Annotated in this window: 55 protein-coding genes and 3 pseudogenes (1 of these 58 only partly in view); 32 read left to right on the top strand and 26 right to left on the bottom strand. The window is 69.3% G+C overall.

Annotation, left to right across the window (positions count from 1 at the left end):
• From ABZT12_RS12240 to ABZT12_RS12225, 4 genes are all read right to left on the bottom strand, one after another.
• Window positions 1-436: the 5' portion of a GNAT family N-acetyltransferase gene (locus ABZT12_RS12240; protein ID WP_356381539.1), read on the bottom strand. Its footprint begins 89 nt before the window's first position; only the first 436 of its 525 coding nucleotides appear in the window; its start codon is at window positions 434-436; the stop codon falls past the left edge of the window.
• 19 nt (window positions 437-455) lie between these two features.
• Complete coding sequence (mqnE, locus tag ABZT12_RS12235) at window positions 456-1,619, bottom strand: aminofutalosine synthase MqnE (protein ID WP_356381897.1); 1,164 nt, start codon at window positions 1,617-1,619, stop codon at window positions 456-458.
• A 102-nt stretch (window positions 1,620-1,721) separates the two neighbouring features.
• On the bottom strand, window positions 1,722-2,177 hold the full coding sequence (locus ABZT12_RS12230) for an Lrp/AsnC family transcriptional regulator (protein WP_356381536.1): 456 nt from the start codon (window positions 2,175-2,177) through the stop codon (window positions 1,722-1,724).
• 76 nt (window positions 2,178-2,253) lie between these two features.
• Window positions 2,254-2,937 (bottom strand): UbiX family flavin prenyltransferase, encoded by a 684-nt coding sequence (locus tag ABZT12_RS12225; protein WP_356381533.1) that lies wholly within the window; start codon window positions 2,935-2,937, stop codon window positions 2,254-2,256.
• A gap of 101 nt (window positions 2,938-3,038) precedes the next feature.
• Between ABZT12_RS12225 and ABZT12_RS12220 the strand changes: the two genes are divergently transcribed.
• A complete protein-coding gene (locus ABZT12_RS12220; RefSeq protein WP_356381530.1) occupies window positions 3,039-3,650 on the top strand; it encodes a rhomboid family intramembrane serine protease in 612 nt (203 codons plus the stop codon).
• A 226-nt stretch (window positions 3,651-3,876) separates the two neighbouring features.
• On the opposite strand, the gene mqnP is transcribed toward ABZT12_RS12220, so the two are convergent.
• Both mqnP and ABZT12_RS12210 read right to left on the bottom strand, forming a co-directional pair.
• Window positions 3,877-4,779, bottom strand: a complete 903-nt coding sequence (mqnP, locus tag ABZT12_RS12215) for a menaquinone biosynthesis prenyltransferase MqnP (protein WP_356381527.1) — start codon at window positions 4,777-4,779, stop codon at window positions 3,877-3,879.
• Window positions 4,776-6,227 (bottom strand): menaquinone biosynthesis decarboxylase, encoded by a 1,452-nt coding sequence (locus tag ABZT12_RS12210; protein WP_356381524.1) that lies wholly within the window; start codon window positions 6,225-6,227, stop codon window positions 4,776-4,778. The genes mqnP and ABZT12_RS12210 overlap by 4 nt, the downstream gene beginning before the upstream one ends.
• A 76-nt stretch (window positions 6,228-6,303) precedes the next feature.
• Between ABZT12_RS12210 and ABZT12_RS12205 the strand changes: the two genes are divergently transcribed.
• Complete coding sequence (locus ABZT12_RS12205) at window positions 6,304-6,600, top strand: PLD nuclease N-terminal domain-containing protein (protein ID WP_356381521.1); 297 nt, start codon at window positions 6,304-6,306, stop codon at window positions 6,598-6,600.
• Window positions 6,601-6,634: 34 nt separating this feature from the next.
• On the opposite strand, the pseudogene ABZT12_RS12200 reads toward ABZT12_RS12205, so the two are convergent.
• A pseudogene (locus tag ABZT12_RS12200) lies at window positions 6,635-6,829 on the bottom strand (transcriptional regulator); the annotation flags it as partial.
• 859 nt (window positions 6,830-7,688) lie between these two features.
• Between ABZT12_RS12200 and ABZT12_RS12195 the strand changes: the two are divergent.
• Entirely contained in the window at window positions 7,689-8,150 is a 462-nt protein-coding gene (locus ABZT12_RS12195) for a nucleoside deaminase (protein ID WP_356381518.1), read from the top strand.
• Between the two features lie 728 nt (window positions 8,151-8,878).
• Here ABZT12_RS12195 and ccsB read toward each other — a convergent pair.
• The 7 genes from ccsB to hemL form a co-directional block, all read right to left on the bottom strand.
• A complete protein-coding gene (gene ccsB / locus ABZT12_RS12190) occupies window positions 8,879-9,970 on the bottom strand; it encodes a c-type cytochrome biogenesis protein CcsB (protein WP_356381515.1) in 1,092 nt (363 codons plus the stop codon).
• Window positions 9,967-11,778: a cytochrome c biogenesis protein ResB gene (locus ABZT12_RS12185; RefSeq protein ID WP_356381513.1), complete on the bottom strand. Its 1,812-nt coding sequence runs from the start codon at window positions 11,776-11,778 to the stop codon at window positions 9,967-9,969. The genes ccsB and ABZT12_RS12185 overlap by 4 nt, the downstream gene beginning before the upstream one ends.
• Before the next feature lie 3 nt (window positions 11,779-11,781).
• Window positions 11,782-12,543 (bottom strand): cytochrome c biogenesis protein CcdA, encoded by a 762-nt coding sequence (locus tag ABZT12_RS12180; RefSeq protein WP_356381894.1) that lies wholly within the window; start codon window positions 12,541-12,543, stop codon window positions 11,782-11,784.
• A 9-nt stretch (window positions 12,544-12,552) separates the two neighbouring features.
• On the bottom strand, window positions 12,553-13,155 hold the full coding sequence (locus tag ABZT12_RS12175; RefSeq protein WP_356381511.1) for a TlpA disulfide reductase family protein: 603 nt from the start codon (window positions 13,153-13,155) through the stop codon (window positions 12,553-12,555).
• A gap of 66 nt (window positions 13,156-13,221) precedes the next feature.
• Complete coding sequence (locus ABZT12_RS12170) at window positions 13,222-14,514, bottom strand: hypothetical protein (protein ID WP_356381508.1); 1,293 nt, start codon at window positions 14,512-14,514, stop codon at window positions 13,222-13,224.
• 188 nt (window positions 14,515-14,702) lie between these two features.
• Window positions 14,703-15,350: a histidine phosphatase family protein gene (locus tag ABZT12_RS12165; protein WP_356381891.1), complete on the bottom strand. Its 648-nt coding sequence runs from the start codon at window positions 15,348-15,350 to the stop codon at window positions 14,703-14,705.
• 101 nt (window positions 15,351-15,451) lie between these two features.
• Window positions 15,452-16,801: a glutamate-1-semialdehyde 2,1-aminomutase gene (gene hemL, locus ABZT12_RS12160; protein WP_356381506.1), complete on the bottom strand. Its 1,350-nt coding sequence runs from the start codon at window positions 16,799-16,801 to the stop codon at window positions 15,452-15,454.
• Window positions 16,802-17,138: 337 nt separating this feature from the next.
• Between hemL and ABZT12_RS12155 the strand changes: the two genes are divergently transcribed.
• On the top strand, window positions 17,139-17,777 hold the full coding sequence (locus ABZT12_RS12155) for a hypothetical protein (RefSeq protein WP_356381503.1): 639 nt from the start codon (window positions 17,139-17,141) through the stop codon (window positions 17,775-17,777).
• Between the two features lie 67 nt (window positions 17,778-17,844).
• Here the strand turns inward: ABZT12_RS12155 and ABZT12_RS12150 are convergent, their stop codons facing one another.
• The gene (locus ABZT12_RS12150) at window positions 17,845-19,170 is read right to left on the bottom strand and encodes a tyrosine-type recombinase/integrase (protein WP_356381888.1); all 1,326 of its coding nucleotides are present in this window, start codon (window positions 19,168-19,170) and stop codon (window positions 17,845-17,847) included.
• 1 nt (window position 19,171) lies between these two features.
• Entirely contained in the window at window positions 19,172-19,486 is a 315-nt protein-coding gene (locus ABZT12_RS12145; protein WP_356381500.1) for a helix-turn-helix transcriptional regulator, read from the bottom strand.
• Between the two features lie 464 nt (window positions 19,487-19,950).
• Here ABZT12_RS12145 and ABZT12_RS12140 point away from each other — a divergent pair, with 464 nt between their 5' ends.
• The 7 genes and pseudogenes from ABZT12_RS12140 (at window position 19,951) to ABZT12_RS12110 (ending at window position 27,190) form a co-directional block, all read left to right on the top strand.
• Window positions 19,951-20,193 carry a helix-turn-helix domain-containing protein gene (locus ABZT12_RS12140; protein WP_356381497.1) on the top strand — a complete coding sequence of 81 codons (243 nt, stop codon included), beginning with the start codon at window positions 19,951-19,953 and terminating at the stop codon, window positions 20,191-20,193.
• A gap of 136 nt (window positions 20,194-20,329) precedes the next feature.
• Entirely contained in the window at window positions 20,330-21,589 is a 1,260-nt protein-coding gene (locus tag ABZT12_RS12135; protein ID WP_356381495.1) for a DUF3631 domain-containing protein, read from the top strand.
• A gap of 226 nt (window positions 21,590-21,815) precedes the next feature.
• Window positions 21,816-22,538, top strand: a pseudogene (locus ABZT12_RS12130) (DUF2637 domain-containing protein); the annotation flags it as partial.
• Between the two features lie 145 nt (window positions 22,539-22,683).
• Complete coding sequence (locus tag ABZT12_RS12125; RefSeq protein ID WP_356381492.1) at window positions 22,684-23,334, top strand: MobC family plasmid mobilization relaxosome protein; 651 nt, start codon at window positions 22,684-22,686, stop codon at window positions 23,332-23,334.
• Entirely contained in the window at window positions 23,331-25,064 is a 1,734-nt protein-coding gene (locus tag ABZT12_RS12120) for a mobilization protein (protein WP_356381489.1), read from the top strand. The genes ABZT12_RS12125 and ABZT12_RS12120 overlap by 4 nt, the downstream gene beginning before the upstream one ends.
• Window positions 25,065-25,224: 160 nt before the next feature.
• On the top strand, window positions 25,225-26,034 hold the full coding sequence (locus ABZT12_RS12115; RefSeq protein ID WP_356381486.1) for a hypothetical protein: 810 nt from the start codon (window positions 25,225-25,227) through the stop codon (window positions 26,032-26,034).
• Window positions 26,021-27,190 carry an XRE family transcriptional regulator gene (locus ABZT12_RS12110; RefSeq protein WP_356381483.1) on the top strand — a complete coding sequence of 390 codons (1,170 nt, stop codon included), beginning with the start codon at window positions 26,021-26,023 and terminating at the stop codon, window positions 27,188-27,190. The genes ABZT12_RS12115 and ABZT12_RS12110 overlap by 14 nt, the downstream gene beginning before the upstream one ends.
• A gap of 19 nt (window positions 27,191-27,209) precedes the next feature.
• Here ABZT12_RS12110 and ABZT12_RS12105 read toward each other — a convergent pair whose 3' ends face one another.
• From ABZT12_RS12105 to ABZT12_RS12095, 3 genes are read right to left on the bottom strand one after another with little or no spacing between them, the layout of a single operon-like run.
• Window positions 27,210-27,935 (bottom strand): WbqC family protein, encoded by a 726-nt coding sequence (locus tag ABZT12_RS12105; RefSeq protein ID WP_356381480.1) that lies wholly within the window; start codon window positions 27,933-27,935, stop codon window positions 27,210-27,212.
• Window positions 27,936-27,963: 28 nt separating this feature from the next.
• Entirely contained in the window at window positions 27,964-28,653 is a 690-nt protein-coding gene (locus ABZT12_RS12100; RefSeq protein ID WP_356381477.1) for a YdcF family protein, read from the bottom strand.
• Window positions 28,650-29,693: a hypothetical protein gene (locus tag ABZT12_RS12095; protein WP_356381474.1), complete on the bottom strand. Its 1,044-nt coding sequence runs from the start codon at window positions 29,691-29,693 to the stop codon at window positions 28,650-28,652. The genes ABZT12_RS12100 and ABZT12_RS12095 overlap by 4 nt, the downstream gene beginning before the upstream one ends.
• Before the next feature lie 120 nt (window positions 29,694-29,813).
• Here ABZT12_RS12095 and ABZT12_RS12090 point away from each other — a divergent pair, with 120 nt between their 5' ends.
• The 9 genes from ABZT12_RS12090 to ABZT12_RS12050 all read left to right on the top strand — a co-directional run bounded on the left by ABZT12_RS12090 (window position 29,814) and on the right by ABZT12_RS12050 (window position 36,354).
• Window positions 29,814-30,230, top strand: coding sequence for a hypothetical protein (locus ABZT12_RS12090; RefSeq protein ID WP_356381471.1), 417 nt, complete (start codon window positions 29,814-29,816; stop codon window positions 30,228-30,230).
• Window positions 30,230-30,643 (top strand): hypothetical protein, encoded by a 414-nt coding sequence (locus ABZT12_RS12085; protein WP_356381468.1) that lies wholly within the window; start codon window positions 30,230-30,232, stop codon window positions 30,641-30,643. Before ABZT12_RS12090 ends, ABZT12_RS12085 begins: the two co-directional genes overlap by 1 nt.
• Window positions 30,640-30,876, top strand: a complete 237-nt coding sequence (locus ABZT12_RS12080; RefSeq protein WP_356381465.1) for a hypothetical protein — start codon at window positions 30,640-30,642, stop codon at window positions 30,874-30,876. The genes ABZT12_RS12085 and ABZT12_RS12080 overlap by 4 nt, the downstream gene beginning before the upstream one ends.
• On the top strand, window positions 30,864-31,004 hold the full coding sequence (locus ABZT12_RS12075) for a hypothetical protein (protein WP_356381462.1): 141 nt from the start codon (window positions 30,864-30,866) through the stop codon (window positions 31,002-31,004). The genes ABZT12_RS12080 and ABZT12_RS12075 overlap by 13 nt, the downstream gene beginning before the upstream one ends.
• 97 nt (window positions 31,005-31,101) lie before the next feature.
• Window positions 31,102-32,262: a radical SAM protein gene (locus ABZT12_RS12070; RefSeq protein WP_356381459.1), complete on the top strand. Its 1,161-nt coding sequence runs from the start codon at window positions 31,102-31,104 to the stop codon at window positions 32,260-32,262.
• A complete protein-coding gene (locus tag ABZT12_RS12065; RefSeq protein WP_356381456.1) occupies window positions 32,259-32,471 on the top strand; it encodes a hypothetical protein in 213 nt (70 codons plus the stop codon). Before ABZT12_RS12070 ends, ABZT12_RS12065 begins: the two co-directional genes overlap by 4 nt.
• A 123-nt stretch (window positions 32,472-32,594) precedes the next feature.
• Window positions 32,595-33,404, top strand: a complete 810-nt coding sequence (locus tag ABZT12_RS12060) for an aminoglycoside phosphotransferase (protein WP_356381453.1) — start codon at window positions 32,595-32,597, stop codon at window positions 33,402-33,404.
• Window positions 33,405-33,601: 197 nt separating this feature from the next.
• On the top strand, window positions 33,602-34,594 hold the full coding sequence (locus ABZT12_RS12055) for a cyclic GMP-AMP synthase DncV-like nucleotidyltransferase (protein WP_356381450.1): 993 nt from the start codon (window positions 33,602-33,604) through the stop codon (window positions 34,592-34,594).
• Window positions 34,591-36,354, top strand: a complete 1,764-nt coding sequence (locus ABZT12_RS12050) for a ThiF family adenylyltransferase (RefSeq protein WP_356381447.1) — start codon at window positions 34,591-34,593, stop codon at window positions 36,352-36,354. The genes ABZT12_RS12055 and ABZT12_RS12050 overlap by 4 nt, the downstream gene beginning before the upstream one ends.
• Window positions 36,355-36,440: 86 nt before the next feature.
• Here the strand turns inward: ABZT12_RS12050 and ABZT12_RS12045 are convergent, their stop codons facing one another.
• Window positions 36,441-37,577 carry an SAVED domain-containing protein gene (locus ABZT12_RS12045; RefSeq protein ID WP_356381444.1) on the bottom strand — a complete coding sequence of 379 codons (1,137 nt, stop codon included), beginning with the start codon at window positions 37,575-37,577 and terminating at the stop codon, window positions 36,441-36,443.
• A gap of 298 nt (window positions 37,578-37,875) precedes the next feature.
• Between ABZT12_RS12045 and ABZT12_RS12040 the strand changes: the two genes are divergently transcribed.
• The 4 genes and pseudogenes from ABZT12_RS12040 to ABZT12_RS12025 all read left to right on the top strand — a co-directional run bounded on the left by ABZT12_RS12040 (window position 37,876) and on the right by ABZT12_RS12025 (window position 42,256).
• Window positions 37,876-38,631: a phage Gp37/Gp68 family protein gene (locus ABZT12_RS12040; RefSeq protein WP_356381442.1), complete on the top strand. Its 756-nt coding sequence runs from the start codon at window positions 37,876-37,878 to the stop codon at window positions 38,629-38,631.
• Between the two features lie 98 nt (window positions 38,632-38,729).
• Complete coding sequence (locus ABZT12_RS12035; protein ID WP_356381439.1) at window positions 38,730-39,857, top strand: three-Cys-motif partner protein TcmP; 1,128 nt, start codon at window positions 38,730-38,732, stop codon at window positions 39,855-39,857.
• A 278-nt stretch (window positions 39,858-40,135) separates the two neighbouring features.
• Window positions 40,136-40,954 (top strand): SAM-dependent methyltransferase, encoded by an 819-nt coding sequence (locus ABZT12_RS12030; protein ID WP_356381437.1) that lies wholly within the window; start codon window positions 40,136-40,138, stop codon window positions 40,952-40,954.
• Between the two features lie 160 nt (window positions 40,955-41,114).
• Window positions 41,115-42,256: pseudogene (locus ABZT12_RS12025) on the top strand (histidine-type phosphatase).
• A gap of 13 nt (window positions 42,257-42,269) precedes the next feature.
• On the opposite strand, the gene ABZT12_RS12020 reads toward ABZT12_RS12025, so the two are convergent.
• From ABZT12_RS12020 to ABZT12_RS12005, 4 genes are all read right to left on the bottom strand, one after another.
• Complete coding sequence (locus tag ABZT12_RS12020; protein WP_356381434.1) at window positions 42,270-43,757, bottom strand: HAMP domain-containing sensor histidine kinase; 1,488 nt, start codon at window positions 43,755-43,757, stop codon at window positions 42,270-42,272.
• Window positions 43,758-44,492, bottom strand: coding sequence for a response regulator transcription factor (locus ABZT12_RS12015; protein WP_356381431.1), 735 nt, complete (start codon window positions 44,490-44,492; stop codon window positions 43,758-43,760).
• 105 nt (window positions 44,493-44,597) lie between these two features.
• A complete protein-coding gene (locus ABZT12_RS12010; protein WP_356381428.1) occupies window positions 44,598-45,242 on the bottom strand; it encodes an FMN reductase in 645 nt (214 codons plus the stop codon).
• Window positions 45,239-46,324 carry an LLM class flavin-dependent oxidoreductase gene (locus ABZT12_RS12005; protein WP_356381425.1) on the bottom strand — a complete coding sequence of 362 codons (1,086 nt, stop codon included), beginning with the start codon at window positions 46,322-46,324 and terminating at the stop codon, window positions 45,239-45,241. Before ABZT12_RS12005 ends, ABZT12_RS12010 begins: the two co-directional genes overlap by 4 nt.
• A gap of 161 nt (window positions 46,325-46,485) precedes the next feature.
• On the opposite strand from ABZT12_RS12005, the gene ABZT12_RS12000 reads away from it, so the two are divergent.
• Both ABZT12_RS12000 and ABZT12_RS11995 read left to right on the top strand, forming a co-directional pair.
• A complete protein-coding gene (locus ABZT12_RS12000) occupies window positions 46,486-47,649 on the top strand; it encodes a histidine kinase (protein ID WP_356381422.1) in 1,164 nt (387 codons plus the stop codon).
• A 254-nt stretch (window positions 47,650-47,903) separates the two neighbouring features.
• A complete protein-coding gene (locus ABZT12_RS11995; protein WP_356381885.1) occupies window positions 47,904-48,584 on the top strand; it encodes a response regulator transcription factor in 681 nt (226 codons plus the stop codon).
• Between the two features lie 23 nt (window positions 48,585-48,607).
• On the opposite strand, the gene ABZT12_RS11990 is transcribed toward ABZT12_RS11995, so the two are convergent.
• Window positions 48,608-49,168 carry a hypothetical protein gene (locus tag ABZT12_RS11990; RefSeq protein WP_356381419.1) on the bottom strand — a complete coding sequence of 187 codons (561 nt, stop codon included), beginning with the start codon at window positions 49,166-49,168 and terminating at the stop codon, window positions 48,608-48,610.
• Window positions 49,169-49,482: 314 nt separating this feature from the next.
• On the opposite strand from ABZT12_RS11990, the gene ABZT12_RS11985 reads away from it, so the two are divergent.
• The 3 genes from ABZT12_RS11985 (at window position 49,483) to ABZT12_RS11975 (ending at window position 52,009) form a co-directional block, all read left to right on the top strand.
• Window positions 49,483-49,818, top strand: coding sequence for a YnfA family protein (locus ABZT12_RS11985; RefSeq protein WP_356381417.1), 336 nt, complete (start codon window positions 49,483-49,485; stop codon window positions 49,816-49,818).
• Window positions 49,819-49,925: 107 nt separating this feature from the next.
• Window positions 49,926-50,702 (top strand): SDR family NAD(P)-dependent oxidoreductase, encoded by a 777-nt coding sequence (locus ABZT12_RS11980; protein ID WP_356381414.1) that lies wholly within the window; start codon window positions 49,926-49,928, stop codon window positions 50,700-50,702.
• Between the two features lie 29 nt (window positions 50,703-50,731).
• Window positions 50,732-52,009, top strand: a complete 1,278-nt coding sequence (locus ABZT12_RS11975) for a tyrosine-protein phosphatase (protein WP_356381411.1) — start codon at window positions 50,732-50,734, stop codon at window positions 52,007-52,009.
• On the opposite strand, the gene ABZT12_RS11970 is transcribed toward ABZT12_RS11975, so the two are convergent.
• Window positions 51,990-53,183 (bottom strand): RtcB family protein, encoded by a 1,194-nt coding sequence (locus tag ABZT12_RS11970; protein WP_356381408.1) that lies wholly within the window; start codon window positions 53,181-53,183, stop codon window positions 51,990-51,992. The genes ABZT12_RS11975 and ABZT12_RS11970 overlap by 20 nt on opposite strands.
• A 227-nt stretch (window positions 53,184-53,410) precedes the next feature.
• Between ABZT12_RS11970 and ABZT12_RS11965 the strand changes: the two genes are divergently transcribed.
• From ABZT12_RS11965 to ABZT12_RS11955, 3 genes are all read left to right on the top strand, one after another.
• Complete coding sequence (locus tag ABZT12_RS11965) at window positions 53,411-54,298, top strand: DUF3558 domain-containing protein (protein WP_356381405.1); 888 nt, start codon at window positions 53,411-53,413, stop codon at window positions 54,296-54,298.
• A gap of 134 nt (window positions 54,299-54,432) precedes the next feature.
• Window positions 54,433-55,356: a DUF3558 family protein gene (locus ABZT12_RS11960; protein WP_356381402.1), complete on the top strand. Its 924-nt coding sequence runs from the start codon at window positions 54,433-54,435 to the stop codon at window positions 55,354-55,356.
• Between the two features lie 167 nt (window positions 55,357-55,523).
• A partial coding sequence (locus ABZT12_RS11955; protein WP_356381883.1) for a DUF2637 domain-containing protein occupies window positions 55,524-55,662 on the top strand: 139 nt, incomplete at its 3' end.

The following is a 55,662-nucleotide window of genomic DNA, read 5'->3' as shown; positions in this document are numbered from 1 at the left end:
AACCGCAGGCGCCGTAGAACCGTTCGAGGTCGTTGCCGCCCCGGCAGGTGAGGCGGATCGCCTCGATGCCGTCGAGGCCGCGGGCGGCCTCCTCGGCGGCGGTGAGCAGGGCCCGGCCGTAGCCCCTGCCCTGTCGGCCGGGGTGCACCATCACCGTGTACAGCCAGAGCCAGTGCCGCATCAGGCGGTGCGAGTTGAAGGCGAGGAACGCGGTCGCCACCACCCGGCCGGAGGCGTCCCGGCCGACCAGCAGCCGGGTGCGCCCCTCCGCCATCGCGACGAAGTGCTTGACCAGTTCGGGCCGGATGTCGTCCACCGTCACCGGCGGCACGAAGCCGACGGAGCCGCCCGCGTTCGACACGTCCGCCCACAGGGCGAGGATCTCCTCCCGCAGGGCAGGAGTGATCGCGGGGTCCAGTTCACAGGTCAGTGTCATGTCGGCAGGTCCGTGCTCGTCACACCCGCATCGGCTGCGGCGACTCGCGCCGCGCCGGGTCCGGGCCGTCGTACTCGCGGATGATCTCGTACCGGGTGTTGCGCTCGACCGGCCGGAAGCCGGCGTCGCGGATCAGGTCGAGGAGGTCCTCGCGGCCCAGCTTGTTCGGCGTGCCGTAGTTGTCCGCGTCGTGCGTGATCTTGTACTCGACGACCGAGCCGTCCATGTCGTCCGCGCCGTGCTGGAGGGCGAGTTGGGCGGTCTGCACCCCGTGCATGACCCAGAAGACCTTGACGTGCGGCACGTTGTCGAAGAGCAGCCGGGAGACCGCGAAGGTCTTCAGCGCCTCCGCGCCGGTCGCCATCTGGGTGCGCGCCTGAAGCCGGTTGCGGACCTTGCCGTCCTTCATGTCCACGAAGTCGTGCTGGTAGCGCAGCGGGATGAAGACCTGGAAACCGCCGGTCTCGTCCTGGAGTTCACGCAGCCGCAGCACGTGGTCGACGCGGTGGCGGGGCTCCTCGACATGGCCGTACAGCATGGTGCACGGGGTCTTGAGCCCCTTCTCGTGCGCCAGCCGGTGGATGCGCGACCAGTCCTCCCAGTGGGTGCGGTGGTCGACGATGTGCTGCCGGACCTCCCAGTCGAAGATCTCCGCGCCGCCGCCGGTGAGGGACTCCAGACCGGCGTCGATCAGCTCGTCGAGGATCTCGGAGGCGGAGAGCCCGGAGATGGTCTCGAAGTGGTGGATCTCGGTGGCCGTGAAGGCCTTCAGGGAGACCTCGGGGAGGGCCTTCTTCAGCTCGCTCAGCGACCGCGGGTAGTAGCGCCACGGCAGGTTGGGGTGAAGGCCGTTGACGATGTGCAGCTCGGTGAGGTTCTCGCCCTCCATCGCCTTGGCGAGCCGGACCGCCTCCTCGATGCGCATCGTGTACGCGTCCTTCTCCCCCGGCTTGCGCTGGAAGGAGCAGTAGGCGCACGACGCGGTGCAGACGTTCGTCATGTTGAGGTGACGGTTGACGTTGAAGTGGACGACATCGCCGTTCTTCCGCGTCCGTACCTCGTGCGCGAGTCCGCCCAGCCAGGCCAGGTCGTCCGACTCGTAGAGCGCGACGCCGTCCTCGCGGGACAGCCGCTCACCGGAGCGGACCTTCTGCTCCAGCTCGCGCTTGAGCCCGACATCCATGCCCATACCTCTTCCTACGACGAACCCGGTCAACGGTACTCCCCCGCGTTTCGGACGAAATCGCGCCCCCACACGGTGCTCAGCGCCTGCGCGCCTGTGCGCCTACGCCTCCTCGGGCAGCTCCCCGACCCGGTTCTCCCACTTGGTGGAGAGCACGATCGTGGTGCGGGTCCGGGAGACGCCCCGGGTGCCGCTGAGCCGCCGGATCGTCTTCTCCAGCCCGTCCACGTCGGACGCCCGCACCTTGAGCATGAACGAGTCGTCGCCCGCGATGAACCAGCAGTCCTCGATCTCCCCGAGGTCCTTCATCCGGCGGGCCACGTCCTCGTGGTCGGCGGCGTCGGAGAGCGAGATGCCGATCAGGGCGGTGACCCCCAGTCCGAGGGAGGCCGAGTCGACGGTGGCGCGGTAGCCGGTGATGACACCGGCCGCTTCCAGCCGGTTGATGCGGTCGGTGACGCTGGGTCCCGACAGACCGACGAGACGCCCCAGCTCGGCGTAGGAGGCCCGGCCGTTCTCTCTCAGGGCCTGGATGAGCTGCCTGTCCACCGCGTCCATGCGATCGGTTGCCTTCCGGTTGTGGCGATGAGTGAGTGGGTGAGCGAGCGGGGCCGCGCACGGGCCCGGTCCCTCGTCAGGTGGTGCGGGAGCCGGCGCCCAGGCCGCCCTTCCACCGGCGGTACAGCCCGTGTCCGACGCCCGCCGCGTCCAGCACCCGGCCGGCCACGAAGTCCACCAGATCCTGTATGTGGGTGGCGCCCGCGTAGAAACCGGGCGAGGCCGGCACGACACTGGCGCCCAGATCGTCCAGCGCGACCAGGTGGCGCAGCGTCTGCCCGTTCAACGGGGTCTCGCGTACGGCCACCACGAGCGGGCGGCGCTCCTTGAGCGTGACGCTCGCGGCCCGTTGCAGCAGGTCCTTGGAGAGTCCGAGGGCGACCCCGGCGACACACGCCGTCGACGCGGGCACGATCAGCATCCCCTTCGCCGGGTACGACCCCGAGGACGGCCCCGCCGCCAGGTCCCCCGCACCCCAGTACCGCACGCCGTCGAGGTCGGCGTCGAAGACGTCCGGCTTGCCGTCGGCTCCCCGGGCCAGCCATTCCCGCAGGTCGTCGCGCCAGTGGGCGTCCCGGAAGGCGATCCCCGTCTCGTCGAGCAGCGTGAGCCGGCTGGCCCGGGAGACGACCAGGTCGACGCTCTCGCCCGCGTCGAGGAGCGCGCGCAGCACGGCGGCGGCGTATGGGGTGCCGGAAGCGCCGGACACCCCTACGATCCAAGGCGTACGCGGCGTCTCTCCTGGCTTGGCTGGGTTCACACCCCCGAGCCTATCCGGCGGCGCGGGGCGGGAACCGGCCAAGGGGGTGGGGCCGTTGTCCTGTGGGGACGAGCGAGCGTCGAGCGAGCGTGGGGGATGCCATGTCCGGTGCGGAGCTTGGCTGGTCGCGGGGCGACCGCGCGAAGGCCGCGGCCATGCTGATGGTGGGCTGGGTCGCGCTGTTGTGGCTGCTGGAAGTGGTGGACGTGGTCAGCGGTCACGCGCTGGACGGGCTCGGTATCGTCCCGCGCGAACCCTCCGAGCTGGTCGACGTCGTCCCGGCCGCGTTCGTGCGCTTCGGCTTCGCCCATGTCGCCGCCAACAGCGTGCCGCTGCTGGTCTTCGGCTTTCTCGCGGCGCTCGGCGGGCTGCGCCGGTTCGCGATGGTCTGCGCGCTGGTCATCGTCGCGGACGGGCTGGGCGTGTGGCTGATATCCCCGTCGAACACCAACACGGCGGGCGCCTCCGGCCTGATCTTCGGCCTCTTCGGCTTCCTGCTCATCAGCGGTTTTGTGGAGCGCCGTCCGCTCGGCATCCTGGTCGGGCTCTGCGTCGGCTCGATCTGGGGCGCCTCGATCCTCTTCGGCCTGGCCCCCACACAGTCGGGCGTCAGCTGGCAGGGACACCTGGTGGGACTGGTCGCGGGCGTCGCGGCGGCATTCGTCTTCCGCCGCGGTGCCCTCGCGGCAGAGCGACGGGGGCTCACCCCGTAAGCCTGCCGGCGGGTGCGGCGGGGGTTGCGGGGTGAGCGCGGGCGGCGGGGCGCGGGTGGGGTGCAGCGGGTCTGCGGGGTGAGCGCGGGTGGGGTGGGGCTAGCCGTAGGCCGCAGGCTGCGAGCAACGCCGGCCCATGACCCGTAGCGCACGGCCGATGGCGTGCGGCGCGCGAGGGCTGGCGTAGACCCACGACGGGCCAGGCGGCCTCGGTTCTGTCAGAGGGTCAGATCGTCAGGCCCCGTACCAGCAGGTCCAGCAGCGCGCACAGGAACAGCGCGATGCCGATGAATCCGTTGACGCTGAAGAACGCCCTGTTCAGACGGGACAGGTCGTGCGGGCGGACGATCGAGTGCTCGTAGAGGAACGCGCCGGCGACGATGAGCAGGCCGAACCAGAAGAGGACGCCGGCGTCGGTGGCGAGGGCGTACCAGACGAAGAGGGCGGTGGTGACGGTGTGGCAGGCGCGGGCCCCCCAGACGGCGGCCGGGATGCCGAAGCGGGCCGGGACCGACATGACGCCGATCTCGCGGTCGGTCTCGATGTCCTGGCAGGCGTAGATGAGGTCGAAGCCGCCGATCCAGACGCCGACGGCGAGACCGAGGATCACCGCGTGCCAGGACCACTCGCCGGAGATCGCCAGCCAGCCGCCGATCGGGCCCATGGCCTGGGCGAGACCGAGGATGGCCTGCGGGAAGTTCGTGAAGCGCTTGCCGTAGGGGTAGACCACCATCGGGACGACCGCGATGGGGGCCAGCGCCAGGCAGAGGGGGTTGAGGAGGGCCGCGGAGCCGAGGAAGACGACGAGGGCGATCAGCGCGCCGGTCCAGGCGTGCCGTACCGTCATCGCGCCGGTGACCAGTTCGCGGTGGGCCGTGCGCGGGTTACGGGCGTCGATCTCCCGGTCGATGATCCGGTTGACCGCCATCGCGAAGGTGCGCAGGCCCACCATGCAGACGGTGACCAGGAGCAGTTTGCCCCAGTGGATGTTCCGGTCCCACGCGAACATCGCGGTCAGCGCCGCGATGTAGGCGAAGGGCAGGGCGAAGACGGAGTGCTCGATCATCACCAGGCGCAGGAACGCCTTGGTGCGTCCCGGTTGCGGGAGGGCGGCAGACGCGCTGCTCACAGGCCGTACTCCTTCCACCGGCGGTCGACCGTCGCCGCCGTATCGGGGTCGGACAGCACCATTTCGGGCCATCCGCCGTCCCGTGTGTAGCCCTCCTCGGGCCACTTCCTCGTCGCGTCGATACCCGCCTTGCCGCCCCAGAACTGCTGGTAGGAGGCGTGGTCGAGATGGTCGACGGGTCCTTCCACGACCGAGAGGTCGCGGGCGTAGTCGGTGTTGCCGAGGGCCCGCCAGGCGACCTCGTGCAGATCGTGGACGTCACAGTCGGCGTCGACGACGACGATGAGCTTGGTCAGGGACATCATGTGCGCGCCCCACACCGCGTGCATCACCTTCTGCGCGTGCTTGGGGTACTTCTTGTCGATCGAGACGATCGCGCAGTTGTGGAATCCGCCCGCCTCGGGCAGGTGGTAGTCGACGATGTCCGGCACGATGACCTTCAGCAGCGGCAGGAAGAAGCGCTCCGTCGCCCGGCCGAGCGGTCCGTCCTCCGTCGGGGGCCGGCCGACGACGATCGACTGGATCAGCGGCCGTTTCCGCATGGTCACGCAGTCGATGGTCAGCGCCGGGAACGGTTCCTGCGGGGTGTAGAAACCCGTGTGGTCGCCGAACGGCCCCTCCGGCAGCATCTCGCCGGGCTCCAGCCACCCCTCGATGACGACCTCGGCCTGCGCCGGCACCTGGAGCGGAACCGTCTTGCAGTCGACCATCTCGATCCGCCTCCCGGAGATGAACCCGGCGAAGAGGTACTCGTCGATGTCGCCGGGGAGCGGCGCGGTGGAGGCGTAGGTCACGGCGGGCGGGCAGCCGAAGGCGATGGCGACGGGCAGCCGCTCGCCGCGCCGCGCGGCCACCTGGTAGTGGTTGCGGCTGTCCTTGTGGATCTGCCAGTGCATGCCGATGGTGCGGCGGTCGTGGCGCTGGAGCCGGTAGAGCCCGAGGTTGCGGATGCCGCTCTCGGGGTCCCTGGTGTGGGTGAGGCCGAGGTTGAAGAAGGAGCCGCCGTCCTGCGGCCAGGTGTGGAGGGCGGGCAGCGCGTCGAGGTCGACGTCGTCCCCGTGCACCACCACCTCCTGCACGGGAGCCTCCCTGACCTTCTTCGGCGGCACGTGCGTCATCGAGCCGAGCTTGCCGAAGGCCTCGCGCACCCCGACGAAACCGTGCGGCAGTTCGGGCCGCAGCAGGCCGCCGATCTTCTCGGAGATGTCGCCGTACGACTTCAGTCCCAGGGCTTTCAGCAACCGCCGGTCGGTCCCGAAGACGTTCATGGCGAGGGGCATCGAGGAGCCCTTCACGTTCTCGAAGAGAAGCGCGGGGCCGCCGGCCTTCTGGACCCGGTCGACGATCTCCCCGACCTCCAGATGGGGGTCGACCTCGGCCTTGACACGCTTGAGGTCTCCCTCGCGTTCCAGTGCCCTGAGCAGGGAGCGAAGATCGTCGTAAGCCATGTGTCCCAGTATCGGCCACCGGCTAACCTGACCCCGTCACCGGGGCCGTCCCACCTCTTTGGAGAGAATCGCCGACATGCTCAGGTATCTGCCGTTCCTGCTGGTCCTGGCCCTGTGGATCTACGCCTTCGTGGACTGTCTGAACACCCCGGAGGAGGATGTGCGGGGCATGCAGAAGGTGCTCTGGGTGCTCGTCATCCTGCTCTTCGGCGAGGTGCTGGTCGGCCCGGTCGCCTGGCTGATCGCCGGCCGCAGGCGCCGTCCGGCGGCGGGGAACGCCGGGCCGGACCGGTGGGTCGCCCCCGACGACAACCCCGAGTTCCTGAAATCCCTGAACGCGGACGGGCTCCGGGACGATCCCAAGCCCGAGTGAGGACGCGCTCGCCAACCGAAGGGGGAACGTACCCGAGCACGGCGACGTGATGACTGAGCGCTGCCTTGCCGAGGCGTACGTGGAAGCTTCCGCAGGAGGCGCGCGACCAGTCGCTCGATGCCGCCAACTCCCTTACGAGCGCGCGGCGTTGCGAATCGGCGAGCGCGGTGAGGACTGTCTGCGCGGGGACCTCGTCGGGGTGCAGGTGCGCGTGTTCGGGGTGAAACATCGCCGGCCGCGAGGCGCGGCCCGGGGGTTTCCGGGTGGCAACTCTGCTACGGCCAGCGGGACTTGAGGTCTGGGGGCGGCGGGTACGGGTGGTCGGGGCGGGCGTCGGGGGTCTGGCCGTGGCCAGGAGGTAACAGCGCGCGGGGCGCTGACGGTGGGCGGCGCGTACGCGGAGGTGGCCGGCGCCGGCGCGGCGACCGCCTTGCCCCCTCCCCAGGGCGTCGGCACGCGTCCGGTCGCCGCCCTTCCCACGGTCCTCCCGACCGCGCACGCCCCCGTCCACACGGTGGTCCGACCGCAGCCCGGTGAGATGCTGCTTGTACGGGACTCGCCGGCCGAAGTCGGCGCAGGGGTAAGCCAGTTGTGAAGGCGGCGGAAGCCGGGGCGTTGCCGGTGTCGGTGACGATGCCGGTGGCGGCGGAGTTCGGGTGGGCGGGTGCGGCGGGAGACGCATCCATCGAGGGAACGACGTCAACGCCGTGTCGACGTGAACGCCGTCAAGCGGAACGGGTGACTCGCTCACCCGGTTCGTGCCGTAGGCGATCACGCGAAACCCCGATGGCCGACGAGGAGCAGCCGCGCCGCCCGGAGGACCCACCCCCCACAAAAGTGTGACAGTCCAGCCAAAACAGTCACGCTTTCCGAACCCCCCCCCCCCCCACCCCCACCCCCCTCATCTTCTTTGCGATTCCGCGATAAGGCCGCTCGTCTCCGGGCCCGGCACTGTGTCCCCCTGTCAAAGGGATGACCCGAGGGTCAGGGACGCCGTCGCATCACCAGCGCAGGCTTGACGAAGGACAGGGCGGCCCCCGGCGGCCAAGGCGTTGCTCCTGTGTTTCGGTCGCTGGAGAGTGGGGGCCATGAACCGTATCGATCAGGCACAGGCACGTACCTGGCTCGCCACCGCCCTCGCGGAGGCCCGTACCGGGCTCGGCGAGGGCGGCATCCCGATCGGCGCCGCGCTCTACGGCGCCGACGGCACTCTGCTGGGCCGCGGCCACAACCGGCGAGTCCAGGACGACGATCCCTCGACGCACGCGGAGACGGCCGCGTTCCGCGCCGCCGGACGGCAGCGGTCGTACAGGGGCACGACGATGGTGACCACCCTCTCGCCGTGCTGGTACTGCAGCGGTCTGGTCCGCCAGTTCGGCATTTCTCGGGTGGTCGTCGGCGAGGCGGCGACCTTTCACGGCGGGCACGACTGGCTCGCCGAGCACGGGGTGGAGATCGTTCTGCTGGACGACCCGGAGTGCACCTCGCTGATGCGCGACTTCATCGACAACAACCCCGCACTGTGGAACGAGGACATCGGCGGCGACTGAGCCCCGCCTCCCCCGCGGTCACGCGGTCACGATCCAAGCGGCCGGGCTTCGGAGGAGGCTCCCAGGGGACCAAGAGACCGCCGGCCCTGCTCCGTCGTCCATTTCGATCTGGAGCGGCCACAGGTCGGGAGCGCCCGGCGGGATCGTCGGGCCGGACCTCGTACGGCCGCTCGCCCGCCTTGTCGACGATGGCGCCACCGGACAAGGGGGATGCCCGGTCTCCGCGCCCGGGAGCCGGAGGACGGCGGCAGGACCACGAAGGTGACGGCCGCCGCGGCGGCGACGGCGGCGGTCGCGGCGATCGCCGGACGCAGCCACCTGCCGGTCTCGCGGGCGGTGGCCGGGGGGCCTTCACCCCGCGGGACGCCGCGGTTGCGGAGGAGTCGGTGACGGCTCTGCGGTAGGTCTCGTTCGGGAAGTTCCGGGAGCTGGTTCATCGTTCCTCCCCCATGGGCCCGGCCGCTCCGCCGCCACAGGGCCAGCACCTCGCGCTCGGAACGGCGGAGCGTGGCGAGCACGGCGCGGACGAGGGCCAGTTCGGCGGAGGCGGGGGCGCTGTGGTGCGGGCGGCGGCTTCGGGGGCGGCGATGCGCGGCAAGGTCGACGAGGAGGGCGGTCCGCTGCGGGCCCTGGCCTCTGGGCCCCTCCGCACCCTCCTGCCTGTCCGCACGGCGAAGGCCGGTTCCGGTGACCCATGTCACACGAACCGGCCTTCGCTGTAAGGGAGTTCAGACGCCGGCGTAGGAGTGCTTGCCGGCGACGAAGATGTTGACGCCGTAGTAGTTGAACAGCCAGCAGCCGAAGGCGATCAGGGCCAGGTAGGCGGCCTTGCGGCCCTTCCAGCCGGCCGTGGCGCGGGCGTGCAGGTAGCCGGCGTAGGCGACCCAGGTGATGAACGCCCAGGTCTCCTTGGGGTCCCAGCCCCAGTAACGGCCCCACGCGGACTCCGCCCAGATCGCGCCCGCGATGATGGTGAAGGTCCACAGCGGGAAGACGGCCGCGTTCACGCGGTAGGAGAACTTGTCGAGGCTCGCCGAGGCGGGCAGCCGCTCCATCACGGAGGTGGCGAAGGCGCCGGGCCTGCCGCCGGTCGCCAGCTTGTTCTCGTAACTGTCCTTGAACAGGTAGAGCATCGTGCCGACCGCGCCCACGTAGAAGACCGCGCCGCAGATGATCGCGGTCGAGACGTGGATGTAGAGCCAGTACGAGTGGAGGGCGGGCACCAGCTGGTCGCTGGCGGTGTACAGGACCGTGACGGCGATGCCGAGGTCGAGGAGGACCGTCGTGACCAGGAAGAGCCCGAGCCAGCGCACGTTCTTCCTCAGCGCCAGCAGCGTGAGGTACACGCCGACGGCGACCGTGGAGAAGGTGATGTTGAACTCGTACATGTTGCCCCAGGGCGCTCGCCCCACCGAGGCCGCCCGGGCGATGACCCCGGACAGTTCGACGAGGAAGGCGAGCACCGTGAGGGAGACGGCGATCCGGCCGTAGAGGTCGCCCTGTTCGTCGCCGCCGTGGGCACCGGGTCCGTCCGGTACGTCCCGGGCGCCGGACGCGGACCGTACGACCACCTCCGGCCGCTCCAGGACGGTCGTACCGCCCGCCTTCTTGACGGTGACGGCGGGCGCGGCCTTCTGGGCACCGGTCAGCGCGGCGGCCGTACGGCCGATCTTGCTGCGGCTGCCGAAGGTCCACTCGGCGATGTACGCCAGGAAGGCCAGGGTGTAGACGGCCATCGAGGAGTAGATCAGCGTGTTGCTGACGTTGGCGAGGTGTTCGTTGGTGGCGGCGGCCAGATCGGTTGCGGCGGCGAGAGTCACTTCTCAGCCCCTTCGGCGGGTACGGGGAGTGCGACGGCGGAGTCGTCGGGTTCGGCGGGGTCGGGGGCCGGGTCGTCGTCGGTCTTCGTCGGGGCCCGGTCGTGTACGAGGGCGGCCAGGTCGCCGAGCTCCTCGGGAAGTTTCGCGGACTCGCTGCGGCCGAGCCCGGCCATCTCGACGACGGTGACCCCGTCGTCGCCGGTGGTGGCGCGTACCCAGACGCGGCGGCGCTGGATGAAGAGCGAACCGGCCAGGCCGAAGATCGCGGCGAGTGCGCCGCCCAGCGCCCAGGTGGTGCCGGGCTGCTGGACGACCTGGAAGCCGGCCCACTCCTTGATCTGCTTGTCGAAGGTGATCGAACCGGCGCCGTTCGGCAGCTTCATCGTGTCGCCCGGCAGCAGCTGCGCCTTGAGGATGGCGCCCTTGGAGTCCTTGAACTGCTTCAGGTTCTTGGTGTTCAGCTGGTACACGTTCTGCGGGATGCCCGAGTTGACGCCGAGGTCGCCGTGGTAGCCGGTCACGTTCAGCACCGGGTAGTCGAGCCCCGGGTACTGGGAGAACATCGTGCCGCTCGCCTTGGCGTAGGTCGGCACGAACAGGGCGGCGAAGCCCAGCTGTTCGGCGACACCCTGCGCGTTCTTGTAGCCGTCGAGGACCTTGACCGCGCCCTGCGAGGTGACGTTGGAGTCGATCGGCAGCATCGGCACGGCCTGGTGGAAGACCACGTTGCCCTTGCCGTCCCGGACGGTGACGACCGGGGCGTAGCCGTGGCTGACGAGGTAGACCTTGGAATCGCCGATCTCCAGCGGCTCGTTGACCTTGATGACGTGCTTCTCGGACTTGCCGTAGGCGCCCACGCTGTAGGTGATGTCGGCCTGGTAGGTGCGCGGGGTACCGCGGTTGGGGCCGGTGCGCTCGTACGTGCCGGTGAAGTTCTTCAGGTTGAAACTGAACGGCACCAGGTCGTCGTCGCTGAAGAGGTTGCCCGACTTGAAGTCGTCGTACTGGGTGAGGGTGTTGGAGAACCCGTCGCCCTCGATGACGAGCTTGTCGCCCTCCGACTTGAAGAGCTGGCCCCAGGCGAACGCGGTCAGCATCACGATCAGCGCGATGTGGAAGGCGAGGTTGCCCGTCTCGCGCAGATAGCCCTTCTCGGCGGCGACCGCGTCACCGGCGGTGTGCGCGCGGAAGCGGCGCTTCCTCAGCACCCGCAGCGCGGTCTCGCGGACCTCCTCGGGGGCGGCGTCGGTGCGCCAGGTCGCGTAGGCGGGCAGCCGGGTCAGCCGCTTGGGCGCGCCCGGCGGACGGCCGCGCAGCTGGCCGACGAACTGCCAGGTGCGCGGGATGATGCAGCCGATGAGGGAGACGAACAGCAGGACGTAGATCGCGCCGAACCACGCCGAGCTGTAGACGTGGAAGAGGCCGAGCTTCTCGTAGACCGGGGAGAGGGTCTTGTGCGCGGCCTCGAAGTCGGCGACCTTCAGCGCGTCGGTGCCGGACTGCGGGATGAGCGAGCCGGGCACCGCGCCCAGGGAGAGCAGGAGCAGCAGCAGCAGCGCGATCCGCATCGAGGTGAGCTGGCGCCAGAACCAGCGGGCCCAGCCGAGCACCTCGCGCGCGGTCCAGCCGATCCAGCCGGCGGGACCGGGCCTGCGGTTGCCGCCGAAGGAGCCGGGCATCGCGGTCTCGACGGGGGCCGTGGAGAGCTGGGAGCCGGCGGCGCCGAGGTCCTGGTCCTCACCGGCGGGCGGGTCGGCCGGAGTCGCGCCGGTGGGCGCGCCGGGTGCGCTGGCGGGCGTCTTGCTCATCGATCAGATCCCTACAGTGAAGCCGTCGGACCAGGTCTGCATCTCCTGCACCAGGCTGTCCCAGGCGCCGGTCAGCAGCAGTACCCCGGTCACGATCATCATGGTGCCGCCGACGCGCATGACCCAGACGTAGTGGCGCTTGACCCACCCGAACGCGCCGAGGGCCTTGCGGAAGGCGACCGCGGTCAGCACGAACGGCACACCCAGCCCGAGACAGTACGCGACGGTCAGTAGGGCGCCGCGTCCCGCACTCGCCTGGCTCATGGAGAGCGCCTGCACGGAGGCGAGGGTCGGGCCGATGCACGGGGTCCAGCCGATCCCGAAGAGCGCGCCGAGCAGCGGAGCCCCCAGGAGCCCGGTGGTCGGCCGCTTGTGGAAGCGGAACTCGCGCAGGGTGAGCCAGGGCATCAGCCCCATGAAGAACACGCCCATGAGGATCATGAGCACGCCCAGCACCTTGGAGAGGGTCTCCTTGTGCTCCTGGAGGGTCGTCCCGAAGAAGCCGAACAGGGCACCGCCGGACACGAACACGACGGTGAAGCCGAGGACGAAGAGGGAGGCGCCGGCCACCATCCGGCCCCGGCGCGTCTCACCGAGATCGGTGCCGGTGACACCCGTCACGTAGGAGAGGTAGCCGGGGACGAGGGGCAGGACGCACGGGGAGAAAAAGGAGACGAGCCCACCGAGGACGGCGATCGGCAGGGCGAGCAGCAGGGCCCCGCTGCGGACCGTGGTGTTGGGCTCGGTGACTGCGGCGGCGATCAGCACGTCAGGTCACTTCTCCGCGAGGACCGGGTCGAGCATCTCGCGCAGCTTCTCCTGGCTGAGTGCCTGGAGCGCACGCGCCGCGATCTTCCCGTCCCGGTCGATGATGATCGTGGTCGGGATGAGCTGCGGGTTGAGGGTGCCCTTCTTGAAGCGGAGCATCAGCTTGCCGGTGGGGTCGTACAGGCTGGCGTACGGGACGGCGTACTTCTTCTCGAAGGCGACGGCCGGTTCGGTGCTGGTGTCGCGCGTGTTGAGGCCGACGAACTGGACGTCCTGGCCGGCGGTCGCCTTGGCGACCTGGACCAGGTTGTCCGCCTCGGCGCGGCACGGCGAGCACCAGGAGCCCCAGACGTTGAGGACGACGACCTTGCCCCGGTAGTCGGCGGTGTCGAGCGTCCTGCCGTCGATGGTCTTGCCGGAGAGGTCGGGCGCGGCCTGGCGGTCGCCCTTCTTCACGGTGGCGATGCCGTCGGAGCCGGTGATGAAATTGGTGTTGCCGGAGCCTCCGGAGGTGCCTCCGGAGCCGCACGCTGACAGCAGCAGCGCGGCGACGGCGACACCGGCGGCCGGCAGGGCGGCGCGGCTACGGGCACGACTGGCGGCACTCATGTGAAAAGTTTCGCATGTCCGTTCCGGGGATCTTGCGCACCCCCCTCACGGTGGGAAACCCGCATTTCAGGCAGCGCTTCCGGTGGGTGTGGCGGAGCCGGACGGGGTGGCGCCCAGGAACGACTTCCACCCGCCGGCCGGCTGCTGGCCCACGTCGAGCGTCCGCAGCTTCGCGAGCACCTCGGGCTTCTGTACGTCGATCCAGTCGGTGAACTGCCGGAAGGAGACCATGCGTACGTCCGCGCCCTTCTCCTTCTCCCGGGCCATGTGCTTGAAGGCCTGCTCCACGGCGTCCATGTAGATGCCGCCGTTCCAGTGCTCGAAGTGGTTGCCGACGAAGAAGGGGGCGCGGTTGGACTCGTAGGCGCGCTGGAAGCCGGATATGTAGGCCTGGGCGGACTGGGTGCGCCAGTGCGGGTAGTTGTAGGCGGGCGCGTTGGTCGAGTTGACCGACTGGTTGGCGAGCATGTTGTAGTCCATGGAGAGGACTTCGAAGCTGTGGCCGGGGAAGGGCACCTGCTGGAGCGGGAAGTCCCAGACGCCGAGCTTCTTGCCGGGCCAGACCTGCCGGCCGCCGGGCGAGGAGGCGTCGTAGCGCCAGCCGAGCGAGCGGGCGGTGGGCAGCAGGTTGTTCTGCCCGAGGAGACAGGGCGTACGGCTGCCGACGAGCTCCTTGTCGTAGTCGAAGGGGAGCGCGGGCAGGTCGGTCCAGCCGGTGTTGGTGCGCCACTCCTTCACGAAGCTCTTGGCCTGCTCGATCTCGCTGCGCCACTGCTGGGGCGTCCAGTTGCCGACGGTGCCGTGGCCGGAGCAGAAGTGGCCGTTGAAGTGGGTGCCTATCTCGTGGCCCTCCAGCCACGCCCGGCCTATGTTCGTCAGCGTCGCCTTGACGTGCGCGTCGGTGAGGTAGCCGATGTCGGAGGCGCCGCGCGGGTTGTTCGGCGGGTTGTAGAGGCGCTTCTTCGACTCGGGCAGCAGGTACAGCCCGGAGAGGAAGAAGGTCATGCTCGCGCCGTGCTCCTTGGCGAGGTCCAGGAAGCGCGGGAAGAGCCCGGTGCCGACCTCGCCCGCGCCGTCCCAGGAGAAGATCACGAACTGCGGCGGGGTCTGGCCGGGCTCCAGCGGCTCGGGCTTGGCGGGCTGGTGCGGCTGCTTGCCGGTGAAGGACGTGGAACCGTCGCCGATCGGGCGGGCGGTGGGCGACGCGGAACCGCTCGGGCCCTTGGACCGCCCCTGCCCCGAACCACCGTGCGAGGAAGCCGACTTGCTGTGCTCAAGGCTCCCGCACCCCGCGAGTCCTACGGCGGCCGCGGCACCCGCGCCGACCCCGAGCATGCCCCGTCGAGTGAGCCTGCGCATTCCAACCCCGATCCGTCGCGTCTCTCTGTGGCCACCCTGTGAGAGGACGCGACGGATCGGAAGGTTCCCCCGAAAGATTCAAGTTCGATTCGGTTTCCGAAACAGTTGACACAGAACTGTCCCGGAAACCACAGAATCGGTCACCGGCACCGGCACCGGCAGCGAGCAGCGGCAGCGAGCAGCGGACGCTAGGCGCCGAACGCCTTGCTCCCGCCCTTGACGGGCTTGGCGCCGGCGAGGAGGTGGGCGGGGACCAGATCGCGGGCCGGCTCGCTGTAGCCGACGGACACGATCTTGTCGCCGCGGTAGGTGAACGTCGTCAGGGAGGCCAGGGTGCACTGCCGCTTGCGCGGGTCGTGCCAGAGCCGCCGCCGCTCGACGTAGGAGCGCACGGTCCAGATCGGCAGCTGGTGGCTGACGAGTACCGCCTCGTGCCCGCGCGCCGCGTCCTTGGCGGCGTCCAGCGCCCCCGTCATCCGGACCACCTGGTCGACGTAGGGCTCGCCCCAGGACGGCTTGAACGGGTTGACCAGGTGCTTCCAGTTCTCGGGCCGGCGCAGCGCGCCGTCGCCGACGCCGAAGGTCCGGCCCTGGAAGACGTTCTCGGCCTCGATGAGCCGCGCGTCGGAGCCGAGGTCGAGGCCGTGCGCCTTGGCGATCGGCGTCGCCGTCTCCTGCGCCCGCTCCAGCGGGGAGGCCGCGACATGGACGATGTCACGGGAGGAGAGGTGCTCGGCGACCCGTTCGGCCATCCGCCGGCCGAGCTCGGAGAGGTGGTAGCCGGGCAGCCGCCCGTACAACACCCCGTCGGGGTTGGCCACTTCACCGTGGCGCATGAGGTGGACGACGGTGATTTCGGCGTCGGTGTCAGTGCCGGTGCTGTCGGCGCTGTCGGTGTCGAGGGTGCTGTCGGTGCTGTCGGTGTGCTGGATGTCGCTCATGCCGCCGTGGCCTCCGCCGCCGCTCGGGCCGCCGCCGGAAGGGCGTCGGCGATCCGCTGAAGGGCCCGGTCGTCGTGGGCCGTGGAAACGAACCAGGACTCGAAGGACGACGGCGGCAGGTAGACACCGCTCGCCAGCATCGAGTGGAAGAAGGCGGTGTAGCGGAACGACTCCTGCGTTTTCGCGTCCTCGTAGTCCCGCACGCTGCGGTCCGTGAAGAAGACGGAGAACATGTTGGAGGCGTTCTGCAGCCGGTGCGCGACACCCTCCTTGGTGAGCGCCTCGGTGACCAGCGCACGGAGCCGCGCCGACACGGCGTCGATCTTCTCGTAGGCCGCGTCGTCCAGGAGCCGAAGCTGGGCGAGGCCGGCGGCGGTGGCGACGGGGTTCCCGGAGAGGGTGCCGGCCTGGTAGACGGGCCCGGCGGGGGCGAGGTGCGCCATGACGTCGGCGCGCCCGCCGAACGCGGCGGCGGGGAAGCCCCCGCCCATCACCTTTCCGAAGGTCATCAGGTCGGGCCTGACCCCGTCGATCCCGTACCAGCCGGCCCGGCTCGTCCGGAAGCCGGTCATGACCTCGTCGGAGACGAAGAGCGCGCCGTTCTTCCCGCAGGCGTCCTTGAGCCCCTGGTTGAACCCGGCCACCGGCGGCACCACGCCCATGTTGCCGGGCGAGGCCTCCGTGATGACACAGGCGATCTCGCCGGGATGGCGGTGGAAGGCCTCGTGCACGGCTTCGAGGTCGTTGTACGGCAGGACGATCGTGTCGCCGGCCTGGGCGCCGGTGACACCGGGGGTGTCGGGCAGCGCGAAGGTGGCGACACCGGAACCGGCGGCGGCGAGCAGCGAGTCGACGTGACCGTGGTAACAACCGGCGAACTTGATGACCTTGGTGCGGCGGGTGAACCCGCGGGCGAGCCGGATCGCGGACATGGTGGCCTCGGTTCCGCTGGAGACGAGCCGCACCTGCTCCAGCGGCTCGATCCGGGCGACCATCTCCTCGGCGAGCGCGACCTCGCCCTCACCGGGTGTGCCGAAGGAGGTGCCGCGCGAGACGGCGTCCTGGACCGCGGCGATCACCTCCGGGTGGGAGTGCCCGAGAATCATGGGCCCCCACGAGCAGACCAGGTCGACGTAGTCCCGCCCGTCGGCGTCGGTCAGGTAGGGGCCGGTGCCGGACACCATGAAGCGGGGGGTGCCGCCCACGGCGCGGAAAGCGCGCACCGGGGAGTTCACACCGCCCGGTGTGACGACCGTCGCACGGTCGAAGAGGGCCTGCGAGGCGGGTGCCTCGTAGGGGTACGGCAGTTCGCCCTGTGGGGGCAGTTCGCTTGGCGTTTCGCTCATGACCTGCGACTTCTCCGACTTCTCGGACTCCGTGGGCGGGGCCCTGGTCTCGCGTGCGCGCCGGGCGCCGCCGGGCGGACGGGGGCGTGACGACAGGGTCTCGGTTACCTCCTCAGAGTAGGCGGCGGTGGATCCGGGCGCGGGCCCCCACCCATCTGCGAGACTGGCACCTGATACACACAACTCATTCGGGCGCCGGTGGTCAGGGGCTGCGAAGATCCTGCGGGCAGGTGTTTGAGCCCACGTTTCGGCGGGCGGCCGTGGGGGAGGTCACTGACACGATGATCGGGTTGCGCGGCGGGGGCCTCGCGTCCCAGAAGAGCAGTCGGGTGGAGATATGCATCGCGGTGGCGGACTGGGCGAGGGGACTGACGACCTGGGTCCTCGGCGTGCCAGGCGGGGCAGGCACCGGCGCGACGCGGAGGAAGCGGCCGAGGCACGGCAGACTCAGGGCGGACCGGGTGAGTCGGAACGCGAGGAGCGACGTATCGAACGTCGGATCGATCAGCTGGGGGCAGGGAGCAGGAATGGTGGTCGGGTGGGGGTGACCTACAAATACTTCGGCGCGCCCGACGGCGCGACGGCGGCTCGGGTCCCGATCTCGATGCGCCCCGAGGAACTCGGCGGGGACGAGCTCGGGATGAACGGCATGTTCACCAAGATCAAGCCGGAGACGATGGCCGCGATGGTCCTCACCGGTATAGAGGGCGTCCCCCTGCACAAGGTGCCGCCCCTGGAACTGGTCGTCCTCCACCCGGACTACGCGGTCGTCAAACTCCCGATGACCGTCGTCGACCCCCTCCGTGGCATCGGCGAGGAAGCGGTGGGCGCGGCGGCCTTCATCTGGTCGACGGTGCCGGACCGGGGCGGTCCCCGGGACGCTTTCAACGTGTACCAACTGCTCCACGAATGGCAGGACTTCAGCCACCGCCTGCATGAGGCGGGGCATCAGCCTTATTGCCTGGTGTGGCCGTGACCTGGGGTTTCGTAGGATTCGGGCGGGGTCTTCGGGCCTCGCCTTTTTCATGTCCCCAGAGGGGCCGTCAGGCGGCCAGGGCACATTGAGGGCACATGGGTTTCGGCGGGGGCACTGATGTGCCCTGGTCGGCAGGCGGGTCGCCTTCCGCCTCGGCTTCCGTAAGGGCGTCATCGATCGCCTTGCGGGTGCGGGTCTCGCTGGACGGCAGCAGGTGCGTGTACGTCCGGAGCGTGAAGCCCGGGTCCGAGTGACCGAGGTACTCGGAGAGCGCCTTGATGCTCTCCCCCGCGTCCAGGAGTACAGAGGCGTAGGCGTGCCGGAGGGCGTGCATACCGTTTTCCGGGGCCGCCTGGAGGTAGCGCGCGCCGCGCTCACGCGGAGGGATCACGCCAGCGGCGGCCAGGGCGAGCTTCCAGGCACCCATGTTGAAGACGCTGCGGTTGTAGGCCCGGCTCTTCTCGTCCACGAAGAGGAGGCGGAAGGTCTTCGGTTCGCCGTCGGGCTTGGCCCAGGGCAGCGTGACGGCGACGGGTGGGAACCCCTTCATGTGAGCCTTGAGGGCGGCGGCAAGTTGGGCCGGCAGGGGTACTGACCGGATCTTGTTGCCCTTGGGCAGGGCGAAGACGGGCTTCGTACCGACGAGCCGCACTTGGCGGTTGACGTGGATCCAGCCGCCCTTGAAGTCGATGTCGTCGACTGCGAAGCCGAACACCTCGCCCTGGCGCAGGCCGCAGCCGAAGGCGAGATTGCCACCCGCCTGGAAGCGCTTCGGGAGTCCGGCGACGACCGCATGTACGCGTTCCAACGACCAAGGGATGATCTTCTTCTTGGTCGCCGTCGGCAGCTTGACCGACTTCGCCTTGCAGGGGTTCTTCGGCAGCAGCCCGTCCTCCACGGCCATCCCGAGGATGCTGGAGAGGATGTCGAAGATGCCCTCGATCGTCGACACTTCAAGTCCGCTGTCCTGGAGCGTACGGACCCAACCCTGGATGATCGAGGGCTGGTTGAGGGACCGCAGCTCGCGCCGGCCGAGGTGCTCCACGATGTGGTTGCGGACGGTCGCCTCATAGCGGAGCGCGGTTGTCGGGCCGACGGAGTTCGCGTCGAGCCACTTCTGCGCGTAGGCGCCGAGCGTCTGCTTCGTCTCGGCCGGGACGACGTAGGAGCCGCGACGGATCTCGACGTCGACTTCGGCGGCGCGGTTGTCCGCCTCGGCCTTCGTGTGGAAGTTCTCCTTGCGCTGACGGCCGTCCAGGTCTCGGTACCGGACCTGCCAGCGCTTGCCGATGCCGTGATCGGCGGTGGGGACGGCCCGCTTCGTGCGGCCCTTGTGCTCGCTGCACTCTGACTCGTCGGGGTTGGGGTGCGACTTGTGCCAGCGGTCGTACACGTCAGCCAAGAAGGGCCCCCTGAATGTCGTCGAGGGTCCCGCCGAAGTGGGATGCGAGGTCGCGGGCTGCCCACAACGGCAGTAGGGCTGCCGGCGCGATACCGAGAGCCACGGCGAGGGTGACGAGGTCGTCGATGTCGCAGCGGCGACGTGCACGTTCGGTGCGGCTGAGGGCGGTGTTGGTCATCGGACGGCCCAGTGCGGTGCAACGGGCGGCGAGCTGGTGCTGGGTCAGGCCGCGCGTGAGGCGGATGCACTCGATAGCGCGGGCGGAGTGGAGGCCGGCGGGGCCTATTTCGACAGGTCGGGATGCCATGACAGATATCTGTAACTTGCAGCCGGGCGTTATGGCAAGAGTTGGTTCTTAAACTCTACAGAAGTCGTTCGAGGGCAGAGTGGCGTTCGTCTCAGCAATTCACGGCCTATCACGAACCATTTCTCCGGAGCGTCGTGTTAACTTCCCTTCGCGCACGCGAAATGGGGGATTTAGGTTAGTTTCTACCTAACCGTCCAGAGAGGGAGCCGTAGCCCTCATGGCAGCTCGCTGGCACGTATGAGCTGTGGCGACGCCTGTGGGCCCACACTCGACCGGCTGTTTCGACGCGGGAATTGCGGCGGCGGAAGAAGCGATTTCGGCAACCGGGGATCCGCCCTTACCGTTTTGGAATCACCCGGTCACACCGAGAAGTGCTGGAGAGTTTCAGAACCAACTCTGGACTTTTCAGCCTGGGGTGTGGCTGTGTTGTCCAAGCCCGATGTCCAAGACCGAAAAGGAGCCCTGTGCCGAATTCCTCTTCCCGCATCACTAACGCCCCTGCCACCGCCGAGGCTGCCAGGCGCGGCCCGCTCGCCAGCCCGCAGGAAGTCGCCACCTACCTCGGCGTGCCGGTGAAGACCCTCTACCAGTGGAAGTACCGGGGTATCGGCCCCAACGTGCACAAGGTCGGCCGTCACCTGCGTTACCGCTGGTCCGAGGTGGACGCCTGGGCGAACGCCCGGTCCGCGTACGACCTCGCCGTCTGAAGCCGCCCATTCGGGACTGCGAAACGGCCCTCGGCGAGCCACCGCCGAGAGCCGCAGTGTCCCTGCCCCGTCGCCCTTGAATGATCGATCCGGTGGGCCGGACCTTGCCCGTCCGGCCCACCAGGGAGGAACGCCTGTGGACGAACCTACGTCTCCCACCGCCCCCACCGCACTCTCGACGCCCGCCCGGCCGTCCATCGCCGCCCCCGGACAGGGCCCACACCCCGGCCCCGAGCCCTCGTCAACCGAGGACGCGGAAGCGCAGCAGGCCGCAGACGGCGCGGAGCTGCTGGACGAGCTGCGGAAAGCCATCGCGCGGTACGTGATCTTGCCGAGCAGCGAGGCTCTGACGGCGGTGACCTTGTGGATTGCGGCAGCGCATATCCAGCCCGCACTGCAGCACGCGCCGCGCCTGGCGGTGGTCGGGCCGGCGAAGCGGTGCGGCAAGTCCCGCCTTCTGGATGTGATCACGGAGACGGTGCACGAGCCGCTGATCACCGTGAACACCAGCCCGGCGGTGGTCTTCCGCGCCATCGGCGACGACCCGCCCACACTGCTGGTGGACGAGGCCGACACCATCTTCGGCAGCATCAAAGCGGCTGAGAAGAACGAGGAGTTGCGCGGTCTGCTGAACGCCGGTCATCAGCGCAACCGGCCCGCGCTGCGGATCTCCGGCCCGGAGCACAAGCCGCAGGCGTTCCCCACCTTCGCCATGGCTGCGCTGGCCGGGATCGGGGACCTGCCGGACACGATCATGGATCGGGCGGTGGTGATCCGCATGCAGCGCCGCAAGGGCGGCGAGCGGGTGGAGCAGTTCCGCTCCCGCCGGGACATCCCCGCCCTGCACGAAGTGCGCGACCGGCTCGCCGCGTGGCTTCGCCCACTGCTCGACACCGCCGCCGACTTGGTGCCCCCGATGCCGGTACAGGACCGTGCGGCGGACACCTGGGAGCCGCTGGTGATCGTCGCCGAACTGGCAGGCGGTTCCTGGCCGGAGCGGGCCCGCGAAGCGTGCGTGATCATGTGTGCGGCCGAGGTGGGCCAGGACGACGAGTCGAACCTGAAGACCCGCCTGCTGCGGGACATCCGCCGCGTCTTCGCGCGCTTCGGCGATCCCGACATCATGCGCACCCGGGACCTGCTGGAGGAACTCCTCAAGGACCAGGAGGCCCCGTGGGCGGAGTACCGCAACACGGGACTGACCTCACGCCACTTGGGGATCCTCCTCAAGGACTTCGGCATCCAGGCAGCCGTTCTCCGCTTCGAGGGCGAACGCCAGGCCAGGGGCTTCGCGCACCTGCAATTCACCGATGCCTGGGCTCGCTACTGCCCCGAGGAGCTGACACCAACCCGTGGTGACGAGAGCGCTCGCCACGGGGAGGCCATCCACCCGTAAACACCCGTCACACGCGTCGCATCCCAGGTCAGCCCCGTGACGGGTCGCGCAGCTGTGACGGGTCCTCCCGTACCACGCCGTGCTCCCGTACCTGCTCTGACCAGGCATGCGACGGGTGCGACGAGTCACCGCACCTCCCAGTGGTCACCCCACGATCGTGGCCGCCGACCGTTCCCTGCCTGGAGTACCCCGCGTGCCTTCGTCCACCGCCACCACGCCCGCCGCGATACCTGGAACCGCCGCGATCCAGCTCGGCATCGTCCTGCTCGGCGCGATCGGCTTCGCGCTCTCCTACGACGCGCTGCGTCAGATGGCCGTCGCGATCCACGTGCGCGGACTGCTCACCTACGCCTTCCCCCTCGTGATCGACGGGTTCATCGCCATCGGCGTCGGCGCCCTTCTCATCCTGCGCGCCGCCCCGCTGCACTCCCGCTTGTATGTGTGGGCGCTCGTCGGGATCGCCACCGTCACCAGCATCTGGGCCAACGCCCTCCATGCCGTCCGCCTCAACCAGCAGACCCGCCAAGGCGATGGCCTCCATCTCGACGACTTCACCGTCGGCGGCCTGTCCGCCATCGCCCCGCTCGCCCTGGCCGGGGCGGTCCACCTCTACATCGTCGTCCACCGCCATGCTGCTGCTCACGGTCCAGCCAATGTGGCGCGAGATGCTGCCGACGTGGCTCCGGACACCACCGAAGTGGCTGAGGACTCACAATCCTCCACCGAACCACCGGATCACGAGCCCAACGAAATCTCTCCCGAACGGCTCGCCCTTGCGCGTATTGCGCCACTGGGGCGCAAAGGGCGTGCCTCACGCCGCCACATCGAAGTCACCTTCCGTAGCAGGGACTTGACCATCGGCAGGACTGAGGCGGACAAGCTCAAGGACCTCCTTCAGGCCGAACTCGACGAAGTCGCTTCCCAGCAGCAGAGGGACCTCGACACGACCCCCGCCAGGGCCGCCCGACCCTTGCCTTCGCGCCGATCGCCCCGCCTCCCGGGCTCACCCCCGTGTCCCCGTGCAGCCGAGCACGGGGACACGGGAGCCGCGCACAGCGAAGCGCCCGACACTCAAGCAACCCCCGGAGACCCCCATGCACGACCCGTACCGCGAAATCCTCACCCCCCAGCAGGAGATGACCACCGACCCCAACCGCGCAGCAAGGTATGCCGCTGGACCGTCCAAGGGCCGGCCCAACGGGGATGCCTCCGCCCCGGGGGTGGCGGAGGACCTCGGGCACCAGGGGGCGCACGAGGGGGAACAGCCCGTCGACACCGCCGCCGCTGTGCCGCTGCCGCGTGCTGCCGAAGCCGCCGCGCTGCACCGTGTCGCCCGACGCCGTAAGCCCGACCCGAACGGCCATCGCAAGGAGCGTGTCGACGCGCGCTACAGCGTCGCCGAGAAGAAGGACATCCTGCGCATGGCCCGGTCGCTGAACATCGCCGGCGCCCATTACGTCGGCGCCGTCGTCATGGCCCACATCCACGGTGATCTCACGCTGCCCGGCCAGCGCACTCCGCTGGACGACTACATCGACGAGCTGACCGCCTTGCGCGGCGAGGTGGCCAAGATCGGCCACAACATCAACCAGATCGCCAAGAAGCTGAACTCCGGTGGTCATCCACAGCTTGGGGATACCGCCGTTCTGGCCCAAGCCGAGCGCACCTTGACCGCGGTCGGCGCCACCGTTCGCCACATCGCGGCAGCCGCGAACCAGGCCGTCACCAAGAAGGCCGCCCGATGATCGCGAAGATCGGCAGCGGCAAATACACCGCGGGGCTGATCCGGTACCTCTTCGACACGAAGAAGGCCAAGGACCACACCGACCCCCACCTGGTCGCCTCCTGGGACGGCTTCGCCCCCGACCCCAGCCGCACCGACGACTTCGACGCCACCAAGAAGCTCCTCGTGGCCGACCTCGACCTGCACGTCAAACAGGCCCGGCGACTGGGCCGCGCCCCCGAGAAGCACGTGTGGCACTGCTCGATCCGCGCCGCCGAGAGCGACCGCCACCTCAGCGACGAGGAGTGGGCCGACATCGCCCGCCGGGTGGTCGCGGCCACCGGCATCGCGCCCGACGGCGACCCGGACGGCTGCCGGTGGGTCGCCGTGCGCCACGCCCCCGACCACATCCACATCGCCGCCACCAAGGTCCGCGCTGACCTGAGCACGGCACGGCACTGGAACGACTACAACACCGCCGACCGCGAACTGGCCGCCATCGAGAAGGAATACGGCCTCTTCCAAGTCGTACGGGGTGACCGCACCGCCGCCAAGCGCCCCACCCGCGCCGAGCAGGAGAAGGCCCACCGCGCCGGCCACGACAAGCCCGCCCGCGAACGTCTGCGCACCACCGTGCGGACCGCCGTGGCCGCCGCTTCCACCATGGAGGAGTTCGTCCACCTGCTCAGCCACATCGACGGCGTGCTCGCCGAGGTCGTGTACTTTCCCTCCGGCGATGTTCGGGGCTACAAGGTGGCCAGCGAAGACACCACCACCGCCAACCACGAGCCCGTCTGGTTCTCCGGCTACGAACTCTCCCCGGACCTGTCCTTCCCCAAAATCCAAAAGCGTCTGGCGGGCATCGACCCGCAGTCCGCTGGGCAGCCGGGTCGGCGCAGGCCCAACCCGTGGCACCAGGCCACCACCGCCACCGAGCGCATCCCCCACCACCTGGACCAGGCCGACGACGAAGTCTCCCAGGCCCACCTGGCCGCCTTCGGCGAAGCCCTCGACGCCCTCCCGCTCCTCGCTCCACAGGCCCTGCGGCCCCAACTTCGAGAGGCAGCAACCGAGTTCGAGCGTGCCACCCGCTCCCGCATCCAAGCCGAACACCATCACGCCCGAGCCCTGCGCGGCGCCGTACGCGCGATGCTCCGCGAGCCCGCCCCCAAGGACGGCGCGATCCTGGCGATGTTCCTTGACGCGGCGATCCTCGTCGTCATCGCCGCCGCCCGCTGGCACCAGCTCCGCCACCACGACCAGCAAGTCGTCGCCACCCAGCAGACCCTGCTCCACCTCCAGGCCGCCTACGACCATGCAGCAGCCGCACCGCTGGCCGCCCTCACCCAGCGCCAGCCGCCCCAGCAAGCCGTGGAGCGGCAGATCCGCCGCCTACGCCAGGTCGTGCCCGAGCACGCGGAGCAGGTCATCGCAGACCCCGCCTTCGACGCCCTCACAGTCACCCTCGCCGAGGCAGAAGCAGCCGGACACGACCCGGAGCGGCTCCTCCAACAGGCAGCCGACCAGCGGGCCTTGGACGACGCCGGCTCTGCCGCACGTGTCCTTATCTGGCGCGTCCAACGTCTCACGGCGGCGTCAGCACCCAGCACACCAACTTTGCCTCTGCTTCGACCCGGCGCACCCCGCCCACGTCGACACGGCAGCCTTCCGCGCAGCAGTCCGCTACCAGTGGCCAGCGCCGCCGCTGACCTACGACTGACGGCCCGCTCGCAGTCTCCGAGGGGCCAATGAACCATCCGCCCTGGACTGGCGGTTGTCCGCCCTAAGGCGACCAGCAATCGAGCGGATCGCGCGCCACAGAGAAGCGCTTGTGCAAAAACTCCTACATCAACTAAAGTCTGCCTGGCAGTGAAGTGCTCCAATGCGAAGTCCGACCTGAGGAGTCGTCCGCATGAGTGTGCCTCTTTCATCCTGGGCGACCGAGGTGTTCGGCAAGCAGGCGTCCGCAGTCCGCATGGGCCTCGGGCAGGCACTACGGAATATGCAGGCCAACGCCCAGGCCGCGCAGGAACAGGCCGATTCGCGCACCAACCACACCTACGGCTCGGCCCGTTGGCAGGGCCAGTTCGAGCGAGTGTGGGAGGAACTGAAGGATCTGCCCGGCTCCACTCCCGTCAAGCCGTTCGGGTTCCCCTTCGAGCTCATGGTCGTCGGAAACGGCCTGCTCTATCCGTTCCTCTACTCGAAGACCACGTCGGACGTCCGCACAGCCCGCATCCCGCGTGAGTCTCGGTTGGTGAAGGAGCTGTTCACGTTCGCGCCCGACCCGGCCGAGGTGCAGGGCGCATTCGACTTCGACGACCTCGACGAGAGCGGCCAGGTGGTGGAGCCGCGAGGTGGTCTTGCGACCGTGCCGCCTGGCACACGCCTGGTCCTGGTTCCGTTCGCTTGCAACGCCTCCGAGCTGCTGGAGGCTCACTGGGGCATGGCCGCACTGGGTGCCGAGCGACGCCTGGAGTGGGCGACGCTCCCCGAGGCACTTACGCTGCCTGACACCGTCACCTTCCACGGGCAGCATCTGAGGAGCATCCCCAAGCAGTCGATGTCGTCCGAGCGGGAGCTGACGAGCTTCGACGGTGGAGCAGAGCCGACCCTTACGCTGTCGTCGCGTGGGAACGTTGATCAGCAGCGCGACGTTCCGCCCCTGACCGAAGCAGAGCTACGCGAGGACCAGACCAGCGAAGACGATGCGAACGATTAAGCAAGACCTCATCCCGGGCTTGGAGGAGCGGGGCACAACGCCCCGCGCCATTTCCGACGGCTTCGATCCCGCCCGGCTGACGCAGGCGCGTCGGCTGGCCGAGATGACGAAGAAGGACGTCGCGACTGCCCTTGGGGTGACCCCGGCGGCCGTGGGCCAGTACGAGACCGGGGTTTCCCGTCCTCGCCCGGACCTCATCCCCCGTCTTGCCGAATCACTCGGCGTACCTGCCACTTTCTTTCTGGTCGGCCGTCCGGCAAGCCGACTCGATTCCTCCATGGCCCACTTCCGCAGCTTGCGCAGCACGCCGAAGTCCCAGAGGGAACGGGCCCTGGCCTTCGCCGAACAGGTATGGGAACTCACCTACGCCCTCGAACGACGGATTCAGCTTCCCCTCGTGAACCTGCCCGGCTTCGCCGGCGGTGAGGTCCACCCCGGAGCCGAACTGCCCACGGACCCGGTAGCGGCAGCACGCGAGTTGCGGCGGCGTTGGGGTATGGGAGAAGGACCGGTCACCCACCTCGTCCGACGTATGGAATCCCACGGCATCGTTGTCGTGATGCCCCCCGCGTCCGATCCTTCGGCAGCGACCGTGGACGCGTTCTCCACTCGGGCGGCACGGCCGCTTGTAGTCCTTACTGCCAATCGGGCCGATGACATCTACCGCCATCGCTTCACGGCCGCCCACGAACTCGGGCACCTCGTACTCCATGGCGACGCCACCGGTGACAGCCGTCAAGAGAAGGAAGCCGACGCCTTCGCCGCAGAGTTCCTCACCCCCCAGGACAGCATCCTTCCCTTCCTGCCCAAGCGGATGGACCTCGCGCGCCTGGCCGAGCTCAGGCAGGTCTGGGGCGTTTCCATCCACTCGCTCGTCTACCGATGCCGTGAACTCGGCCTGATCTCCGACGCCACGACCAGCCGCACATATCAACGCCTTCGTGCGCTGGATGGCCAGCCCGGCTTCATCCCCGAGTCGGTATCGAACTACGCCGGCGAGCAGCCCTCTCTGCTGCGCCAAGCCTTCGAACTAGCCCGCAAGGAAGCGGATCTGTCAGTGGCCACACTGGCGCATGAACTGGCCTGGACGCCCCAGCGCGTTCGTGAGCTGCTCGACGTCCAGGAACAGCGGCCGGTCCTACGCCTCGTGCAATAGCAGGGCAGCTTGTGTGCCATTACGCCTGGGCTTCAAGGAAGCGAGATTCTCGTTGGACAGCCAGTCTATTCGCCAACGCCCCGGGACCGATCTTGCTCAAGGCCCAGAGGCTGCTGGTCCTCCGGGCCCACTGCCAGAGCGCATCATCCGTATCCACAGGGGTACGGAAAGGCAACACAGGGATGCTGCGGGCATGGAACGGATCAACGTCGAGGTAGCGCAGCCCACCGGTGCCACACAGATAGTGGGTACTGCTGGTGGCTGCGGCGAGATCGGCAAGGCGCTCGGACCGGCCTTGACGGGTCGGGATCTCACTGCTGACCAGCACTTCTCCTGACCAGCCAAGAGCGGTGAGCAGGGCGATCGTCGATGCTCCCGTGAGGTCGGCCACGCGGTCTGTGGTGTCGATCATGTACAAGACCGCGTCCAGGACCTCGCGCGTGGCATCCCAGTAGCGGCTGTGGCCGTAGTACTGGCGCACGAGCAGTTCGACCGTCCGTCGCGAGCGGCGGGGATCGACGAGCCGAGCCTGGCTGATCCTCGTCGCGCGCCCGTGGGGAAGGTGCGTCGGGAGCGTGAGCCACTGCTGTCGACCAGGATCGTCCAAGGCGGCGAGACGGGCTCGATGCTGGTAGTCGCGCCGGGCGAACTGCACATCGTCGAGGACGATCCAGCGGTCGGCGGCAAAGAGCTTCGCCAATGTGGACAGCCGTGGAAACAGATTCGGTTGGTGAATCGCGCACACCCCACCCGACAGACCGACGCGGGGTAATTCAGGTGCTGATGAGGCGGCTGTCGAAGCCGGCGCCCAGGAGGCGCTCGTAAGCGTCATACACATCCCCCGGTACGTCCTGCTCGACGGCGAAACCGAGCTTCGGGTACTCGATCACCCGTTGCAGGTCACCAACGAGCATGTCGACAACGAGCTTCTCGTCGCCGATGGACTTGATGTAGTCGTTCAACTCAAGTGGCTCGGAGGCACATACCACCTCCACCTCCGGCCACAAGTTGCGGCAGGTCGCGTACGAGCGGCGCTCCATGTACGGCTTAGAGATCAGCAGAAGCGACTCCACCTCCACGCCAGCGTCGGTCAGCAGCTCGCGGGAGAAGGTGATGTTCTGGCCTGTGTTCGCCGCCTTCGGTTCCACCAGAATCGCCTCGTCCGGAACGCCCAGGGCGAGCGCATGCTCGCGGTAATGGACGGCCTCGCCGCGCGGGAAGCGGGCCCGGGTGGTGGGACTGTTGCCGCCGCTGAACACCACGATGGGGACGAGGCCGGCGCGGTGGAGGTCCGCAGCCGTAGTGGCCACGCCCAGGTCGTGGCTGCCCAGGCCGATCGCCGCCGAGCAGGGCCGCTGCTCGTGGCCCATCTGGTGGTAGTTCCAGATCAACGTCGCGTCGTGGAACTGCTCGTCGGTGATCTGGCGCTGCTGGTGCTCCGGCACGTGCACTCCCTGACTCATCCCTGCTGGCCTCTACGGATGCCCTCGATGCTGCGCAGCTGGTGGCTCAGCCCGAACTGCTGAGCCACCTGTGCCACCTGATCGAGGACGGACAGCCCATCATTCCGGGTCGCCGCATCCGACAGAAGGATGTGCCCGTACGCGGTGTCCAACCGCACCCGCTGCATCGGGGAGTCGACCATGCCGGTGGTACGCGCGACATCGATGTAATGCAGGGCCTGCTTCAGATCGCCGACGCCGCGATGGGCCAGAGCCAGCTTCTGGTGGGCGACCGACCAGTCCTCCGGCTCGCCGAGGTCCTCAAAAGCTCGGGTGGCGGCCGTCATCACGCTGGTGGCGTACTCGTTGTCGCCCTCCTTGCTCAGGGCCGTACCGACCCAGAGCTGGGCGCGGGCGCGGTCGCGAGGGCTCAGGCGCTCATCCGTGGCGAGGAGTTCGTAGTGACGGGCGGAGGCTTCGAGCCGGCCGGACATCTCCTGCACAACGGCGAGGGACAGCTCGATCTGCGCCACCCGCCGTGGGATGTCGAGTTCGGTGAACATGCCGTGGGCAGTGCGGTAGGAGTGAAGGGCGGAGAGCGGGCCGAGGATCGCGCCCTGGTCCCGCTGAAGGTCACCGAGCAGGACGAGAGAACGGCCGTACAAATAGAGGCCCTTGTTGTCTAGGCGGTGCGGGTCGTGACTCCCCAGCCAGCGGTTCAACAAGGTGGAGGCGAAGGAGAAGTTCTGGCGGCTGACGCAGACCACAGCCCGCTCGATGTCCTCGGTCCAGGTCTCGTAGTCCGCCGGCCTTGCGCTCTCTCGCTCCGGGACCAGCACCGCCTCGAACCGGGCATGAGCTGCAGCATCGGCACGATCCAGCGCGGTGTCGAGGATCGCCTGCGTATCGGGCCGCGGCTGCGTTTCGGCTCGCAGGCTCTCCCACTTGGCCACCGTACGCAGGGCGACACCCAGGTGCTCGGCGAAGGCGCGCGTGCTCATGCGCAGGGCAGCGCGCAGAGCGCTCGCCTCCCGGCCTGTCCACTGCTGCACGCTGACCACGGCTGACCTCCCCTCCGTCACGTATGTAAGCACCCTCTGTGACGACGCAGGGCAAGAAGTGCAACGGAAGTACAACAGCAGGTCATTTTGAGGCCGTTCGCACTAGCCGACGCTATGGGCATGGACGAGGAACTCATCACGGAACGCCGCCCGGTCACCGGCCCACACGTCTTCGGCTACATACGCCATGTGACCGGTGGGCAGGCCCGCCATGCGGCGTTGGTCGACTGCCTCACCGAGTACTGCCGACGGCACGAACTGACCCTGTACGGCGTCTTCACCGACCGCGAGGTGACCGTAACCGTCCGCTCCCCCGCCTTCGTCGGCCTCCTCGACGCCCTCGAACTCCCCGACACCTACGGCGCCGTGATCCCCGTCCTCAGCCATCTCGGCCCCAAGCGGACCGCCAGCGAGCGGAAGCGGCAGATAGCCGCAACCAACACCCGTCTGATCGTGGTCCGTTCCACCCTGGCGACCACTGGACCTGCGCCTTCGCTGGGCAAAAGTTCCGACCTCCAACGGCAAGGAGGCACGTGATGTTCCTACGCGAAGCGCTGCGGAGCGCCGTCATGGTCAACGATGTGCCCGGCCTGCGCCTGCTCCAAGTCGGCGACTGCTGGGACCTCGTACGGACCCCCGCGGACATCGGCTTCCTGGCCTTGGCTCACCTCCGCGCCACCGGCGCGACGATCGGCCCTGTGCTGTACGACAAGCCCAACGAACGCCTCTACTACGCGATCAGGACCGGCACCCTCGGCAGTTGGGACGACTTGCCCGTGCGGCATCTCTCCAGCAGCTCTTGGCTGGTGGCCCCTGGCCTGGAGCTGATGGACGACTGGTTCGGCGGCTGGTGCGAACTGCCCGACGACAACACCCTCACGGACGCGCACGCCCTCCGTGCCGCACTCCAGCACCCGTACGTCGCCACGGCTCTGGAGGCGGTTCGATGACCAGCCGCGCGATCATTCGCCAGAAGCAGTGGACCCTCCAGCCCGACCGGGAACCTGACGCCGAGCCCACCACGTACGCGATGCAGTGCGCGGTCTGCGGCAAGACCTCACCGCCCGGTACGGACTTCGCCGAACCGCAGAGCTGGGTACTCGCGCACGGCGGCCGCAATCCCTCGCACCATACGTACCGGGAGATCATCACCCGCCCATGGAGGGCCTGGTGGAAGCCGTGAGCGGCCGCGTCGCCGCCCAGGTCGCCCGGGCTGCCCGCTACACCGGACCACTACTGATCGTGCTCGTGTCCGCCTCGTGCGGCTTCGTGATCGGCGTGGCCGCCTCGACCGCGCGAATCACGACCTGACCTGCGCTTGGCGAAGGGATCCACCGGCCGAGCCGACGGGCAACCTGATCGCCCCCCAGACCCGACCAACCCCTCGTACCCAACCCGTGGAGGTCCCGTGATCGAGACGAACACCAGCGCCGAGAGGCTGAGGACCAAAACAGCTCCGTGGCTCGTGGCCAGCCCGTTTCTCGCCCAGTACCTCCTCGTCCAGCCCGGCCGGGCGGCTGGCGTGCGCATCCCGGAGATCCGCTACGAAGAGCTGCGATCCGCAGGCACGGAAGGCCGATCCGTCCCGGACTGGCTGGCCGACGCGGTGAGGGAAGCGTGGGGGACCGAGCTGCCCGCGTCGCCGGTCGGCGACGTCGTCCTCGTCCGCGAACGGTCCCGGTACAGGTACGGCAAGGCGTCGTGGGAGATCAACCTCGGCTGCGACTACGACTGCGAGTTCTGCTACCTCGGGGAGAAGCGGTTCGAGGGCCTGAACTGGGACGGTAAGCAGGCGCTGCTCCAGACACTGAGCAACGCCGGTGTCCTGTGGTTGCAGATCACCGGCGGTGAGGCGCTGATCGACCGCGAGTTCGGCGCGGCGTACGAGTACGCCCACCAGCTCGGGATGATGGTCCAGGTCTCGTCGAACGGCTCCTCGCTGCGGAAGCAGCCGATCCGGGACCTGTTCGCCCGCCACCGGCCGTACCGGCTGACCCTGAGCGTCTACGGAGCCACCGCCGAGACGTACGACAAGGTGACGCGGAACCGCGGGGCGTTCAGCCGGTTCCTGCAGGGCCTGGACGCCGCCCGCGAGGACAAGCTGCCGGTCCGCCTGAACGTGATCGTCTCAGACGACAACGCGCACGAGACAGACGCGATGGTGTGCCTCGCGAAGTCGTACGGCTTCCCGCACCAGGTCTTCACGAACATGTCGCCCACGATCGACGGCGAGGCGAACCCCCTGGCGACGCAGGCACTGGGCCATCTCAAAGCCCGCAGCGTGTTCACCGGCTGCAACGCCGGCCACACGTTCTTCCACGTCAACCCGCACGGCATCGCGTCGATCTGCAAGGTAGGCCGCGACCCGAGCGTGAATCTCATCACCGAGGGCGTCGAAGCCCTCCCCCGACTCGGCGCGGTCGCCGAGTCCCTACAGCTCCGCACCGGTGGATGCTCCGGCTGCACGAAGGTAGGCACGTGCCGCACGTGCCGACCGCTGGCCAAACTCTACCAGGAGGCGGGGGACCGACGAGAGCTCTACTGCCAACATGGAGGTTACGGATCATGACTCCGCCCACCGCAGCCCTGACCCCGCCCCGCGAGCCGATGCCGCTCACCATCGGACGGCGGCCGGCGGATGGGCCGACCAGCGCCCTGCCGGTTCAACTGACCGCCGCGTCGATCAAGGACGACGAGTTCCAGATCATCGCCGACCTGGACGAGGCTGCCGAGGGCGCCGAGTGCAGCTGCTCGGCCGGTGACGACCAGCCGTACTAAATCCAACGCGGGCGGCGCCCACGCTGGCCGCCTTGTTCCACCCCCTGAGTGCCGCCCCGGCCGTACCCTGGCCGGGGCGGCATTCTCCGTACCCGAGCACTCCCTGAGGAACCGCACGTGTCCATGTCCCGCATCCCCTTCGAGCAGCTTCCCGCCGACGTCCGCCAAGCCGTCGCCGACGAGATCGGTGCCGTGCACCGATCGCTGACTGCGCAGGGCGGCATGAACTCCGGCATCGCCTCCGTCCTGGAGACGAACAGCGGCAGGTTCTTCGTGAAGGGCATCCCGGCCGACCATCCCCAGGTCGCTGCCCAGCGCCGCGAGGCGGCCGTCGCCCCGTATCTGCCTACGTCCTGTCCGCGCCTGTACTGGCACCTGGAGCTCGGCGGCTGGAGCTTGCTCGGCTACGAGATGATCGACGGCCGCCACGCCGACTACACGCCAGGCTCGCTCGATCTGCCGCTCGTGGAAGCCGCGCTTGTCGAACTGCAGAGCGTTACAGCACCCGCAGGTATAGGGATCAAGGACGCCTTCGACCGGTGGGCGGACTACGCACCTCCGGGCTCGCTGCACTACTTCGAGGGCAACACTCTCCTGCACACCGACTTCGCCCCGGACAACCTCCTGATCACCGGTGACCGTGCACGACTCATCGACTGGGCCTGGCCAACACGAGGGGCGGCCTGGATCGACCCCGGCGCCCTTGTCCTCCGGCTCATGGACGCCGGGCATTCCGTGGAGGAGGCACTCGCCTTCGCAAGTCGGTTCCCGTCCTGGCGGGACGCAAAGGCCGAGGCACTCGCGGCGTTCAACTCGGCCACGGCGGCACTGTGGCGGGAGATCGCTGAAGTGGACCCGACACCATGGAAGTTGGGGATGGCCGAGCGGGCGGCAACGCTCGCACGCATCCGAGACAGAACCTGTAGATGCTAGGCGCTGGGTAACGGGGGCGCGTTCGGGCGGGCTTACCGAGGCCCCCAACTGTGTTCGCGTCGGGGACGCTTGGGGCTGACGACGGCGTGGTGTCAGTGGTGACGCCTAGGCTGAATGAAGCAAGTGTGTTGCGCCGTTAGTTCCCTTCCTCTGATGTGGTCCGGGGGCGGTCGGCCCGTTCGAATGCGAGGACAACCATGCAGCTCGCCGACCATTTCAGTGAGTTCCTGCGCACTACGGTCAACCTGGGCCAAGTCAAGCTCGACCTTCTCGATACCAGGGTGGAGGCGATCTACCGGGCGCTGAAGGCGGACGAGGAAATCGGCTCGCTGATCTTGGGCAAGATTCCGCAGGGCTCATGGGCGCATCGCACGATCATCGACCCGGTCGGCGGGACGGAGTTCGATGCTGACGTGATGCTGCTGATGGCCGAGAACCCGGACTGGTCGCAGAGCCCCAAGACGTATATCGAGGAGGTATATGCGGCCCTGCATCGGCACAGCATCTACAAGGACATGCCTCACTCGCGTAAGTGCCGATGCGTGCGGCTGGTCTACAGCAACTCCATGCACGTGGACATCGTTCCCTACGTGGTGCTGGTCGACGGTCGAGAGGTCATCGTCAACCGCGACGAGGACACCTGGGAGAACACCGACTCGCAGGGCTTCACCACTTGGATGCGCACTCAGGACCAGATCGCTCAGGGGAATCTGCGCAAGGTCATCCGGTTGATGAAGTTCCTGCGCGATCACAAGGGATCGTTCACCGGGACGCGGTCGGTGATCCTGACAACGCTGCTCGGCAACCAAGTTCATGACTACAAAAAGTTCTCCGATCCGGGCTACTACCGTGATGTGCCCACTGCTCTATTGCACATCGTCGGTGACCTGGACACCTATCTGCAGGCCAACGAGATCAAGCCTTCGGTCGCCGACCCCTCCGGGTCTGGGCTGACCTTCGACCACCGTTGGGAGCAGAACACGTACTCCTACTTCCGCGACCGCATCCACAAGCACGCCGCCGAGATCCACGCCGCTTACCACGCCGAGGACAAGGACACGAGCCTCCGGCTGTGGCAGGACCTTTTCGGTCCCGAGTTCAAGGCCCCGGTCACGGCAACCAGCAGCGCCAAGTTCCCCGTGGCTGCCACCTCGGTCACCGCTGTCGCGCGGCCCGGTCGCGCCGGGTGAGCAGCAGCAAGAACCGACTCGCACCGACGGACTGGCAGAAGCAGGCCCTGGCCGAGCTGCGCGAGGCGGCGGCCGAGCAGCCGGATGTGCTGCGTCTAGTGGGTGTTCCGGCTCGCGGCCAGAACGGTGCGCTCCGGGTGACACTGCGGCTTCACACCGGTCCCTTGACCACTGCTGACGGCGGCTTGGTTCTGCAGGAGCACGAGGAGTTCGTCCTGACCCTGCCAGCCTCACCGCTGTCCGCAACCACCGTCGAAGTCGAGCACTGGAGGTTCGCCGGCTACCCGCACGTCCTCCAGGGGCGCCAGTTGTGCATCTTCCTGGACCCCGCCCGGGAGTGGGATCCGCTGCGCGCGGGCATGCGGGCGTATCTAAACCGACTGTGGTCCTGGCTTAGGGACGCGGCAGCGGGCGAGTTCGACGCCTCGAAGGCGATGTACCACGCCGTCGGCGGAGTGCTTCACCACACACCCGGCACCCCGACCCTGGTCGTACGCGTTCCCGGCCCCGACCAGCGGATCCAGACTGGTTACCTGATCGCGCGCACCGAGCACCGCCTAGACCTGGCCTTCAGTCCGCCCCCGGAAGGCGGGGCCGCACGGTTGCCAGTGATCACCATTGCAGGCGCGCTGCCGCTCGGCGGCGGCTCCACCTTTGCCGAGCTGCTGACCTACGTGGACAACCCTCCGTTCGATCGCCAGCAGAGAGGCTCGCCGCAGGCGGTCGCCCAGTCTCCGGCGATCCTGACCACGCTCGCGGCCAGTGCAGCCCGCAACCCCGATGGCTCGCCGCAGTACCTGATTCTGGCGGTCCCGCACCCTGCGGGCGGCCCGCCCCATCTGTTGGGTGCACGTCTTCCCGCGCCCGCCGCGGATGCGCTGCGGCGCATGGCCCACGAGCAGGGTTCCGCGCTGAACATCGACGCCTCCCGGATCCGCTCGGACCTACTGATCGAATGGTGTCCTGTGTCCGATGAACGACCTGCCGTGACCACACGTCGCGATGACGGAAGCCTCATCGGGGGCTTCTTTGGGAAACACGTGCATGTCTGGGGCTGCGGCGGCCTTGGCTCCTGGATCGCCGAGTTCGTCGTCCGTGCCGGCGCCTCACAGGTGACGGTGTGCGACCCCGGAACAGTCACCGGCGGACTGCTGGTCCGGCAGAACTACGTCGAGGTTGACGTTGGAGCCTCCAAAGCCCAGTCCCTGGCCCGACGGCTGCGAGCAGTGGATGACACCGTCGCGATCCACGTCCACGACGGCGTACTGCCCGACGCTGCAGCTCTGGCGGGCGCCGAAGTCATCATCGACGCGACCGTCAGCATTGCCATGGGCCACATCCTGGAGCGCCTCGCAGCTAGCGGGGGACTCCGCCCGGTCCTGGCTCAGGTAGCCACCGACACCCGCACCGGCACCTTGGGCCTACTGAGCATCTCCGCGCCCACCACCGCACAGGGGCCCAGCAGCATCGACACTGCCGCCGGGAAGATCGTACTGGCCGACCCCGCCCTGGAGCTTTACCACCGCCTGTGGCAGGACACCCCGGACGGCGACGAACTTGTACCGACCCGCGGCTGTTCGGTGCCCACCTTCCACGGGTCATCGGCCGACCTGGCCGCTGTCGCCGGAACGCTGACGTCCTTCCTGGGGATGCACCTGATCACTCCCGGCTCGGGTACGCATCTGGTCGCGCTTCCTCACGCCGCTGGATCGCCCCATCATCGCTTTCTGCCCCACGACCCGACACCGGCCGCGCTCTGACCCGCCCCGCGCGCACTGGGCCGGTTGTGCTGTCACCAAGGTGAACGCAGTAGCGGGCTATCGGCTCGCCAGCGCGTGCCAGTGCGTCAGGGGATCTCCAAGGCCAGTCGATATCCGCTCGGCGTGCGGTCGTAGAGCACCAGCGCCGGGTGCACCTGCCGGTCGCGTACCCGTCCCAGGCTCACCCCGGCCGAGAGCGGCACCGCGAACAGCACGTGCAGGCGCCGTACCTGCTTCGCGCTCGCCTCCAGATCCGCGAACAGCGACCGCAGCACCTCCTGGAACTGGGTCAAGGAAGCGCGATTGCGCAGCACGTCCGGCGCGGCGGCAGCACCGACAGGGCTGATGCGGTAGCGGCGCAGTCCGGCGAGTTGGTGCGGAACCTCCTCGGGCTGGATCGTGCCTGAGAGGTTCAGCACCAGCACCGCCTCATGTGCGGGAGGCTGGTCTACGTCGAGGTGGATCGCGAAGCCGACCACCGGCGCAGTCGAAGACCACGACCAGGACTCGTCCTCGCGGTGGCGCTGGTAGATGTCGGTGGGCACGGTGTCGTCCAGACGGGATCCGAGGTAGACAAGCAGTGGCAGCCGGGCGAAGCCGAAGACGCTCAAGTGCGCGACTTTGTCGCGGGCGATGCCGCGGTTGAGCTGGTTGTCGATGACCTCGTCGATGGCGGCGGTGGCCGCCCGGTAGTAGGGCGAGCCTCCAGTCTCCTCGTCGGGGATGTCACGCAGATCGATCGTCATCTCGCCGGCCACGTGGCGCAGGTCGATCTCCACGCCATGCCGCTCATAAGACTCCAGGAACAGCGGGAACCGATCCCCGGAGGTGATCACCGTGGTAGCAGCGGTCTGCCGGGTCAGCTCGACTTCCTGGCCACGCACCCGGCCCACCATCCGCAGCACCGTGGTCGCCCGGTCGTCGGCCAGCCCAGTGACATGCTTGATGCGGTCCTCGTGAGCGCGTTTGAGCGCGCGCAGCCGTTCCACGGTGAAAACGTCCAGGGTGCCGGAAGCGTCGATCTCATCGTGCTCGTCGGCGCAGACCAGCATCAAGTTGTCGGCCGTGTCGCGTTCCACCAAATCGTGTTCACCGCGGGGGGAGCCTACGGTCTGTTGCTGGCCCACGATGTGCGCCAGCTCCCCCTGCCGCACAGTGCGGCCCGTCATCCCACCGTCGAGCAAATACCTGTTACAGATCGCGCACCGGCCACCACTGCGCACCCACACCTCCAAGCGCACAGGCGCTGGGATGGCTCGTCTCCCGCCGCCCTGTCCCGCAGCCTTCCTCGCCATAGCTTGTCTCCTGCCTCGGAGCGCGTCTGCCGGAACCATTGTGCGTTCCCAGCCGCTCGAATGACCGCCTCTCGACCCCAACACCCCCTTCACAGAACACGCGTTCGAAGTGAAGGATGGGGGCGATCGCGTGTCAGTTCGGCACGTCGCTCGTTAGGCAGCGCAGTCGGAGCGCCGAGTGGACAAGCGCTGATGGCCCTTGTCCGCTCGCTACGGGAGGGGACTCATGGGCGATCGCAGCTCGATCGAGTGGACTGAGGCGACATGGAATCCCACCACCGGATGCGACCGAATCTCCCCGGGGTGTGACAACTGCTACGCCCTGGCGTTATCCAGGCGCCTAAAAGCGATGGGGGCTGCCAAGTACCAGGCTGATGGGGACCCCAGGACATCCGGACCGGGCTTCGGCCTCACCGTCCACTCAGATGTGCTGTCCATTCCACGCCACTGGAAGGCCCCACGCATGGTCTTCGTCAATTCCATGAGCGACCTCTTCCACGCCAAGGTTCCCCTGGACTTCGTTCGGCAGGTCTTCCAAGTGATCGCCGAGACGCCACAGCACACTTATCAGCTACTGACGAAGAGAGCCCGCAGGCTCCGACGAGTGGCAAACGAACTCGACTGGCCGCCTAACCTGTGGATGGGAGTCTCCGTCGAAAACGCAGATCATCTGGATCGCGTCGACGACCTGCGACAAGTTCCAGCCGCAGTGCGCTTCTTGTCCTGCGAGCCATTGCTCGGCCCACTGCCCGGTTTGCGCTTGGACGGCATCGGCTGGGTCATCGCCGGCGGGGAATCCGGACCCCACCATCGTCCAGTACAAGAAGAGTGGTTGGTGGACATCCGCGACACTTGTAGCGACACCGATGTGCCGTTCTTCTTCAAACAATGGGGTGGCCGCACCCCCAAGTCTGGGGGCCGCGAGCTCGACGGGGCAACCTGGAGCGAGATGCCTCCCCGACTGCCTGTTGCAGCACAGTAACGGCCAAAATCCAGCAGGCGCCGTACGCACCCTGGTGGCATGCGGCAACGGTGTGTGACCCTCTCCCCAGCAAGGCCGACAGAAATGGGGGAGCGGTCATGGCCGTGCCGAAGGATGCCGTGTGGGAACGCGATCCGCACACAGCCGCAAAACATGACTTACTCAAGAGGTACTTGGAGGCGTGGGCACCGATTCTGCTGTCGCGGAACGACGTGATCAGCTACGCCGAAGGCTTCGCCGGGGCGGGGATCTACACGCACGGTGAGCCCGGTTCTCCGGTTATCGCCTACGACGTCTTCACCGGCGCTCTGCACAAGTACCCGAAACGTATGCGCATGATCCTCATGGAAGAGGACGCACGACGCGCTGAGGAATTGGAGCGCCAGATGGCGCTCGTCCGATCCAGGCACACGGACGACGTCACCGAACGACTGGCCGTCGACATCCGGCACGGGGACTATCACCCGTCACTCCTGCAGAAGCTGCGCAGCATCGGCTCGTTGGGAAAACCGCTCTTCGTCCTTCTGGACAGCTTCGGTGGACCCGATATCCCGTACTCGCTGCTTCACGAGCTGGGTCGCTACCGCAGCACCGAAGTGATGGTGACCTTCGAGCCCAGCTTCCTCACCCGGTTCGCACAGAACCATGACGGCCACCGCCAGCGTGGCGACGAAGCTTTCGGCAGCCAGGACTGGCAGGCCGTCTTCCAGCAGCCTTCCCCGCTCAAGTTCGCGTTCTTGCGGGAGCAGTACCGGGACACTCTTCGCCGGGCTGGCTTCTCGCACACGCTGTACTTCGAGATGGTCGACGAGGGCAGCAGGAAGCTCTATCTGATCTTCGGCACTCAGCACGAAAGGGGGCTGGAAAAAATGAAGGACGCCATGTGGACGGTCGATCCTTCATACGGCGTCCGCTACCGCGACCCCAAAGACACGCAACAGCAGATGCTGGAGCTCGAACTCGAACCGGATACGGCTCCACTACGACGGATCTTGCATGACTTCATAGCGGCGTCTCCCGAGGGACGAGCTGTGTCCGAGCTCCAGCGATACACCCTCCTGGAAACCGTCTACAGGCCCTCTCAAGTTATCAAGCTCGTGCGACAGATGCGCGACGCTGGTGGCGTGGCAACGGAACCTCGTGCCATCAACACCAAGACACGGGTGGCCCTGGCGACAACCCCACCCGTCACCCGCTCGTCGGCGGAGCAAGGCGCACTCTGGTGAGGGGGCAGTTCCGAGGGCACATCCAGGGCACATGAGCCTGGGAAACGGCGTGGACCGGTGAGAACTACGGAGAGGTGTTCTCCCTGGTCAGCCCGCATCCCGCCGAGAAACCCCAGGTCACGACTCCGCCTCCTCCAATCGCTCCACGAATGGCAGGACTTCAGCCACCGCCTGCATGAGGCGGGGCATCAGCCGTACTGCCTGGTGTGGCCCTGAGCGCACTCCCGGCATGCCAGGATGATGATCTGACTGTCACTCATCACCTCGGAGCCAGGCTCATGACCTCTCCCCTCGGCGGCGGCAGCGACGCCCACCCGCCGCAGATCGACACCAGCAAGCCGCATCCCGCCCGGATGTACGACTACTTCCTGGGCGGCAAGGACAACTACGAGGTCGACCGGGAAGCCGCCGAGCGGTTCATCGAGGCCGCCCCCGAGGTACGGGACGGGGTGCGCGCCAACCGGCACTTCATGCACCGGGCCGTGCGGCACGTCGTCGAGGAGGGCGGCGTGCGGCAGATCCTCGACATCGGCACGGGGCTGCCCACCGAACCCAACGTGCACCAGATCGCGCACGCCATCGCCCCCGAGACCCGCATCGTCTACGTCGACAACGACCCGATCGTCAGCACCCACTCGATGGCCCTCATGGAGGACACGGACACCTCCGTGATCCTGGCCGACGTGCGCGACCCGCGCACGATCCTCGACCATCCCGAGGTCCGCAAGGCCATCGACTTCGAGCAGCCGGTCGCGGTGCTGCTGGTAGCCGTCGTGCACTTCATCGCGGACGCGGAGGACCCGTACGGCATCGTCGCCACCTTGCGTGACGCGCTGCCCGTCGGCTCCTACCTGGTGCTGTCGCACGCCACGGGCGACGTCCACGACGACGGACGCGAAGAGGCGGCCTCCGTCTACGACCGCGCCAGCGCCACCATGAATCTCCGCTCGCACGCCCAAGTGGTGGACTTCTTCGGCGACTTCACCCTCGTCGACCCGGGCCTGGCGCGCGTCACGCACTGGCGGCCCGAGGAGGACCCGGCGGAGGGCGCCCCGTCGATCGGCATCTACGGCGGAGTGGCCCGGAAGAACGGCTGACCGGCCGACCGGTTGCCGAGCCGACAGGGCAGCGGAAAGCGGTAGGCGGCGGGGCCGAACGGTCGTACCCGCTCCCCCTGCAACCGCTCCCCCCGCAACCGCGTCCCCGCTGCCGCCCCCGGGCCACCCCGCGTTCATGTCCCCCGCGGACCATGCGGCCATGAGACGTGTCACCACCCCCGCCGTGGCCCTCGGGGTCGCCGCACTCCTGGCCATCCCGTTCTGCGGCCAGGCCGCCGCCAACGGCGGCTCTCCTGACGTGAGTTACGGCACGAAGGCACCGTACGCGCCGCAGCAGAGCGCCCGTTCGTACCAGAAGGCACCCGCCGGCTTCACCGCCGTCTTCACCGAGAACGTGTCCCGGCACGGGTCCCGCGCCGCGACGGACGGTTCGGACGGCGAACTGATCCTCGCGCTGTGGGACAAGGCCCGGTTGGACGGTCAACTGACGTCGAAGGGGCGGGAGTTCGGGCCGAAGGTGCGCGCCCTCGAAGCCGCCATGAACACCGTCGGATACGGCGGCCTCAGCGGGCGCAGGCCGACGGCGGCGCCGCCTACCGCGCCTACCTCGCCGACGACCAGCGGCTCGCGGCCACCCGCAAGAGCGTCACCGACCAGCCGGCCACGCACCGCGCCGCCCACGACGTACTGAAGACGCTCTTCAGGCCGGCCTTCGTGGACCGGATCACCGCGGGCGAGTTCTCGTCCGTCGGCACGGACGTGGCGGCGGCCGAGGCGGTCTACAACCTCTACGCCATCGCGCCCGCCATGCGCGACGAGAGCCCCGGCGGCAGGGGCTGGGGCATGGAACGGTTCGTCCCGGCGCGCGACGCGGCCTGGTTCGGGTATCTGTCCGACGCCGAGGACTTCTACGAGAAGGGGCCCGGCTTCGCCGACAGCGACATCACGTACAGGATGGCGGACGTGCTGCTCGACGACTTCTTCGAGAAGGCCGAGGCCGAGCGCGACGGCACCAGCGACCTGGGCGCCGAACTCCGCTTCACGCAGGCCGAGGAAATCATCCCGCTGGCCGCGCTGATGGGGCTGCCCGGCAGCACCGAGGGGGCGACGGCCGCACAGCCGTACACCTACGGGAGCAACCCGTGGCGCGGCGCCGAGGTGGCACCGCTGGGCGCGGACATCCAGTGGGACGTCTACCGCAAGGGCGGCACCTACCTCGTCCGCATGCTCTACAACGAGAAGGAGACCGCGTTCAGGACCGGCTGCCGTCCGGTCAGCAGGGGCAGCACCTTCTACGACCTGAACGAGCTGGAGCGGTGCTTCGGCCGGACCACGAACTGATCGCCTCAGAGCGTCAGTTGGGGCCCCGGGTCCCGTCCACCGCCCCTCCCCCGACCGTGAAGCCGATCACCGCCCCGCCGCCCTCCCGCCGAAAGGCGAACGGGGCGCCGCCGTGGGCGAGGGCCACCTCGCGGACGATGGAGAGACCCAGGCCCGAACCCGGCAGGGAACGGGCGTCCGCGGCGCGGTAGAAGCGGTCGAAGATACGGACCAGGTCGCCGTCGGCCACCCCGGGACCGCGGTCGAGGACCTCGACGCGGACCGGCCCGGCGGAGGCACCGGCGGCACCCCCGCCCCGGCCGGACCCGTGCGGCCGGGGCGGCGCCGTGCCGGTGACGGAGATCTCGATGGCGGACCGGCCCCCGCGGTCGAACTTGGCCGCGTTCTCCACCAGGTTGGACATCGCCCGCTGGAGCATCGCGGGCCGTCCGTCGGTGCCGGTGTCGCCGCTCGCCCGGACCGTGATCTCCCGTCCGGTGCGGCGGCGGGCCAGGCCCGCGACGTCCTCGGCGATCTCGGCCAGGTCGAGCCGCTGCGGAGGCTCGTTGTCGGACTGGCCGGCGGCGAGGTCGACGAGCTCGTTGACCAGGTCGGTCAGCTCGCGGGCCTCCTGGGTGAGGTCGACGACGAGGTCCTCCCGGGTGGCGGGCGGCAGTTCGTCGATACGGCGCAGCAGGGAGATGTTGGTGCGCAAGGAGGTGAGCGGCGTACGGAGTTCGTGGCCGGCGTCCTGCACCAGACGGCGCTGGTCCTCCTCGGACTGGGCGAGCCGGCCCAGCATCCGGTCGAAGGCGCGGCCCAGGCGGCCCACCTCGTCGTAGCCGGTGACGGGCACCTCGACGCCGAGCCGGCGGGTGCGGGCGACGTCCTCGGCGGCCGAGGTGAGGATGATCAGCCGGCGGGTGATGCGCCGGGCCAGCCACCAGCCGCACAGCCCCGCGGCGATCACGACGAACACCATCATCAGGAACGTCCGCTGCTGGAGCGCCCGCAGCAGGTCCTCGGTGTCGCTGAACTCCTGCGCGACCTGCACCGCGCCGCGCCCGTCGCCGAGCGCGACGGTCGCGATGCGGTACACGTCGTCGCCGACGTCGACGTCCTTGTGCTCCTCCGTCTTGCCGGCGACCCCGTCGACGGCGATCGCCCGGTCGTGGGCGGTGACCGGCAGCGCGGGGCTGCCGCTGTCGACGACCCGGCCGTCCGGGCCGAGCACCTGCACATCGGTACGGGCCGGCCGCACGATGTCGTGGCCCGGCGCGGCGGAGGAGAAGTCGTCGGGTGTCATCTGGTGCTGGCGCACCTCGTTCTGCAGGTCCTGGACGACCTCGGTGAACACCGACTGCTGGTCCACCCGCACCAGCCGGGCCGCCGCATCGTAGGAGAGGATGCCGACGAGGATCGTGACGACCGCCGTGACCACCGCGAAGGAGAGCGCGAACGTGGTCCGCAGGGAGACCAGGCGGGGCCGTCTGCTGGCCAGCAGCCGCCCGAGGCGGCCCACTCAGTCCTCCCGCAGCACGTAACCCACGCCACGCACCGTGTGGATCAGCTGCGGGGCACCGGGCTCGTCGAGCTTGCGGCGCAGATAGCCGACGTAGACGGCGAGGTTCTTGGAGCCGGGGCCGAAGTCGTAGCCCCAGATGCGGTCGTAGATCGTGGAGTGGTCGAGGACGATGCCGGCGTTGCGCACCAGGAGTTCGAGGAGTTCGAACTCGGTGCGGGTGAGCTCCAGTTCGCGCCCGCCGCGCCAGACGCGGCGCGCCTGGAGGTCCATGCGGAGGCCGGCGGCCGTGATCTGCTTGTCGGAAGGGGCCGGCGCGCTCTGCGATCCGTCCCGCGGTCCGTCGGAGGAGCCGCCGACCGCGACCGGGCTGGTGCGGCGCAGCAGGGCGCGCAGCCGGGCGAAGACCTCCTCCACGTCGAAGGGCTTCACCACGTAGTCGTCGGCGCCCGCGTCGAGGCCGGCGATCCGGTCGGCGGTCTCGACGAGGGCGGTGAGCATCAGGATCGGTGTGCGGTCGCCCTCGGCGCGCAGCACGCGGCAGACCTGGAGGCCGTCGATGCCGGGCATCATGACGTCGAGGAGCAGGACGTCCGGTGGGGTGCGGTGGGCCTGCGCGAGCGCTTCCACGCCGTCGGCCACCGCCGTCACCGCGTAGCCCTCCAGGGTCAGGGCCCGCTCCAGGGCATGACGGATGGCGCGGTCGTCTTCGGCGAGCAGCACAGTCTGGGGCACGTTCCCAGTGTGCCAAGGCGCGCGCCGGGAGAGCCGTGGCACCGGGCCTACGATCACCCTTTTTACCTGGCTCTCACCGTCGCGCAGGCAACTCGAAGCTGTCGCCTACCGTCCTCTCACGCTCCGGCCCGGAACGGTGGCCGTACCCCGCCTCAACGGCTGCCCGCCCGGCACCGAGAGCGCCGCCAGCTGTTCCGCGAACGGGACGACCGTCGGCTTCCCGGCCGGCCGGGGCGCCGACAGCCCCCGCATCAGCGCGGCCAGCTCACCCGCCGCCCGTTCGATCCGCTCCGGCAGGCCCACCGCGCCCCAGTCCTCGGAGGCGGCGTAGACACCGGTCGGGACGACGACGGCGCGCAGGTAGGCGAAGAGGGGACGCAGGGCGTGGTCCAGCACCAGGGAGTGCCGGGCGCTGCCTCCGGTCGCCGCGACGAGCACCGGCTTCCCGGCGAGCGCGTCCGGGTCCAGCACGTCGAAGAAGGACTTGAAGAGTCCGCTGTACGACGCCGAGAACACCGGTGTGACGACGATCAGGCCGTCCGCCTCCGTGACCGCGGAGAGCGCGGCGGCGAGCGCGCGGCCGGGGAAGCCGCTGGTGAGGTGGTGCGCTATCTCGACCGCGAGGTCGCGCACCTCCACCACCTGGAGGTCGACGGGGGTCTCGCGGTGCACGGCGGCGGCCAGGCGGTCGGCCAGCAGCCGGGTGGACGAGGGGACGCTCAGCCCCGCCGAGACGACGACGAGTTTCATACGGTGGTCACTTCCCGGGCCTTGAGCAGGGACTGGTGGGTCGGCGCCTCCGGCACGTCGGCCGGGCGGCCCTTGGCGAACTCCGCGCGCAGCACCGGCACGACCTCCTCGCCGAGCAGGTCGAGCTGTTCGAGGACGGTCTTCAGCGGGAGACCGGCGTGGTCCAGCAGGAAGAGCTGGCGCTGGTAGTCACCGGCGTAGTCGCGGAAGGCCAGCGTCTTCTCGATGACCTCCTGCGGCGAACCGACGGTCAGCGGCGTCTGGTCGGTGAAGTCCTCCAGGGACGGCCCGTGGCCGTAGACCGGGGCGTTGTCGAAGTAGGGGCGGAACTCGCGGACCGCGTCCTGGGAGTTCTTGCGCATGAACACCTGGCCGCCGAGGCCGACGATCGCCTGCTCGGGCGTGCCGTGGCCGTAGTGCGCGAACCGTTCCCGGTACAGCTCGACCATCTGCTTGGTGTGGTCGGCCGGCCAGAAGATGTTGTTGTGGAAGAACCCGTCGCCGTAGAACGCGGCCTGCTCGGCGATCTCGGGGCTGCGGATGGAACCGTGCCAGACGAACGGCGCCACTCCGTCCAGCGGGCGGGGAGTCGAGGTGAAGCCCTGCAACGGGGAACGGAACTTGCCCTCCCAGTTCACCACGGACTCGCGCCAGAGCCGGCGCAGGAGGGCGTAGTTCTCGATGGCGAGGTTGATGCCCTCACGGATGTCCTGCCCGAACCAGGGGTAGACCGGGCCGGTGTTGCCGCGGCCCATCATCAGGTCGACCCGTCCGTCGGCCAGGTGCTGGAGCATCGCGAAGTCCTCCGCGATCTTCACCGGGTCGTTGGTGGTGATGAGGGTGGTGGAGGTGGAGAGGACCAGCTTCTCCGTGCGGGCCGCGATGTAGCCGAGCATCGTGGTCGGGGACGAGGGCACGAACGGCGGGTTGTGGTGCTCACCGGTCGCGAAGACGTCCAGCCCGACCTCCTCCGCCTTCAGCGCGATGGCGACCATGGCCTTGATGCGCTCGCGCTCCGTCGGCGTCCGTCCGGTGGTCGGGTCCGGTGTGACGTCTCCGACGCTGAAGATCCCGAACTGCATGGTCGCTCACCCTCCATGTTGTTGATTGTTCAACTATACCCTCCAACGGGTGCCCCACCGCACTTATTCCGCCCCCGCCGGCGAGGCGGGGAGCCGGGCGCCGTCTCGTCGGCCGCTGGTAGTTTGCGCACCGTGCGGCCGACAGCGGGAAGCGAGCTCCGGTGAACCCCATTCATGCCCTGACCCGGTGGTTCACGACCGACAACAACGTCGTCCAGCTCTTCGGCACCGTCGTGGGCATCACGACCTGCGCGGTCCTGGTGCGCCCGGTCGGAACCACCGGGACCGGCCTGGCGATCGGGTGCCTCCTCGTCCTGGAGTCGCTGCTGCTCTGCACGCGGCTGATCCCCGAGGGCCGGCTCTCCCCGGGACCGCAGACCGCCGTACTGGCCCTCTGGGCGGTCGGCGCCGCCGCCCTGATGAGCCTGGAACACTCCGGCGCGGCCGTCCTCTTCGCGTTCACCGCGACCGGCCACGCCGGGTACCGCCTCGCCCCCCGCAAGGCGATGACCTTCGCGCTGCTCACCAGCGCGCTCTGCGCGAGCGTCCTGATCCTCCCCATCGGCAGCGGCCACCGGTACCTGGCCTGGTACGTCGGCGCGCTCAGCGGCGTCAGCGTGCTGCTCGGCATCTCCAACCGCGCCAACTCCGAGGCGCTGCGCTCCGCACGGGCCGCCGCCGACCAGGCCGAACTCGCCTCGCGCGCCGAGGCTCGCGCCGAGACCCTGGCCGAGCGCGCCCGGATCGCCCGTGACGTGCACGACGTACTGGCCCACTCCCTGGCCGGCGTGAACATGCAACTGGAGCTCACCGACGCCCTGTTGGACTCCGGCGACGTCGACGGTGCCCAGCGGGCCGCACAGCGCGCGCAGAGCCTGGTCCGCGCGGGACTGACCGAGGTGCAACGCACGGTCCGGGATCTGCGCGAGGACGCCCTGCCCCTGGAGGAGACACTGCGCGCCATGCTCGACTCCGTCCCGGGCGCCGGAAAGCTCACGGTCGACGGACCACCGCGCCAACTGCCGCTGCGCGCCGCCCAGGCGCTCGTACGCTGCGCCCAGGAGTCGCTGACCAACGCGCACAAGTACGCACCCGGCGCACCGGTCCGGATGTCCCTGCGCCGGCTCCCGCAAGAGACCGCCTTCGAGGTGGTCAACGCCGCCCCCTCCGGCGACTCCCGCCCGCTGGCCCATACCGGCGGCGGCATGGGCCTGGTCGGAATGCGCGAACGCCTCGCCCTGGTGGGCGGCACCGTCACGGCCGGGCCGGTTTTGGACGGCGACGACACGGGAGGATGGCGCGTGCGCGTGGTGATCCCGGCATGAGCGACGAGCGGCGAGGACAAGGGCAGGAAATGACAGGAGAAGCGCACGGGAGCGGAGGCCAGGAGAGCGGAGGCCGGGCCGGCAGAGGGCAGGAGGGTGGCGGGCAGCAGAGCGGTGGCCACGGGAGTGGTGGGCAGGCAAGCCGTGGGCAAGGGAGCGGAGGCCGGGAGAGCGGTGCGCAGGCAAGCGGTGCGCAGCGGTCCGAAGGGGACGACGTTCCGTCCGCCTCGGGCGGCGGCCGGGCCCCGGCCGCCATCCGCCTCGTCGTCGCCGACGACCAGACCGCGATCCGGGAGGCGCTCGCGACCGTGCTCGATCTCCAGCCGGGGCTGGAGGTGGTGGCCACGGCGCGGGACGGGGCGGAGGCCGTGCGGGCCGCCGGGGAGCACGCGCCGGACGTGATCCTCATGGACCTCGACATGCCGAGGACCGACGGTGTCGAGGCCACCCGCCGGATAACCGAGCGCTATCCCGAGGTCGCCGTGGTGGTGCTCACCACCTTCGCCGACGAGGAGTACATCCTGGCCGCGCTCGGCGCCGGAGCCCGCGGCTACCTGACCAAGGAGTCCGGCCGTCAGGACATCGCGCGGGCCGTACGGGTCGCCGCGGCCGGACAGTCCGTGCTCGACCCCGCCGTACGGGACCGGCTGGTCGCCGCCGCCGCGCGGGGCGGCTCCCCGGCCGAAACGGCGGACGCGGGCCACGACCCCGGCCCAGGCCCGGCGCTCGTCCCGGATCTCACCCCTCGGGAGATCGAGGTGCTCACCCTCATCGGCCAGGGTCTGGCCAACCGGGCGATCGCCGAACGGCTGGTGGTCAGCGAGGCGACGGTGAAGACCCACATCAACAACCTCTTCGCCAAGGCCCATCTGCGCGACCGCGCGCACGCCGTGCGGTACGCGTTCGTCCACGGGCTGGTGAGGACCCGCGGATGAACGTGCCGGACGTGCCGGGTTGATCAGCGGGCCGGAGAGACCAGCGGCCGCCGCGTGGCGTCCGCGCCCCCGGCCCCGGCCGGCGGCAGCGTCCGCACCCGGGCCAGCAGGAGGAACACCCGGGCCAGCACCATGACCAGCGCCATGATCACGAAGAAGGGTGCGACGGCGTCGGTGGCTATGTGGTGCTCCAGCATGAACGTGCCCAGGTGGCGACGGAACCAGTCGTTGTGCTCGGCGAGGTAGATGAACGCGATGCGCAGCGCGACCACCGCCGACCAGATGGCGACGAACCCGGCGCCGCACCGGGTGTGCACCCGGCCGGAGAGCTGGTCCCGCTCCACGCCGGTGGTGAGCGCGGCGACGACCCCGCAGGCCAGCCCCACCGCGCCGCCCACCAGGTAGACGACGAGGTCGGCGGTCTGCCCCGGTATCGCGCCGAGGTAGGAGTAGCCGACCGCGGAGACCGTGACCAGGGGCATCAGGACCTTGTGCCAGTCGTACTTCCGGCGCCCGTACTGCGTCAGCATCATCATCGCGAAGATGCCCCCGCTGATCGTCAGCGCCTGCTCCATGTCCGTCATGTCGTCGTGCTCCTCGGTCCGTCGGGTCGCCGGTGCTCCCGTTTCTCGTGACTCCGACTCTCCCGCCGATCCCGCCCGAACTCCCGGACCCACGGGTGGACTTCCGGGTGGAGAAAGGGTGGACCGGCTCGCACGCCCTCCGGCGCCGGGCCCCACAGCCGTACCCGCTGCCGTACCCGCACCCCGACAGGCCGGACGGCACACCGACCGGCCAACCGCCCAGCCGAACCCATCCCGAACCCCGGCCGCACCGCCAGCACCGCCAGCACCACCACCAAGGCGCCCCCCTCAGACGCCATGCCAAGCTGACGGCCATGCTCATCCTCCGTTCCGCCGCCCTCTTCCTCGTGGCCGCCGTGTTCGAGATCGGCGGCGCCTGGCTGGTCTGGCAGGGCGTCCGGGAACACCGCGGCTGGTGGTGGGCCGGCGGCGGCGTCCTCGCGCTCGGCGTCTACGGCTTCGTCGCGACCTTCCAGCCCGACGCCCACTTCGGCCGCATCCTCGCCGCGTACGGCGGGATCTTCGTCGCCGGTTCGCTGGCCTGGGGCGCGGTCGCGGACGGCTACCGCCCCGACCGCTGGGACATCGCCGGCGCGCTGGTCTGCCTGGCCGGGATGGCCTTGATCATGTGGGCCCCCCGGGGCGACTGACCCGCCTATCCTGAACGGAGTCGCACAGCCGACCCGCCATACCCCCGAACCGCACCGCACGCCGCACCCCGCGACCCCGTGCGCCCATACCGTCCCGAGGAGTAGTCATGGCCACCGCCACACCTTCCGCCGCCTCGCGTATCGCGGTCGTCACCGGGGCGAGCGGCGGAATCGGCGCCGCCACGGCCCGCCGGCTCGCCGCCGCCGGCTACCGCGTCGTCCTCACCGCCCGCCGCAAGGACCGTATCGAGGCGCTGGCCGAGGAGATCGCCGCGAGCGGCGGCCAGGCGACGGCGTACGCCCTGGACGTCACCGACCGGGCGGCGGTCGACGAGTTCGCCTCGGCGTTCCGGACGATCGGCGTGCTGGTCAACAACGCGGGCGGCGCGCTCGGCGCGGACCCGGTCGCGACGGGCGACCCCGCCGACTGGCGTCAGATGTACGAGACCAACGTGCTCGGCACCCTCAACGTCACCCAGGCCCTGCTGCCCGCCCTCACCGAGAGCGGCGACGGCACGGTCGTCGTGCTGTCCTCCACGGCCGGGCACGGCACGTACGAGGGCGGCGCGGGCTATGTCGCCGCCAAGCACGGCGCCCACGTCCTCGCGGAGACGCTGCGCCTGGAGATCGTCGGCACCCCGGTCCGCGTCATCGAGATCGCGCCCGGCATGGTCAAGACGGACGAGTTCGCGCTGACCCGCTTCGGCGGTGACGCGGAGAAGGCGGCGAAGGTCTACGCGGGCGTCGCCGAGCCCCTCACGGCGGACGACGTCGCGGATACCGTCGCCTGGGCGGTCACCCGCCCCAGCCACGTCAACATCGACCTGCTGGTGGTCCGCCCCCGCGCGCAGGCCTCGAACACCAAGGTGCACCGGGACCTGTGACCCGGACCGCGGAGGCAGACGGGGGTCCGGTGGAGAGACACATACCGTTCGAGGCGCTGTCCAACTTCCGTGATCTGGGCGGCTATCCGACCCAGGACGGCCGGCGCGTGCGCGCCGGCCGGCTCTACCGCGCGGACTCCCTGGGCGAGTTGGCCGAGAACACCCCCGACTGGACCCGCTTCCTCTCCCTCGGTATCGGCACGGTGATCGACCTCCGCCACCCCGGGGAGACCGAGCGGCATGGCCGCGTCCCCGCGCACCCGTCGTTGCGCTACCACAACCTGAGCATCGAGCACCGCCCTTACGACCAGTCGTCGTTGTCCCCGGACACCGACCCCGCCCGGTATCTCGCGGAGCGGTACGCGGAGGTGGCGCAGGACGGCACGCGGGAGATCGCGCGGGCCCTGGAGCTGGTGGCGGAGGCGGCCGGGAACGACGAACCGCTGGTCTTCCACTGCGCGTCGGGCAAGGACCGCACAGGGCTGCTGGCGGCGCTGGTCCTGGGCCTGCTGGGCGTCGAAACCCCTGCGATCGTCGAGGACTTCAGCCTCACCGAATTGGCCGCCCCCGCCCTCCTGTCGGCCTGGACCGCCCGCAACGGCGGCCGTGCCCCGGCCTGGCCCGGCTTCGGCAGGGCCCCTGCCGAGATCATGAGCCGCTTCCTCACAGCCCTCACCGCGCGCTACGGCTCACTGGACGGCTACGTCGCGCAGGCCCTCTCCCTCGACCCGGCCGCACTCTCAACCACCTTGCGCGCCGCGCTCGTTGAGCCCCGGCCGGACGACTGGCCGGAGCTGACGTACCGCAGGGCCACCGCGGCGGACGCCCCCGCCCTGGTGCGCCTCCGCGACACGGCCGCCCTGTGGCAGCTGGCCCGGGGCATCGACCAGTGGAAGCCCGGCGAGAAGGACGAAGCCCACTTCCGGGAACGGATGCGCACGGGCGAGGTCTGGCTCGCCCACGCCAGCGCCGTCCTCACCGGCGCCTGGGAGATCTGGTGGGACGACCCGGCCGCCTGGGGCCCCCGTCCGCCCGACGCCGGTTACATCCACCGCCTGATGACGGTCCCGCACACCACTCCGCCCGGCGCGGGCCGCCGCATGCTGGCGGCGGCGGAAGCCCGCATCACCGCGGCGTCCCGCCCCTTCGCCCGCCTCGACTGCCTCTCCGCCAACCACCGCCTGCGCGCCTACTACGAGGAGGCGGGCTACCGGGTGACCGGCGAACGGCCCGCCGGAACGGACGGCACGGGCAGCCCGTACCCGGTGACCCTGCTGGAGAAGCGCCTCAGCCCTTCACACAGATGAACTGCTTCAGTTTCGCGACGACCTCGACCAGGTCGCGCTGCTGCTCCATCACCTGGTCGATGTTCTTGTAGGCGCCCGGGATCTCGTCGAGCACCCCGGAGTCCTTGCGGCACTCCACGCCCTGGGTCTGGGCCTCCAGGTCGCGCACGGTGAAGCGGCGCTTGGCCGCGCTGCGGCTCATGCGCCGACCCGCGCCGTGCGAGGCCGAGTTGAAGGCCTTCTCGTTGCCGAGGCCCTTCACGATGTACGAGCCCGTCCCCATCGAGCCCGGGATGATCCCGTAGTCGCCGGAGCCCGCGCGGATCGCGCCCTTGCGGGTCACGAGCAGGTCCATGCCCTCGTACCGCTCCTCGCTCACGTAGTTGTGGTGGCAGGAGATCTCCGGCTCGAAGGCGGGCTTCGCCTTCTTGAACTCCTTGCGGACCACGTCCTTGAGGAGCGCCATCATGATGGCGCGGTTGTACTTCGCGTACTCCTGGGCCCAGAACAGGTCGTTGCGGTACGCCGCCATCTGCGGGGTGTCCGCGACGAAGACGGCGAGGTCGCGGTCGACCAGGCCCTGGTTGTGCGGAAGGTTCCGGGCCACGCCGATGTGGTGGTCGGCCAGCTCCTTGCCGATGTTCCTGGAGCCGGAGTGCAGCGTCAGCCACACAACTCCCGCCTCGTCAAAGAGGAGTTCGACGTAGTGGTTGCCCGAGCCGAGCGTTCCCATCTGAAGGGCGGCCCGCTCCCTGCGGAACCTCACCGCCTCCGCGACCCCCTCGAACCGCTCCCAGAAGCCCTCCCAGCCCGCCGTACCGAACCCGTGCAGGCGCCCCGGATCGACCGCGGAGTCGTGCATCCCCCGGCCCACCGGTATCGCCTCCTCGACCTTCGACCGCAGCCGGGAGAGGTCGCCGGGCAGGTCGTTCGCCGTGAGGGAGGTCTTCACCGCCGACATCCCGCAGCCGATGTCCACGCCGACCGCCGCGGGGCAGACCGCGCCCCGCATGGCGATGACCGAGCCGACGGTCGCGCCCTTCCCGTAGTGCACGTCCGGCATCACGGCCAGACCCTTGATCCACGGCAGGGTCGCGACGTTGCGGAGCTGCTGGAGCGCGCCCTCCTCCACGGAGGCGGGATCGGTCCACATGCGGATCGGTACCCGCGCGCCCGGCATCTCGACGTACGACATTTCGTCCTCATTCCCCCGGAAAACAACAGAAGTCTCAATGCGCAAAACCTGCGCCAAGGTCAACGAATGGGACAGCGGACCGGCGTTCACGGCTGTGCGTGCGATAGACATTGTCTCCAGGGGGCGCCCCCGCCCGGCAAGCGATTAACCAGCGGGGACACAGGCGGGCCCTGGATCGTTGACGCCACAGAACACGCACCGAGAACACCGTCGAGAGGAGCCTGACCGTGCAGCGGAAGGCGTACGTACCGGGCGTCGCCGCACTCCTCGTGGCGCTTCTGGCCGGCTGCAGCGGCGGCTCGGGCGGTGGCGACAAGACGGACGACGCGAACCCCGGGAACGTCGGCACGGCGACGGTGGCGGCCCAGCCGGGCAAGTACCGCACGCTGCCGGAGCCCTGCGGTGCGGTCGGCCACGACACCCTGGACGCCCTGCTCCCCGGCATCAGGCAGATCGCGGACGCGGACCAGCGCGACCAGGCGTACGCGGGCGACGCGACGCTGACGTACGACACCGACCGCAAGGTGGGCTGCCGTTGGAAGGTGGCGTCCCCGGACGCGACCGACCACCTGCTGGTCGACTTCGAGCGGGTGGTGTCGTACGACAACTCCGTGAGCGACGCCGCCCTGGCGGGGACGATCTTCACGACCAAGGAGACGGCCGCGGACCTGCCCGAGCCGGCCGCCTCCTCGTCCGGGACGGGCGCGGAGTCCGACTCGGCCTCCGCGAGCGGGAGTTCGTCCACGGCCCCCGCCCCCTCCGCGAGCAGCTCCGCCTCCGCGTCGAACTCGACCTCCTCCCCTACCGCGTCCTCTTCATCCTCTTCATCCTCTTCGCCCTCTTCGTCGGCGTCGTCGTCCGACACCCCCACCGACCTCCAGCCCCGCACCCTCTCCGGCCTGGGCGACGAGGCGTTCATCGACGACGCGGTCAGCGGCTCCGGTTCGGTGACCCGGCAGCGGACGGTGACTGTGGTGTTCCGCACGTCCAACGTCATCGTGACCATCGAGTACGAGGAGCAGCCGGCGACGGTCGACACGGTCCCGGACAGCAAGGAATTGCAGGACAGGGCGCGGAATCTGGCCGCCCAACTGGCCGACGCGCTCAACGGATAGCGGGGTCGCGGACGCCCCCCGCACCCGTACGCAAAGGCGGTGAACGGAGACCGCACAGCCGGCTCACCGCGTACCGTGGCCCCTCGGAACCGATCCGACCGCAGGAACCACGAGCCGTCATGAGTGAAGGAACCATGCATCATCCAGCACAGCGAGACCACCGTGACCAGCGAGCGAAGCGCCGGGGCCGCGCCCTGGTCTGCGCCGCCGCCGTCCCCGTGATGCTGGTGGTCGCCGGCTGCTCCTCGGACTCCGGCTCCGGCGACACCGCGGCCGATGCCACGGCCACGGCCACCGCGGGGACCGGTACCGCGCCGTCGGCGAGCGCCTCGCCGACCGTCCAGGCGGCGGCGTACGCGAAGTTGCCCGGACCGTGCGCGGTGCTGTCGAAGGGCACCCTGACCGATCTGGTCCCGAAGGGGGTCAAGTCGGGCAAGGAGGGCGCCTCGGACGACACGGCGTCGCGGGGCAGTTGCTCCTGGACGAGCCTCGACAACAACGGCGTCAAGGGCTCCCAGTTCCGCTGGCTCAACGTCTCGCTGCTGCGCTTCGACTCGTCGGCGACGCGCGGCGAGGGCGACAAGCTCGCGGAGCAGTACTACGCGAAGCAGGTGTCGGAAGCGCAGTCCGTCGAAGGCGCGAAGAACACCAAGTCGCAGCCGGTCGCGGGGGCGGGCGACCAGGCGACGCTGGTCCGCTACGACCTGAAGAAGAAGGAAGGCGCCTTCCGGCAGCAGACGGTGGTGGCGCGCGTGGAGAACGTCGTGGTGACGCTCGACTACAACGGCGCGGGCCTGGCCGGTGAGAAGACGCCGAGCGCGGACGACCTGACGAAGGCCGCGGAGAAGGCCGTGAAGGAGGCCGTGGCCGCCGTCTCGACGGTGAACGGCGACGGCGGCTCGGGCACGGGGTCCGGCTCCGGTACGGCGGGCAAGTCGGCGTCCCCCTCCCCGTCGGCCTCCAAGCAGGCCTCGAAGTCCCCGTCGAAGTCCGCGAGTGCCTCTCCTTCCTCCTCCTCGTCGGCCTCTCCCAAGACGTCCGCGGCCAAGAAGAGCTGACCGGCGCCTCCGGCACTGCCCGCACGCGCCAACTCCCAGCTCAGCAAGGACCTTTGAGGCGGCCCGGTCCCTCCGCGGGGCCGGGCTCCCGACGTACCGGGGATCCGGGCGCCGTACAGATGTGCCACTCTGTTGCGCGCAACAGCACGTAAGGGAAGGGGAGTCGGGTGGCCGCGCCCATTCAGCTCACACGTATGCACCGGGTGCTCATCGCCGTGGTCGTCACCGGTGCGGTCGTCATCGCCGGCATCGGCTTCGCCGGTTCGTACGCCGCCGTGCGCGAACTCGCCCTGAAGAAGGGCTTCG

It is taken from the genome of Streptomyces sp. NPDC005423 (genome assembly GCF_040606415.1).
Classification (GTDB): domain Bacteria; phylum Actinomycetota; class Actinomycetes; order Streptomycetales; family Streptomycetaceae; genus Streptomyces.
Note: the sequence above shows the minus strand (reverse complement) of the source record. Positions and strands in the feature narration are given on the sequence as shown.

Excerpts from the sequence above, each read along its gene's own strand:
- mqnE (WP_356381897.1), bottom strand. The coding sequence starts at position 1,619 with ATGGATGTCGGGCTCAAGCGCGAGCTGGAGCAGAAGGTCCGCTCCGGT.
- ABZT12_RS12230 (WP_356381536.1), bottom strand. The coding sequence starts at position 2,177 with ATGGACGCGGTGGACAGGCAGCTCATCCAGGCCCTGAGAGAGAACGGC.
- ABZT12_RS12220 (WP_356381530.1), top strand. The coding sequence starts at position 3,039 with ATGTCCGGTGCGGAGCTTGGCTGGTCGCGGGGCGACCGCGCGAAGGCC.
- ABZT12_RS12210 (WP_356381524.1), bottom strand. The coding sequence starts at position 6,227 with ATGGCTTACGACGATCTTCGCTCCCTGCTCAGGGCACTGGAACGCGAG.
- ABZT12_RS12205 (WP_356381521.1), top strand. The coding sequence starts at position 6,304 with ATGCTCAGGTATCTGCCGTTCCTGCTGGTCCTGGCCCTGTGGATCTAC.
- ABZT12_RS12195 (WP_356381518.1), top strand. The coding sequence starts at position 7,689 with ATGAACCGTATCGATCAGGCACAGGCACGTACCTGGCTCGCCACCGCC.
- ABZT12_RS12185 (WP_356381513.1), bottom strand. The coding sequence starts at position 11,778 with ATGAGCAAGACGCCCGCCAGCGCACCCGGCGCGCCCACCGGCGCGACT.
- ABZT12_RS12175 (WP_356381511.1), bottom strand. The coding sequence starts at position 13,155 with ATGAGTGCCGCCAGTCGTGCCCGTAGCCGCGCCGCCCTGCCGGCCGCC.
- ABZT12_RS12170 (WP_356381508.1), bottom strand. The coding sequence starts at position 14,514 with ATGCGCAGGCTCACTCGACGGGGCATGCTCGGGGTCGGCGCGGGTGCC.
- ABZT12_RS12165 (WP_356381891.1), bottom strand. The coding sequence starts at position 15,350 with ATGCGCCACGGTGAAGTGGCCAACCCCGACGGGGTGTTGTACGGGCGG.
- hemL (WP_356381506.1), bottom strand. The coding sequence starts at position 16,801 with ATGAGCGAAACGCCAAGCGAACTGCCCCCACAGGGCGAACTGCCGTAC.
- ABZT12_RS12155 (WP_356381503.1), top strand. The coding sequence starts at position 17,139 with ATGCATCGCGGTGGCGGACTGGGCGAGGGGACTGACGACCTGGGTCCT.
- ABZT12_RS12145 (WP_356381500.1), bottom strand. The coding sequence starts at position 19,486 with ATGGCATCCCGACCTGTCGAAATAGGCCCCGCCGGCCTCCACTCCGCC.
- ABZT12_RS12125 (WP_356381492.1), top strand. The coding sequence starts at position 22,684 with ATGCACGACCCGTACCGCGAAATCCTCACCCCCCAGCAGGAGATGACC.
- ABZT12_RS12120 (WP_356381489.1), top strand. The coding sequence starts at position 23,331 with ATGATCGCGAAGATCGGCAGCGGCAAATACACCGCGGGGCTGATCCGG.
- ABZT12_RS12115 (WP_356381486.1), top strand. The coding sequence starts at position 25,225 with ATGAGTGTGCCTCTTTCATCCTGGGCGACCGAGGTGTTCGGCAAGCAG.
- ABZT12_RS12110 (WP_356381483.1), top strand. The coding sequence starts at position 26,021 with ATGCGAACGATTAAGCAAGACCTCATCCCGGGCTTGGAGGAGCGGGGC.
- ABZT12_RS12100 (WP_356381477.1), bottom strand. The coding sequence starts at position 28,653 with ATGAGTCAGGGAGTGCACGTGCCGGAGCACCAGCAGCGCCAGATCACC.
- ABZT12_RS12090 (WP_356381471.1), top strand. The coding sequence starts at position 29,814 with ATGGACGAGGAACTCATCACGGAACGCCGCCCGGTCACCGGCCCACAC.
- ABZT12_RS12085 (WP_356381468.1), top strand. The coding sequence starts at position 30,230 with ATGTTCCTACGCGAAGCGCTGCGGAGCGCCGTCATGGTCAACGATGTG.
- ABZT12_RS12080 (WP_356381465.1), top strand. The coding sequence starts at position 30,640 with ATGACCAGCCGCGCGATCATTCGCCAGAAGCAGTGGACCCTCCAGCCC.
- ABZT12_RS12065 (WP_356381456.1), top strand. The coding sequence starts at position 32,259 with ATGACTCCGCCCACCGCAGCCCTGACCCCGCCCCGCGAGCCGATGCCG.
- ABZT12_RS12060 (WP_356381453.1), top strand. The coding sequence starts at position 32,595 with ATGTCCCGCATCCCCTTCGAGCAGCTTCCCGCCGACGTCCGCCAAGCC.
- ABZT12_RS12055 (WP_356381450.1), top strand. The coding sequence starts at position 33,602 with ATGCAGCTCGCCGACCATTTCAGTGAGTTCCTGCGCACTACGGTCAAC.
- ABZT12_RS12040 (WP_356381442.1), top strand. The coding sequence starts at position 37,876 with ATGGGCGATCGCAGCTCGATCGAGTGGACTGAGGCGACATGGAATCCC.
- ABZT12_RS12035 (WP_356381439.1), top strand. The coding sequence starts at position 38,730 with ATGGCCGTGCCGAAGGATGCCGTGTGGGAACGCGATCCGCACACAGCC.
- ABZT12_RS12030 (WP_356381437.1), top strand. The coding sequence starts at position 40,136 with ATGACCTCTCCCCTCGGCGGCGGCAGCGACGCCCACCCGCCGCAGATC.
- ABZT12_RS12010 (WP_356381428.1), bottom strand. The coding sequence starts at position 45,242 with ATGAAACTCGTCGTCGTCTCGGCGGGGCTGAGCGTCCCCTCGTCCACC.
- ABZT12_RS12005 (WP_356381425.1), bottom strand. The coding sequence starts at position 46,324 with ATGCAGTTCGGGATCTTCAGCGTCGGAGACGTCACACCGGACCCGACC.
- ABZT12_RS11990 (WP_356381419.1), bottom strand. The coding sequence starts at position 49,168 with ATGACGGACATGGAGCAGGCGCTGACGATCAGCGGGGGCATCTTCGCG.
- ABZT12_RS11985 (WP_356381417.1), top strand. The coding sequence starts at position 49,483 with ATGCTCATCCTCCGTTCCGCCGCCCTCTTCCTCGTGGCCGCCGTGTTC.
- ABZT12_RS11980 (WP_356381414.1), top strand. The coding sequence starts at position 49,926 with ATGGCCACCGCCACACCTTCCGCCGCCTCGCGTATCGCGGTCGTCACC.
- ABZT12_RS11970 (WP_356381408.1), bottom strand. The coding sequence starts at position 53,183 with ATGTCGTACGTCGAGATGCCGGGCGCGCGGGTACCGATCCGCATGTGG.
- ABZT12_RS11960 (WP_356381402.1), top strand. The coding sequence starts at position 54,433 with ATGCATCATCCAGCACAGCGAGACCACCGTGACCAGCGAGCGAAGCGC.